The organism is Paenibacillus foliorum, assembly GCF_013141765.1.
Lineage (GTDB): Bacteria > Bacillota > Bacilli > Paenibacillales > NBRC-103111 > Paenibacillus_S > Paenibacillus_S foliorum.
Genome location: NZ_WHOD01000087.1, coordinates 57,672 through 115,342 on the forward strand (window position 1 = coordinate 57,672; position 57,671 = coordinate 115,342).

Sequence of the window (57,671 nt, forward strand, 5' to 3'; positions counted from 1 at the left end):
CCAAATAGGCGAACAGCTGAGGGCCAGTCATCAGCTGACCGAACCATGGGAGGTTGAATTGGCTAGAATCCCCTTCAGCCAAGCTGCGTATTTTTGCAACATCAATAAATGGCAGCAGAGGGGAGCTTGAATCATTCAGTATGTCCAACACCCATGATCTAACTGCTTTTAAATAGCTCGGGTTATGCGTTTTGGGATAGGGACTCTTTTTGCGAGTGAGTACGTCTTCAGGGAGAACGCCTTGCAGCGCACGGCGCAGGATGCCTTTTTCCCTGTCCCCGGACGTTTTGATCTCCCAAGGAATGTTCCAGACATACTCCACCAGACGGTGGTCGCAGAATGGAACGCGCACTTCGAGACCGACTGCCATACTCATCCGATCCTTACGGTCAAGAAGAGTCGGCATGAAGCGGGTAATGTTAAGGTAAGACATTTCCCTCATTCGGTTTTGACTCTGGTTTTCGCCAGCTAGCCGCGGCACTTCAGAAAGCGCCTGGCTGTAACGCTCCTTAACATACTGTTCAGGCTTTACCCATCGAACGAAATCGGGAGATAACAGATCTACGCGGTCCTTGGTAGCTAATGACCATGGGAAGGTGCCGGCGTTTAAGGCTTCCTCACGGTGAAACCAAGGATAACCTCCGAAGATCTCGTCGGCGGCTTCTCCTGAAATGGCTACAGTGGCATCTTTTTTTATCTCGCGACAGAATAAATATAAGGAGCCATCCACGTCAGCCATTCCGGGAAGGTCACGGGCATAGACGGCTGTTTTGAGTGAGTCGACAAGCTCAGGTGTATCGAATTCGAGGAAATGGTGCTCACTGCCTAGAAACTCGGTCATCCGTTTAATCCAAGGCGCATCGGAATTAGGCTGGAAGGTATTGGCTTTGAAATGTTTGTCATTGTCCACATAATCGATTGAATAAGTGTGAATAGTGCCCGTCTGGTTCTCTTTATAATAATTGGAAGCAAATGTAGTCAAAGCGCTGGAGTCTAGTCCTCCTGACAGCAGCGTGCAAATAGGTACATCTGATGCCAATTGTCGAATTACCGTATCCTTGAGGAGATCGTGAATTCGCTCTGCTGTTGCATCGACATCATCTTCGTGTGGCTTGCTTTCTAGCTTCCAGTAAGCGCGGATGCTCAGGCCATTACGATCCATAACCATGCAGTGGCCAGGCTTTAATTCAGACATATTGCGGTATACTCCATGACCTGGAGTGCGAGCAGGGCCAATGGCGAATATTTCGGCAAGTCCTTCACCACTGATTTGAGCAGGGAAATCAGGATGAGCTAGAATGGCCTTAGGCTCGGAGCCGAATAGAAGTCTACCGTCCTCATATGAATAAAAGAACGGTTTTACGCCGAGTCTATCGCGTACGAGAAATAAGGATTGGTCAATGGAATTCCATATGGCAAAAGCAAAAATGCCATTCAAACGGTCAACGCAGGAACGTCCCCATTCGATAAATGATACAAGCAGCACCTCAGTGTCGCATGTGGTAGTGAATGTATGACCGCGCAATTGGAGTTCTCTTTTTAGCTCGGGGGCGTTATAGAGCTCTCCATTGTAGACGATGGTAAACGTGTTTTCGCCGTATTTGCGAATCATCGGCTGTATACCATTGGCTGGATCCATTACGCAAAGACGTCTGTGTCCAAGCGCGCAATGAGGAGTTATCCAAGTGCCCGAAGCATCAGGACCACGATCTGATAAAGTATCCGTCATATCTTCCAGAATGGACGGATATTGGGTTAAATCCTTTTTCCATTCAATCCATCCCGTTATCCCGCACATAGCTTTCATCCCTTCTTGATGTGTTTAGTCGACAACAATTAAACTTTTCGACAGTGACAGCGTGATTATAAAGGTTATGCATAGGCAAAACAGAAAATGTCTGTCCCGTCAACAGGAAAAGATAGACAAAATGCAAATTAGCGTTTACACTATGCGGTAACGGTTTGTGATGATGACCATATTGGATGAATAGAACAAGAGCGATTATCCCACTCTAAGCAAAGAGAGGCTGGAAGGGATAGAAGCTTTTATAGTAATTTAAATTTTGTGGTTGAACACATTTGAAAATGTTCTTGTCCTGCGATATGCTATGTAGATAGCTGTTGATTAAGGAATAGAATGGGGTCAGTAGCCAGGCCCGAACCAATCAAGATGAAGAGGTGGTCATACGTATGAAAAAAACAAAACTAGCCAAGCAACAAAGTGAATACAAAGAGGCCAAAGAACGCTTTGAAAAAGCGAATGCGGCTTTTCAAAATAAGCTTGCAACCGTCAAGCTGCTAGGAGTCGTTACCCAGGAGAAAGTTGAAGAGCTGGTTGAAGAAACGAGCTTGCACAACGCATTGAATGATCTGGGAGCTGCTGAGAAGTCATTGCTTCTTTGGTCTCATGAAGCTATTCAGAGCGAGAAGGATTACTTGCAAAACAAAGATGCTGTCGATAAAATGTATGCCTTCATCGATCAAGATCCAAACATCAAAGCCAAATTAATACAAGCGGCCATGAAAATCAATTAATAGAATATTAATTGTAATTCGAGCAGCGGTGGGATATTTCCCACCGCTGTTTTTTTTGACCTATTTGAATGGTTAATTTTAACATGAACAACTTGCCCTCCAATTGAGTAGTGGAAGGACAAGGATTCGTTATTTCCTAAGAAGGATTTTTTATTTGGTTTAGGGCAACCTAATTTGGAAATATGCGTGAGATAGACACGAAAAATCTGTTCCGAAAAAAGGTGAGGTCTTTGTCCAGATCTATTAACATGGTTCAAGCATCGATGATTGTACTATGCTCGGTAGGATTGTTGAATCATGTCATCATCATTCCTATATTGCTGGATGTAGCGGACCGGGACGCTTGGCTTTCAGCTGTAGTTGCTTTTATTCCTTTCATACTGTGGGTATTTCTCCTTCGGTGGATTGTGAAGCGAAGCGGCCAACAGCCATTGTTTGAATGGATAGAATCAGTAGCGGGAAAAGGAATTGCTAACATACATAAGCTTATATTCAGTATTTTATTGCTGTTGATTGCTGCTATTACTATAAAAGATACGGTAACATGGGCAGTTGCGTCTTACTTGCCCGAGACACCGATGTTTGCATTGACTTTACTGCTCGTCTCCCTATGTTACTTTGCGGCACGCTCAGGAATCATCTGCATTGCTATTATGAGCGGCATCTTACTTCCGGTAATTGTGCTATTAGGTTACTTTGTAATGACCGCGAATCTTGTCAACAAGGATTACACCAGACTGTTCCCTGTTTTGGAGTTTGGGATGGGGCCGCTGCTCGGAGGCATCATACATGTCGGAGCCGGATTTGCGGAGCTAATGTTGCTGCTGCTTTTTCAGCATCATATCGGCACCCGAATCAAATGGTGGCATCTGGCCTTACTTGCGTTGTTGATTACAGGCTTAACATTGGGACCAACTACTGGTTCCATAGCGGAGTTCGGACCTGTAGAATCTGCTAAGCACCGGTATCCGGCATTTGAACAATGGAAACTGGTTATCGTACAAAGATTCATCGAGCGGGTTGATTTCTTTTCTATTTATCAGTGGTTTGCGGGAGCATTCGTACGAGTCTCTGTTGCTATGTTTTTATTGACCGAATTAAGTCCTTTCAAAGGCAAGAAAAGTAAGCCAATCTTTCTCGTTGTATTGTCTGTTCTGTTGGTGCTCATTATGCTGCTTCCCATCAGTGATATTCAATTTTACGATTGGCTTAAATACAGTTATTTACCGGGTACCCTGGTATGCTACCTTTTTCTTACTTTGAGTTTATTAATCGTAGCGTTCTTTTCCAAAAAAGGAGGGAGTTTACGTGACAAGATGGGATGAGGGAATTCTTCGCGACATGTTCGAACGCTGTGATGATGTTAAATTTATTGAAATCATGGATTCATCAGCAACAGAGAAACGCAAGAGTTTACTACTAATCTATTGTGAAGGGTTATGCGACACTAAAGCACTTCAGGACACCTTGCTGCCAAGACTACAGGCTATTCTGAAAACCGATGTTGTAAGTATGGAAAATGATGGTTCAGATTGGCAGAACATGTTGAAATCAACTTTTTCAGCAGACGCTTCGGATCAAGATGTGATGGATGAGTTATTCAAAGGAAATCTCCTTGTATTAGAGATAACTAACGGTAAGCTGAATTATGTTGAAATGGCTAATCGCCCAGAACGTAAACCTGAGGATTCGAGCTCAGAAATGACAATCAATGGGCCGCGGGATAGTTTTATAGAAAATTTAAGCGTCAACATAGCTCTTATTCGCAAACGGCTTCGCAGCAATACTTTGTGTGTGGAGAAATATACTCTTGGCAGTCGCAGCCGAACCGAGATTGGTCTTTTGTACTTGAGTGATGTATTGGTGGAAGCAACCGAAAACGAAATAAAGGAAAAATTGAGAAATATCGAGATCGAATCGGTATTAGGCCAAGAGGAATTGAAGGTGTTGTTGACCCGAACAAAGGGCGAATTTTTTCCGTTAATGAATTTAACGACTCGTCCCGACATGGTGGCTGACAGTCTTATTAAAGGACGATTTGTGATCATGATGGACGGCAACCCAACCGTGCTCATAGCACCGGTTAATATCTCATACGCAATGACCGTTGGCGAGGATATACATACTCCTTTACCTTTGGTATATATAGAAATGGTTATGAGACGAGTGGGGCTTTTAATTACGCTGTTGATGCCCGGCTTTTGGGTTGCTCTCACTTCCTATCATCAGGACCAAATTCCATTCCCCCTGCTCGCAACTATCGCGGTAGCCACCGAAGGAACGCCGCTTTCCGGACCGATGGAAATATTATTGATGACGCTCTTGTTCCAATTTTTTTTGGAAGCGGGCAGTCGGTTGCCTTCAGCATTAGGACCTTCCGTATCTGTCGTTGGAGGCTTGATTATCGGTGATGCGGTCATTAAAGCTGGACTGACCTCGCCTGCCACGTTAGTTGTCGCTGCTGTCAGTGCAACAGCCCAATTTACGCTGGTTGGGGGAATGTTCGGCATCAGTGTTGGACTTCTGAGAATATATATATTCCTATTTGCTTCTTTTTTTGGATTGTTTGGATTTTTTACGGCCGTATTTTCTATATTGATTTATATGTCCAATTTAAAGTCTTTTGGCGTTCCTTACCTGGCACCTTATTCCCCAGTTAATTGGAGGGATTTATGGTTTGTATTGTCTCAGCACCCCCGCGGCAGACGCCAAACCAAGCCTGAGCTGCTAACTCCCCAGAAGGACCATACAGGACGCAGAGGAGGGCAAGCGCAATGAAGCGAGCTTTGCTTCTTGCGGCCATGCTAAGCTTAACCTCACTCTTTCTAGGCGGGTGCTGGAATGCATCGGATATTGATAATTTGGATTATGTGAATGCTATCGGGATTGATTATTCCAACGAGAAGAAAGAATTTACCGTCTATTTACAGCTTCTTAGCTTCGAAAAGGTTGCAAAATCAGATGTAGGGACCAAAAGTGCCTCAACACCAGCTTGGATCGGTATCGGTAAGGGCAAAACTTATGTGGATGCAGTCGGGAATATTTCTTTAGAGTCTGAAAAGCGTTTGTATTGGGGGCATGTTACATCATTAGTTATGGGAGAAGGTTTGCTCAATAAAGGAGATATTACGGATGTGCTGCAAACTTTTTTTAGATTCTATGAGCTTCGATATACGATGTGGGTCTATGGAACACGCAGCAAGCTGGACGAGCTTTTTACCGCAACCCCTAACTTTGAACAATCCCGATTGAATATGCTGATTCATAAACCTACGGACAATTACAAGCAGCGCTCTTATATAGCCCCCATGCGTCTCAATGATTTTATTGCCACGTATTATGAGCCTGCCCAAACACTGCTGCTACCCGCTGTTTCCATCAGTAAAGAGGTTTGGCGTAAAAACAATGAACCATTGGACTCTATGCGCTTTGAAGGCATTTTCCCTTTTAGACGAAATAAAAGTGAAGGCTTTATACCTATGGAGCAGGTCAAAGGGCTTAGATGGGTTGAGAAAAAAACGAACAGGGCACCGGTTTCGGTAACTGAAAAGGGAAAGCAAGTTGCTAATCTGCGGATGAGGAACCCCCATTACTCAGTTAAGATCAGGGAGGAAAACAATAAGCCTGTGTTTGATCTTCATGTAAAGGTGAATGGTGCTATCACGGATTTGAACGAGCAGGTCTCTGAGCAAACTCTATGCAAACAGGTTGAAAAAATAATCGAAAAGGAAATTCGGGACACCTACGAAAGTGGACTCAAGCTGAAAGCAGACCTGCTTGAACTTCAAAAGCATCTATACATTCGAGGCGCGCAGCGGTTTCGACAATACGATATTGATAACAATCAATTCGTTTTGGAGCCAAGCTCCTTGGGTGATGTGAAGGTAAAAGTAGAGATAACATCAGCAGGTAAGTATACATATCGTATGTACAAGGATTAAGCTGAACAATAACAACTCCACATAGGAGAATAGTGCTGGTTTTGCTTTCCGGCTTCGAATCGGGTACACTGCTTTCAAAGAGCAAGCTTATGATTAGCATGTAAATTTCGCTTAAGCGAAACTCAGCAAATGCTTATGAAGTCAGTTTCGCTGAAGCGAAACTCTTGGGGGAGGCGGTGAGCGTTTGACCGAGAAGCCGAACGATAATGTCATTCTTTTTCCTAAAACTGTTGAATACTATCAATTTGAGCTAACACGAATGCTAGAAACCGAACGTTATGGCGAAGCCATCCGAATGCTGGAGTTTTTGCTTACCTGTCATAATCAAGACGAGAGGATTCAAGATGAGTGGCTCGCGCTGCTGCAGTGGCTGCAAACGATGTTTCCTGATCAAGTATTTCCTTCCCTGGATAGCGATGAGGGAGAGGAATTGTCTGAAGCTGATATGTTTCGGCAGCATTTGGCAGTGAAGGAGCGGGCTGACAGCGGCTACGCACAGAGGCTTTTGGAGCTGCTAGAGCATCCCCAATCTGTCGAAAACTTATTGCTGGCGCTTGATCAATTAGCCTTTCTGGAGCATCCTGAAATCAATGAGAAGCTAAGTGAATGGGTAACTAAGCAGGAACAACATCCAATAATCCAGTATAAAGTTCTCCAAACACTCAAGCTTCGCGGAGTGACAGGACCGCTGAAATTGTCGAAGCAGGGGGAGACGATTGTTGTTGATGTTGAGGACACTCCTGTTACTTTTGGTGATTTTCCGGATCCTATCGGCGAAATTATTGAGCGCATACAGGACATGAGCCAAATGACTCAGCCAGCATTAGCTTATTTTGCTCAAGAAACATGGAATGAATTTCTAGCTTATATTTATGGTACAGCACAATATCGGCAGATGCTCCGACAGGATAAGGCTTGTGTGGATGTTTGGGCTGCTGCGTTTCATTTCGTACTGCTTGAGAAAGTGTTCAACAGCGGGAATAAGGAAGAAATCCTTGACCTGTATGGTATTACGAACGAGCTTGTCTTCCAGTGGGAGCAAGCCTATAGGGTCATGCAGTCGTTTGCTTCTTCTACGTTTTCACGAAGTCAGGGAGAGTGAATATATTTCCTTTTCCTTCACTTGAAAACGAAAAAGGGTATGTTATAATAGAATGGTTATATTGACGATTTGGGATAACATAACCTCCCAATATGGTCAGGACGTGAAAAAGTTATGGATAATTTTTGGAGGGGAAAGCATAAAATGAAAGCAAGCTGGGAAAAAATAGAGAAGAACGTTGGCGTTCTTGAAATCGAAGTTGAAGCGGAGCAAGTAGCAGTAGCTCTGGACAAAGCGTTTAAAAAGGTAGTTCAAAAGGTAAACGTACCAGGATTCCGTAAAGGAAAAGTACCTCGTTCCATTTTTGAATCGAAATTTGGCGTTGAAAGTTTGTATCAAGATGCTCTTGATATCGTTGTTCCTGAAGCTTACACAGAAGCAGTTGGAGAAACTGGAATTCACCCGGTTGACCGTCCTGAAGTTGATGTAGAGCAATTTGGTAAAGGTCAAGTCTTGAAATTCAAAGCTAAGGTTATTGTTAAGCCTGAAGTTGAACTGGGCGAGTACAAGGGCATTGAGCTTGAGTCGAAAGAAGCAGCTGTTACTGAAGAGGAAATCAATGAAGAGCTTGATAAATTGCAAAAACGTCATGCAGAACTTGTTCCTATCGAAGAAGGTTCTGTAGAAAATGGTGACACAGTATCCATCGATTTCGAAGGATTCGTGGATGGCGTTGCTTTTGAAGGCGGCCAAGCAGAGAAGTATTCTCTTGAAATCGGATCAGGCAGCTTTATCCCTGGGTTCGAAGAGCAAGTGGTAGGTTTGAACAAAGGCGAAGACAAGGATATTACAGTGAGCTTCCCTGAGAACTACCATTCCGAGGATTTGAAAGGCAAAGAAGCTGTATTCAAAATCCATCTGCATGACATCAAACGCAAAAACCTTCCAGTTCTTGACGACGAGTTTGCTAAAGACGTAAGCGAGTTTGAAACATTGGAAGAGTTCAAAAGCGATTTGAGCAAAAACTTGCAGACTCGCAAAGAATCCGAGCTTCAACGTAACAAAGAAGCAGAAGTGGTTGAAAAAGCTGCTGCAGCAGCAGTAATTGATATCCCAGAAGTAATGATCGATAACGAAACTGCACAAATGGTTAAGGAATTCGAGAATCGCTTAAGCTCTCAAGGGATGAATCTTGAAATGTACTTCCAGTTTACAGGTCAAAGCGAAGAGCTGTTGAAAGACCAAATGCGCGGCGATGCTGACAAGCGCGTTCGTAATAACTTGGTTCTTGAAGCGATTGCTAAAGCTGAAGGCATCGATGCATCCGAAGAGGAGATCAATGCTGAATTGGAAAACATGTCTAAGATGTACCAACGTCCTGCTGATGAGCTTCGTGCTATCTTGAGCGCTAACGGCAACTTGGGCGACTTGACTCATGACCTTATTGTTAAGAAAACGGTTGACTTCTTGCTTGAAAACAGCAAGTAATATAGTGAAAGGGCACGTGCTTATACGTGCCCTTCTCTGTAGCTATAGAAGTCACCCCTAAATCGGGAATCACCCCTAAATCCCCTTATAGGGGACCCCGGAGGTTTCGCCCCCTGGACCACGATTAAAATACATATGTGTAGGATTCAATTTGGTGCAGGTACTCGCATCCGTCTGAATGCGGGTCTAACTCTCCGAGTGACCTGGCATTCAGACACGCTTAACCTGCGTGCTGGAGCTCGCTTATCGTCTGACGAGGCTCCCCTAATAATGGGAAGCTAATGTCAGACACGCTTTACGGTTTCGATAGACCGCAAACCAGAAGCGTGTCCTGGCCTCAACCGTAGGTCGGGCCGGGACGGACGCGGTTCCACAACATAACGTTTCATCGAAGTACATAGGCGTGGGTGGTTTGAACTCGGCCACAAACGTAAAGCGTTTCTTGGCCTCAACTGTAAGTTGGGCCAAGATAGACGCGGTCTCATCACAAATATTCATCGAAGTACATAGGCTTGGGTTTAGAACGCCCTTAAGCGGGTCCTGGGGCGCAGCCCTTGGGGTCCCCCTTAGAGAAGGGGGAATTAGAGGGGGGTGACATCCCTTCGATTCGCGAAAAAAAAACAAACATGATACAATGAATTTCGTAGTACATTTTGGAGCAAAGGGGTTGGAACAATGGGTCTGATACCTATGGTTGTTGAGCAGGAAGGACGCGGGGAGCGTTCGTACGATATTTATTCCCGCCTCTTGAAGGACAGAATTATCTTTATCGGTACTGGCATTGACGATGATGTTGCCAACCTCGTTATTGCGCAGTTGCTCTTTTTGTCTGCGCAAGATGCAGAGAAGGATATTCATCTATACATCAATTCACCGGGTGGTTCAGTGACTGCCGGAATGGGTATATACGATACTATGCAGTTCATCAAGCCTGACGTTTCAACGATTTGTGTCGGTATGGCAGCTAGTATGGGTTCGTTGTTGTTGACAGCTGGAGCCAAGGGGAAACGCTTTTCATTGCCTAACAGCGAGGTGATGATTCATCAGCCGCTGGGTGGAGTTAGAGGTCAGGCATCGGATATTAAAATCCATGCGGAGTGGATTATCAAGACAAAGAATAAACTAAACCAGATCTATGTGGAACGTACGGGTCAACCGCTTGAGAAAATTGAGCGCGACACGGATCGTGACAACTTTATGAGTGCACAAGAAGCCAAAGAATATGGGCTTATTGATGCAGTTATCACTCGTAATGAATTGAATGGATAAGGAGTGATCCCATGTTTAAATTTAACGATGAAAAAGGTCAACTCAAATGCTCCTTTTGCGGCAAATCGCAAGAACAAGTTCGTAAGCTGGTTGCCGGACCAGGTGTATATATTTGTGATGAGTGTATAGAGCTTTGTACAGAAATCGTTGAGGAAGAGTTGGGTCACGAAGAAGAACTCGATCTCAAGGACGTTCCTAAACCGAAGGAGATCCGCAATATTTTGGATCAGTACGTCATTGGTCAGGATCAAGCCAAAAAGTCGCTTTCCGTAGCGGTTTACAATCACTACAAGCGGATTAATTCACAGCAAACTAAGCTTGAGGATGTTGAGCTTCAAAAGAGTAACATTGTCCTTCTCGGTCCTACCGGAAGTGGCAAAACTTTACTCGCTCAGACGCTAGCCAAAATTTTGAATGTTCCGTTCGCAATCGCGGATGCCACTTCTTTGACTGAAGCAGGTTATGTGGGTGAGGATGTAGAAAACATTCTGCTCAAGCTGATTCAAGCTGCGGATTATGACGTTGAGAAGGCTGAACGTGGTATTATCTACATCGATGAAATTGATAAAGTAGCACGTAAATCAGAAAATCCATCTATTACTCGCGATGTTTCTGGTGAAGGTGTACAGCAAGCCCTTTTGAAAATTTTGGAGGGTACTGTTGCTTCCGTTCCACCGCAAGGCGGACGTAAACACCCGCATCAAGAGTTTATTCAAATCGATACTACCAACATTTTGTTTATTTGCGGCGGCGCATTTGATGGGCTGGAGCAAATTATCAAACGTAGAATCGGGAAGAAAGTCATTGGTTTCGGTACCGATGGTTTGAAAGCTGATCTAAAACCAGGTGAGTACTTGACTATGGTGCTGCCTGAAGATCTGCTAAGATTTGGGTTAATTCCTGAGTTTGTAGGACGTTTGCCTGTTATTTCGACTTTGGAACCGTTGGATGAAGCAGCTTTGGTACGGATTTTGACAGAACCGAAGAATGCTTTGGTCAAACAATACCAAAAAATGCTTGAAATGGATAATGTTACGCTTGAGTTCAACCAGGAAGCTTTGGATGAAATTGCTCGTGAGGCCATCAAACGTAATACGGGTGCCCGTGGCTTGCGTGCTATCATTGAAAGCATCATGCTAGAAGTGATGTACGAAGCACCGTCTCGTACGGAGGTTTCTAATTGTGTGGTGACTAAGGAAGCTGTTCAAGCAAAGACTGCTCCTGAAATCACAACTAAGGATGAGAAGTCCGTGAAGAAAAAAGAAGAGAGCGCTTAAGCGTTCGCTTTTGAATAAACTAAACCATAACAACCTCCAATCCAATATTAAGCCCACTGGGCTTTATGACGGAGCGGAGGATGTTTGGTATTATGGGAGAGAGTGAAACTATGTTTCATAGAACGGAGACTATTCCAGTTAAAGTTGGAGATCTGACGATAGGCGGCAGTAACGAGGTTATCATGCAAAGCATGTGCACTACAAAAACTGCGGATGTAAAATCAACAGTTGCGGAAATTCACCGTTTGCAAGACGCAGGCTGCCAAATCGTTCGTGTTACCGTCAACAATAAGGAAGCTGCTGAAGCTATTAAGGATATTAAGAAGCAGATCAGCATACCGTTAGTAGCTGATATTCACTTCGATCACAGGCTAGCCCTTCAGGCAATAGAAAATGGCATAGATAAGGTCCGGATCAATCCCGGCAATATCGGTCGTCGTGAGAAGGTAGAGGCCGTTGTGAAAGCTTGCAAGGAACGCGGCATTCCGATTCGTATTGGTGTTAATGCAGGGTCACTTGAGAATCATTTGCTGGAGAAGTATGGGTACCCAACACCTGAGGCGATGGTGGAAAGTGCACTTTTTCATATTAATATATTAGAAGAGCTTGATTTCCGTGACATTATTGTTTCATTGAAAGCATCCGATGTACCTATGGCTATTGCTGCTTATTCCCAAGCTGCGGCGGCGTTCCGATATCCGCTGCACCTAGGAATTACTGAAGCAGGTACTCTTTTCACAGGTTCAGTAAAAAGCTCAGCCGGTATAGGCGCGTTGTTAAGCATGGGGCTGGGATCGACGTTACGAATTTCCTTGAGTGCTGACCCAGTTGAGGAAATTAAGGTTGCACGAGAGCTTCTAAAAACATTTGGACTTATTACTAATGCTGCTACACTAGTTTCTTGCCCTACATGTGGACGACTAGATATCGATTTATTTTCCATTGCCAATGAGGTTGAGGAGTATATATCCAAAATAAAAGTGCCTATTAAAGTATCGGTATTAGGTTGCGCGGTTAACGGTCCTGGAGAAGCAAGAGAAGCGGATATCGGTATTGCTGGAGCTCGAGGCGAAGGTATGCTGTTTCGCTATGGAGAAATGATCCGTAAAGTACCGGAAGCTGATTTGCTAAGCGAATTGAAGAAAGAAATTGATGTCATTGTGGAGCATTTTACACGCACCGGTGAAATTCCTGGAAGAAAACATCATGCACCGCAACAAGCGTAAATAGATGGTAAGTATAACTAAGGAAGCAGCGTCTACCCACGAAGGGTAGACGCTGCTTTTTTTATTTTATTCATGGATGAATACGATTAAGACTAATAACAAATAACATAGGAAAAGCATTCGCTTACGATACAAGTTTTACTATTTGCTAGGAGGAGATAAGGATGTACCTGAAAAAGAAATGGTTGATTATGATTTTAGTATCCATGTATATGATTATGGCGTCATCCAGCGCTACACAAGCAGTCGCCGAAGAGGGGGTGCTGACGAACAAGAGAATAGCAGTGGTAATCGATGATCTTGGTAACGACATGCTCGGCACTCGTGAAATGATAGAGCTCCCGGTTCCGATTACTGTTGCTGTAATGCCATTTTTACCGACCACGCGGCGTGATGCAGAATGGGCCCATCAATTGGGGCATGAAGTACTTATTCATATGCCTATGGAGCCTGTACGTGGTAAGAAAAGCTGGCTGGGCCCAGGTGCTATCACAACGGATTTATCAGACGAAGAGATTCGTCAGAGAGTGTTAGCAGCCATAGAAGAGGTGCCTTTTGCAATTGGGATGAACAACCACATGGGCTCCAAGGTGACGGCTGATGCAAGAATCATGCGAATTGTTCTGCAGGTTTGTAAGGAAAAGAATTTAATATATCTGGATAGTAAAACTACCTCCAAGAGTGTGGTAAAACCTATAGCAGTTGAGCTTGGTGTGAGAATAGTGGAAAACAACATTTTCATGGATGATGTTTATACACGTGAACATATCTCTAAACAGGCGGTAAAGGTGAAAAAGCATGTAAAAGATAATGATACAACCATAGTGATCGGTCACGTTGGTCCACCGGGAAAAAACACAGCTGCCGTTTTGAAACAGTCTGTTCCCACTATACAGGAGCTAGCTCAATTTGTGACAATTTCGAAGCTGGCTCCTTAACGGGTCCAGCTTTTTTAATGAAATTGTTATTTTTCCAAATAATGAGTGACTCCAGCTACGATAGCTTCGGCTAACTTTTTCTGTTTTTGAGGCTGCATCATTTGCTCCCGGTCAGAGGAGTTGGAAATAAACCCCATCTCAACAATCACAGCTGGTACATGAACATGCTTAAGCAGGAAGTAGGGCTTTCCAAGAACCGCTTCAGTTGTCGTACCGTACATGCTATTCAACGATTGTTGTATAGATTCGGCAAGCTGTTTACTGGACTCTGTTTTTTGAGACAGGACGAGCGGACCTCTTCTGGAGCTGTTTTTAGACCAGTTGACATGAAGACTTATGAGTACCTTGGGGTGAATTTCATTGGCCAGATGGCTTCGTTGAGCCAAATCTTTGAGGTGTCTTGAGCGGGCCCTCAGCCATCCATTTTCTTCACTGAGGGCATAGTCACTCATGCGGTTAACCAATACCGTAAGTCCTTTTTCACGAAGTAGATTATAGGTCAGCTGAGCCATCTCAAGGTTAATGTCCTTTTCATAAATATTTCCATACAAAGTGCCGCTATCAATTCCGCCATGTCCTACATCAATCAGAACATCGACGTCGGTTACGAAAGGGTTTCTAAGGAATGGATAAGGGGCAGATACTTCCTTTGCGGTTGCGACCTGGCCTATGCTTACTGTACCAATTGACAAGATTAGAGTGATTAAAAGCATTATACGACGCATGACCAAATTCCTCCGATCGAAGATTTTTCTATTCTATATCGTTCTCCAGTGGCATGATATCATTCATGTTTGAAAACTTTCTCAATATGGGATTAATGCTACCTTAAGAGGGGAATACTACCAGGAAGATACAACTTGTAAACTGTGTTTGCGTTTGCTGGCTTTTATAAAAAGTTTAGTATATCGCAGGTATAGTAATTTTTTGCGAAAATTTTCAGGAGGTTTTCCCTATGAATATCAGTGTGATTTTGATGATTATCCAATTGTTTTTTGCTATTGTTATCGGGTTGTATTTTTGGAATTTGCTGCGGAATCAGCAATCTAATCGAACGGCAGTTGACAAAGAATCGAAGAAGGAGCTTGAAAAGCTTAGAAAGCTGCGCTCCATTTCTTTAAATAAGCCTTTGGCTGAGAAGACGAGACCCAGCTCGATGATGGATATCGTCGGTCAAAGGGAAGGTCTGCGTGCCTTGAAGGCTTCCCTATGCGGCTCTAACCCACAGCATGTGATTATTTATGGTCCTCCGGGTGTTGGCAAGACAGCGGCAGCGCGTGTAGTGCTAGAGGAAGCTAAGAAGAATGCTGATTCACCTTTCCGTCAGGATGCTAAATTTACTGAAGTCGATGCTACAACGGCACGCTTTGATGAACGTGGCATTGCCGATCCGCTAATCGGATCTGTTCATGACCCCATTTATCAAGGTGCAGGAGCAATGGGAGTAGCAGGTATACCTCAGCCGAAAGCCGGTGCTGTAACCAAAGCGCATGGGGGAATTTTATTTATTGATGAGATTGGTGAATTGCATCCTCATCAAATGAATAAATTATTAAAGGTGCTGGAGGATAGGAAGGTATATTTAGAAAGTGCGTATTACAATTCAGAGGATACGAACATTCCTGGATATATTCATGATATTTTCCAAAATGGGCTGCCTGCAGATTTTCGTCTGGTAGGTGCAACTACACGTAACCCAAGTGAACTGCCGCCAGCCATCCGATCACGTTGTATGGAAATTTTCTTCCGCCCATTGCTGCCTGATGAAATCGGGAAAATTGCTATTAATGCTTTGATAAAAATTGGGTTTCCTGATAATACAGCGGCAGTAGAAGTTGTAAAAAGGCATGCCACTAATGGACGTGAGGCTGTAAACATCATTCAGCTTGCAGCGGGTATGGCATTAACGGATGGTCGTAAAGAAATGACGGTTTCGGATGTGGAGTGGGTGGTCAACAGCTCGCAAATTCCTCCAAGACCAGAACGGAAAATCGGATCGAAGCCTGAGGTTGGTTTTGTTAACGGATTAGCAGTGTATGGACCAAATTTGGGGACGATGCTTGAGATCGAAGTCACTGCGATACCTGTTTTGCAGGCTGGCACCGGCAAGTTTACTATTACCGGAGTTGTCGATGAGGAAGAGATGGGTGGAGGCTCCAGAACGATTCGTCGCAAGAGCATGGCTAGAGGGTCCGTTGAAAATGTGCTTACAGTGCTGCGCCGTCTAGGAATTAACCCTTACAATTACGATCTGCATATTAATTTTCCAGGGGGAACGCCAATCGATGGTCCTTCCGCAGGAGTATCGATGGCAACAGCCATCGCTTCAGCTATTAAACAAATACCGGTCGATAATCATATAGCAATGACAGGAGAAGTTGGGATTCATGGAAAAGTGAAGCCAGTTGGAGGTGTGGTGGCAAAAGTAGAGGCTGCTTTCCAAGCAGGTGCGACCAAAGTAATCATACCAAAGGAAAATTGGCAGGAAATATTCAGCGGATTAAACGGGCTTGAAGTCATACCGGTTGAATCCGTAGAAGAGGTTCTTTCTATAGCATTGGGAGTTGAGTTAACTGTGCTTCCAACTATCTCAACGGCTCAGCCGGATTTGCTTCCAACCGCTTCAGTCACGGTTCTACATGCCGATGGGTTGGAGTAGCTAGAAGTTGGAATTTCTATGGGGTTAGGGCCGATTGGTGTTTTGAAATTAATTTTGATAAAATGTAAATTATAGCAAGCAGGTTATTCTTCATATACCTCAGCTTGTGCTGGCGAAGTAAACTTTGCGAAAGCGAAGTTCGGCAATTGCTTACGAAGTAAACTTTTGCTTTAGCAAAGTTCTAGGGGGGGTGCTCCAAGATGGGATCGAACAAAATGAAGGTGCGGCGTGTGCCTTTACTTCCATTGCGCGGGTTGCTCGTTTATCCGAGTATGGTGCTGCATCTGGATGTTGGCAGAGAGAAGTCGGTGAAAGCACTGGAGAAATCCATGGTAGACGACAGTATGATACTTCTATGCTCTCAGTCTGAAGTAAATATTGAAGAACCTTCAACAGAAGATATATATCGAATAGGAACCATTGCAAAAGTTAGGCAAATGCTTAAGCTGCCGAACGGTACAATTCGTGTTTTGGTTGAGGGTGTCGTCCGTGCTGAGATTACCGAGTTTTTAAATAATGATGAATATTACGAAGTGCAAATTAAGGAATTACCTGAACAGGAAACCTCTGATCCTGAGATCGATGCCTTAATGAGGACTGTGCTGAATCAATTTGAGCACTATATTAATCTGTCGAAGAAGGTAACGCCAGAAACATTAGCCGCGGTTTCGGATATTGATGAACCAGGTCGATTAGCAGATGTAATCTGTAGCCATTTATCTTTAAAGATTAAGGATAAACAGGAAATATTGGAAACTATAGATGTAAAACTGCGGTTGGAAAAGTTGCTCGGCATCTTGAATAATGAACGTGAAGTTTTGGAGCTAGAACGTAAAATCAGTCAGCGTGTCAAAAAGCAAATGGAGAAAACACAGAAAGAATACTATCTCCGCGAGCAGATGAAGGCTATTCAAAAAGAGCTGGGTGATAAAGAGGGCCGTGCTGGTGAGGTTGAGGAGCTTCGTTCCCAGCTTGCTAGTACGGATGTGCCAGAAAAAGTTAAAGAAAAGATTGAGAAAGAAATCGATCGGCTTGAAAAGATGCCGGCAACCTCTGCTGAGGGAAGCGTAATTCGCAATTATATCGATTGGTTATTAGGAATTCCTTGGAATAACTTTACCGAGGATGATTTGGATATTAATAGAGCTGAAGAAATTTTGAACGAGGATCACTACGGATTAGAAAAGCCGAAGGAACGAGTTCTGGAGTACTTGGCCGTACAGCAGCTGGTCAAGAAGCTAAAAGGCCCTATTCTTTGTCTAGTAGGCCCTCCAGGTGTGGGTAAAACCTCGATCGCACGTTCAATTGCTAGATCGCTTGGTCGCCAATTTGTCCGAATTTCATTGGGCGGCATCCGGGATGAAGCGGAAATTCGCGGGCATCGCCGCACCTATGTGGGAGCCATGCCGGGTCGTATCATCCAAGGGATGAAGAATGCAGGCACATCCAATCCGGTTTTTTTATTGGATGAAATCGACAAGATGGCGATGGATTTCCGCGGAGACCCTTCTGCCGCTCTGCTGGAAGTGTTGGATCCCGAACAAAATGGTACCTTCAGCGATCATTATATCGAAGTGCCATTTGATTTATCCAATGTAATGTTTGTTACCACAGCCAATGCAGTTCATAATATTCCGCGGCCATTGCTTGATCGTATGGAAGTGTTATATATTCCTGGTTATACAGAGATCGAGAAGCTGCATATCGCTAACAACTATTTGCTGCCCAAACAGCAAAAGGATCATGGACTGCAGGATGGGCAATTGAACATTGAAGAACCGGCACTTATGCGGATTGTTAGAGAGTATACACGGGAATCGGGTGTACGTAACTTAGAGCAGCAGGTTTCTGCTATATGCCGAAAGGCTGCCAAGCAATTAGTTTCGGGTCAAACGAGCTCTGTTCAGGTTCACGTGGATAATGTTAAGGATTTCTTGGGACCTTCCAAGTATCGCTATGGAATGGCGGAGGAGTATGATCAGATTGGAGCGGTTACCGGACTTGCATGGACTGAAGTCGGAGGAGATACGCTAGTGATCGAGGTTACGGTAATGCCTGGCAACGGTAAGCTGACGCTTACAGGTAAGCTTGGGGATGTAATGAAGGAGTCTGCACAGGCAGCATTTAGTTACACTCGTTCCCGTGTCGAACAGCTTCGAATTCCTCCTGATTTCCATGAGAAGGTGGACATTCACATCCATATACCGGAAGGCGCCATTCCTAAGGATGGACCTTCAGCCGGCATTACAATGGGGACTGCGCTAATTTCGGCATTGACGAATATTCCGGTTTCCCGCGAGGTTGCGATGACAGGTGAGATTACCTTACGTGGACGTGTACTACCGATTGGCGGATTGAAGGAGAAGAGCTTGGCCGCGCATCGTGCAGGTATTCGCAGAGTCATTATTCCCAATGATAATGTTAAAGATATTGAGGAAATTCCGGAGAGTGTTCGTCGCGAGCTTACTTTTATCCCCGTTTCCCATATGGATGAAGTACTTGAACATGCACTAGTTAAGCCGGTTCAAGTTTAATTAGAATATAGTTTCAACCAAAGAAAGAGTGAAGGTCACAATGAAGGTTAATCAAGCTGAATTTATTATCAGCGCGGTTGGTCCGAGTCAGTATCCTCCCGATGCCTTGCCGGAAATTGCTCTGGCAGGGCGTTCGAATGTCGGAAAGTCATCACTGATCAATCGGATGATCCAGCGCAAGAATCTTGCTAGAACCAGCTCTAAGCCGGGTAAAACCCAACAGCTCAACTATTATAAAATCAATTCGGACTTATTTTTCGTTGACTTACCAGGTTATGGTTATGCTCAGGTTTCCAAATCCAAACGTGAAATCTGGGGGAAGTTTATTGAACAGTATTTAATGCACCATGAATATTTAAAGCTAGTGTTGTTAATAATCGATTTGCGGCATCCTCCTTCTAAGGATGACCAGATCATGTATGATTGGCTGAAACATAACGGTGTGCCTATGTGTGTGGTTACAACGAAGGCTGATAAAATCACAAAAGGTCAATGGCAAAAGCATGTGAAAATTGTTAGAGAGACGCTTCGCATGGAAAAGCATGAGAGGCTGGTATTGTTTTCGTCTGAGCTCGGAGTGGGTAAGGACGAGCTATGGGAAATAATTGAGCAGGAAATCAGTAAGGAAATCGAGGAAGAACTTGAAGAAGGACTTGAAGAACCAGAAGAACCTGTTCTTAACGACATCATTGAATAAGCCTAACCTAGCTGTACAGCCACGGAGCTGTGCAGCTTTTTCATATTAAAATAGAATAAACATACGCATTTTGGTTCATGATGTTAGAATAAAAAGATTATCTATTCTTGTGATTACAGTAGGGATTCGCAGAACTTGGTAAGGGAAAGTGAGGGATTTAAATAAAATCTTGAAATCCTTCAAGGAAAAAGCGTTTTTTTCTGGAATTCAACGGAATTCAATGAAATACTGGCAGGAATATTAAATATTTATGTAGTATAATGTATATAGCACAGTAGAATAAGAGTTAGGCTTCAAGGTTCGAAAATAAAGAATCGAGGGATTTTTATGGCAATGAGGTTAGCGACTGAATATGTCAAAACCTGCCTACAATTAACGGAAGCCGAAATGGCTCTGTTTATTCAAATGTTTGTTGACCATCAAGCTTCTCTGCAAGTCAGAGTACTTGAAAACGGAAACCAAGAGGTGGTACTGCTGGACGATGCAGGTCAAGAAATTGTCCTCTCGTTCGAACGAAAGTTAGGCGCTTATATTTGCCAAGGCTCATGCAGGATTACAAACAAAAATTTAGTTAATTTGATGAGAAAAGCCGTTGCTTCTTTTAAGGGAAGCGCAACTGTGCATCGACTTTATGAAACATACACCATGATTTATGAATACGAACAAGGAACGGTAGTCAAAATTGTGGAATATAAGGAAGGCACCGGTAAAGTCATTTACGAATACAAGGACACTATCGGACAACTGAACAGACTATTCCTTAGAAATGAAGTGGAGCAACAGATTGGACGTATAAGACTCCAAATTAATCATTTGCTTGATTTAAGAAATGACATTCAAGAACTTGCCGTACGCGAACAAATTGATGTCCGACTGCAAAAGCTGGCGCATGAATTGTTCGTACTCGAAGCTTAATTATATAACTCATTGTAAATACAAACTCCTCTGGTTGTGTTCAAGCAACGGTGAGGAGTTTTTCCTTATGCCATAAATTCGATTAAATTCTATTCACTTGTAGGGTGTTATTAACATATGTTAGACAGTGGTTTAGGAAAGTTCTGCTAGTAAAAAGAGTGGCTATAAAAAAAGTGTTGCATTTTTGGTCAATAGATGTTATTTTTATTCTCGTTGAAAACAAAATAGGAACCAGGATTCACTCAGGACATTGAATGTTGCGAGAGATAACTCCCTCGGGAAGTGAATGACGTAGGTCCTAGCGGATGAAATTTTTCAAACATTTTATTCCTAGGAAGGGGGAACCGAGAGATGGAATATTCAACTTTCGGAAGACACGTTGCTGTAGATACTTGGGGGGTCGACTTTGATCTTCTCAACAATGCAGAATGGTTACAAGCGCAAATGGTGGAGGCTGCTGAGGCATGTGGGGCGACCGTAATGTCGGTTCAATCCAAACAATTTGAACCACAAGGTGCAACAGTGTTAGTACTATTATCGGAAAGTCATCTATCCATTCATACTTATCCTGAGAAAGGTTTTGCTGCATTGGATTGTTATACATGCGGTGAAACAGTTGATCCTCAGTTGGCTATCGATTACATGGTCTCCGTGTTGAAACCGGAAACGACGCATGCGAAGAAGCTGATACGTGGTATGGGCGAGCTCGTTGTGGAAACACCGGCTATGAAACAAGCACAGTTGACTAAATAAATATAATAGTAACTCGAACTCGAGTAATGGTAACCACGGAGCTTATCCGTGGTTATTTGTTATTTTAAAGAGGATTTTTTATCAGATCCTCCCATACACTAAACAAGTAGGCTTGGATTACTTAATGTGCTCAATGGGGGGATTGCGGTGAGACGTAGAAGAAAGCTGCTCTTATATGCGTTTTTATTTTTTTTGGTCTGTTGGCCTTTGTACTCCATTAATAGCATAATAACTAGCAGTCATTCGGAAAGGCAGGATGCAGGTAAACTGTTATATCAAGTATCCTTGTTTCAAATGGAGCTGCTGGGAAGTTTTTTGCATGATGCCAATCAGACGCAAGGCACCGAAGGCTTGGATATGCTTCGACAGGCTATATATACGGCAAATTTTACTCACGAGCATCTTGTTCTTGCCTATGGCCAAGATGAGCTAATCCCGCTAGGAGGGCTTACACAGTTAATGCAATATGTGGTGCGACTCCAGATTGGCGGTCAGCGACCTTTGAAAGCAGATGAATCACAGACACTGGATCAAGTTCGCAAGCAGTATGCCGATTTGTATGATGCTTATGGAAAATTGATGTCTGCAGATCATAAGATAGTTTCATCGCAAAATGAGAGATTAATTAAAACTGATAAAGCGATGACTGAACTGATTAAGAAAAAGCTGCTGCAGTAAATAGCTTACTAATCCAGATTCGGTATAAAGCAGTTGAAAAAAGCTGAAAATAGAGTAGTCAATAAAAATCTGCTTTCACATATTATTCAAAAAATTTGTCGGAGCAGTTCGTCATTATATGCTATACTGTTTTCAGACTCAAGAGGAGGGGCAGGTGACACCTATGCAAATCGTTGTGGCAGGCTTAAATTACCGGACAGCGCCGGTAGCAATCCGCGAGAAATTTACTTTCTCTGATGGAGATCTTGCGCAAGCGTTGAAGGAGCTTAAAGAAACGAAATGCGTTATGGAATGTGTCATCGTTGGCACCTGTAATCGGACAGAATTATATGTCGTTTCCGATCGTGAGCATATTTGCGATCACTATTTGCGTGGATTTATCGAGAAATGGTTTGGTATTCCCCGCGATCAATTCAATAAGCATCTGTACATATATGAAAATGAGAAAGCAATTGATCATTTGTTTCATGTAGCTAGTGGGCTTGATTCGATGGTGATTGGGGAAACGCAAATATTAGGTCAGGTTAAAGATGCTCTCCAGCTAGCACAGCAGGAGAAAACGACTGGCATAATGTTTAATACTTTGTTCAAGCAAGCTGTAACGATGGCGAAACGTGCCCATACAGAAACGGGCATTGGCGACAATCCGGTTTCCGTTAGCTACGCAGCAGTAGAACTAGGTAAAAGGATTTTTGGCAGCTATGATCATAAGAAAGTTATGATTGTTGGTGCAGGCAAAATGAGTGAACTAACCGTCAAGCATTTGTATGCAAATGGTGCGGATAAGGTTATTGTTGTAAACCGGACTTTAAGCAGGGCTCAAGAGCTTGCGGATAAATTTAAAGGTGTGGCCTGTTCTATGGACAAGTTGCTTCAATATTTGGAGGAAGTCGATATAGTTATCAGCTCTACCGGATCAGCCGATTTGGTATTGTCCCGTGAGCAGGTGGCAGGTGTATTGCAAAAACGCCGTTCTAGACCGCTCTTCATGATTGATATCGCAGTCCCGCGTGATCTGGATCCGGCTATAGGAGAACTGCCGAATGTATTTTTATACGATATTGATAATTTGCAAACGATAGTGAATAACCATTTGCAGGAACGGCGAAAAGCAGCTGTCGTCATTGAGGAAATGATCACCGAGGAAAAGCAGGTATTTGAACAATGGACGAAGACCCTAGGTGTGAGCCCAGTTATTCAAGCACTGCAAGCTAGAGCTGGTTTGATCCATGAAGAAACGATGGACAGCTTGATGAAGAAGCTTCCCGATCTGGAAGAGCGGGAGTTAAAGGTCATTCGTAAATTAACCAAAAGTATAGTTAATCAAATGCTTCGTGATCCCGTTAACCGCATCAAAGAAATGGCAGCCGAACGACACGGTGATGAGGCTTTGGAGTATTTCACCAAAATATTTGCGCTTGAGGAGCAAATGGCACAGCGGGAGCAAGAGGAGCAAACAGCCCGCCAGCTTGCAGCAGACGGTGCCCATGATCGTTGGAAGGAAGAACAACTAACGAAAGTTCCAATGAATTCTGCCGATGCCTTGGCCAAATCGTAATCGGAAGAGGTGCATTGGTCTATGGTTACGAAAAGCTGGTTATACGATGCTATAATTTATATATACGCCCTGAGCCTTCTGTTTTACTTCTCGGACTTTGTCGGTTCGAATCGAAGTGCAAAACGGATGGGTGCAGGGTTGCTTTCTTTTGTATGGGTTTTGCAAACGGTCTACTTGATCTATAGCTTGATCGAGCATAATCGAGCGGATGCCTATTCACTGTTCGAAACATTGTTTATGCTTTCTTGGCTGCTTGTTACAGTCTCACTGATAGTTAACCGTTTTTTTCGTATTGAATTATTTGTTTTTTTTGTGAATGTAATAGGTTTTGCGGTGTTGGCTTTGAACTTTTTCAGCAATCCGAAAGTATCGCCAACACTTGCTTCTTGGAAAATAAGTGATGAACTGCTTTTTATCCATATTAGCTTGTCGATCACAAGTTATGCTGCTTTTGCCATTGCAGCCGTATTTTCTTTCATGTATTGGTTTTTGCACCGCCAGCTTAAGGGGAAAAAGTGGTCGAAGCTGATGCAGCGGCTGCCGAGTCTAGATAGAACAGATCAATACGCATATATTTCGGTCATTATGGGTGCTCCATTATTATTACTAGGCCTATCGCTAGGTATCGTTTGGATTGTGTTAGAGGGAGATATGAGGTTGTTATTTGACCCTAAAGTTATCAATTCCTGGTTTGTACTCTTGGCGTATGGGTTTTATTTGTTTCAACGACTGCTGCTGAAGACGCCTGGTGACAAGCTCGCGCTTTGGAATTTGGCTGCATTTCTCATCGTTGCATTGAATATTGTATTTGCTAACTTTTATTCGACTTTTCATCAATGGTCTTAACCGTTAGTAAAAGAGAACAAAGACTAGCAAGTACTTAAATAGCTAGTTTTGCTAGAGAAAAGCTAAGTGGATGCTTGCGTGGGAAAACTTCGCTCAAGTGAAGCTCCGTAGATGCTTACGAAGATAGCTTAGGTAAAGCGAAGCTCTAAGGAGGTTTCAATTGAAAGAGCGAAGGAATAAGAGCTACTATCCTTTGATGCTTGATATAATTGGGAAGCCTTGTGTAATCATTGGTGGTGGCGCAGTAGCGCAGCGTAAAGCCGAGTCATTAATAGAGGCGGGCGCTAGGATAACGCTCATCAGTCCTGCATGTACGGAACAGCTTGAGGAGTGGGCTCGGGTTGGACATGTTACGATATTAAAAAAACAATACCAGGCTGGGATGCCAGAGCTGCGAGAAGCACTCTTGATATTTGCGGCAACGAATCAAGCGGAAATCAATGCTGCTGTGCGTTTGGAAGCAGAATCAATGGGCAAGCTTGTTACAGTAGCGGATGATTCTGAACGAAGCGGTTTTATTGTTCCGGCAGTTGTTCGTCGAGGAAAGCTGGTGATCTCTGTATCCACTGCAGGGGCAAGCCCTGCCGTAGCTAAGCGGGTACGTCACGAGCTGGAGAAGACATACGGTGAAGAGTATGAGGTATATCTAGAGCTGCTGCATGAGCTGCGTGTGTTGATAAAAGAGAAGGTAAGGGATACGGTCGACAGGCAAGTGATATATAAATCGATGCTGGAATGGGAACTGCTTGGTTGGATTCGTTCCGGGGGCTTCGTCTCTTCGACTAAGCGGGAGCTTATGGAACATATTGCAGCTGACCCAACGCTGGCTGGAATGAAGCAGCTGGATAAGTGGATTCGAGAGCATTCTCAATAAAGGCTATATACATACAAGGAGTAAGGAGATGAGTACTTTGCGTAAAATTGTAGTTGGTACTAGACAGAGCGCACTGGCTCTGACGCAGACGGGACAAGTGGTGGATCACTTGCGCGAATTATGCAGGGAGCATGGCATTGAATGCGAGTTTGAGATAAAGAAAATAGTTACTAAAGGCGATCAGATACTAGATGTAACCTTGTCCAAGGTAGGCGGCAAGGGATTGTTCGTTAAAGAAATAGAGCAGGCACTTATGGACGGCGAGATCGATATGGCTGTGCACAGCATGAAGGATATGCCGTGGGATCTGCCAGAAGGACTTGTGATCGGTGCTGTACCGTTGCGTGAGGATCCACGGGATTGCTTGATCACACGAGGAGCTGCTAGCCTTGATGAGCTGCCTCAAGGGGCCAAGGTCGGCACGAGCAGCTTGCGCCGCTCTTCCCAATTGCAGAACTATCGCCCCGATCTTAAGATCGAATCGGTCCGTGGAAACATTGATTCGAGGCTTAAAAAGCTCGAATCGGAAGGCTTCGATGCGATAGTGCTCGCAACCGCCGGCATGCGCCGGATCGGCTGGGTAGATCGCATCAGTGCATACCTGCCGCCCGAGGTATGTCTCCCTGCCGTAGGGCAGGGAGCGCTCTGCATCCAATGCAGAGGCGGCGATGAGTACGTGCTTGAGTTACTCAAGCACTACAATAATGAGCCTACAGCTCTTGCTGTAGCAGCTGAGCGGAGTTTTCTTGGCAAGCTGAACGGAGGCTGCCAAGTGCCCATCGGTGCTTACGCAACTATCAACACCGAGGCTGGCAGAACTACTATCACAATGACGGGGATGGTTGGTTCACCTGATGGCGAACAGATGCTTAAGGATACAATGACTGGAACCGATCCTGGCAAGTTGGGAAGTGAATTGGCGGATGCTTTAATTGCAAGAGGCGCCGCTGAAATATTGGCCATAGTGAGGGGATGAGTGCGATGAATAAAGGTGTCGTATATCTCGTTGGAGCAGGGCCGGGAGATCCGAAGCTTATAACGGTTCGGGGATTGGAGGCCATTCAGCGCGCTGACGTCGTAGTATACGACCGATTGGCGAGTCCAAGGCTTCTGAAGCATATGAAGCCAGGAGCGGAGAAGATATTTGTTGGCAAGCTGCCGGACAAGCATATGCTTAAGCAAGAAGAAATCAATCAGCTATTAGTTGATTTAGCTCTCCAAGGTAAGATCGTGACCCGTTTAAAAGGGGGGGATCCTAGCGTATTTGGACGTGTTGGAGAGGAAGCCGAGCTCCTTGCAGACAATGATATTCGGTTTGAAATTGTCCCAGGCATTACTTCGGCTATTGCAGTTCCGGCTTATGCAGGTATACCGGTTACTCATCGTGATTTTACTTCCTCCTTTTCAATCGTGACTGGACATGAGTATCAGAACAAAACTTATAGCAGCGTGAATTGGGAAAATTTATCTCAGGCTTCAGGAACACTCATTTTCTTAATGGGTGTTGCGAACTTGGAATTTATAAGTAATAAGTTGATTGAAGGCGGCAAGGCATTAACGACGCCGGTAGCTCTAATCCGTTGGGGAACTTGGATGGAGCAGGAGACTCTGACCGGAACTCTTACGGATATAGTTGAGAAGGTTAGAGCGGCGAACTTCCAATCCCCAGCTGTTATCATTGTCGGAGATGTGGTAAAGCTGCGTAATAAACTGGCTTGGTTCGAGAAGAAGCCATTGTTCGGACGACGTATTCTTGTTACAAGAGCCCGCAGCCAGGCAAGTGAATTAGTAAGCCAGATCGAAGAACTAGGCGGAGAAGCTGTTGAATTTCCAGTTATTCGTACTCAAGCACCTACAAAGTCCGATGCTATAGTAGCTTTGACAGAAGCACTACAACGTTTATATGAATTTGATTGGATCATTTTTACAAGTGTTAACGGTGTTGAGCAATTCTTTGAGCAATTACGACTCAATCGCATCGATGTTCGTACACTTGGTAAAGCTCGCATTGCTGCAGTTGGTCCCAAAACAGCTGACGCGTTATTTAACCGCGGTTTGTTAGTTGAGGCTCTTCCAGCCAAGTTTCAAGGGGATGAGCTGCTTTCTTCAATTGAAGCGGATTTAAAGTCGGGACAACGCGTGTTATTAGCAACAGCGGATATTGCCAAGGAATACCTGCCTGCCAAGCTTCGTGAAAAAGGGCTCACCGTAACTGAGGTAGATGTTTACGAGACCGTGCTGGAGACAGACGGAGGTACTGAAGTGATTGAGCTGCTGCAGCAAAAAGCTATTCATATTATTACTTTTACCAGCTCATCTACTGTAACGAATTTGATTCGCGCGCTTGAGGAGCTTGGAACTCCTAACCCGCTGGAGCTGTTGGCTTCCTGTGAGATTGCTTGTATCGGTCCAATGACGGCGCAAACTGTTCAAGAGGCCGGGTTATCCGTGGATTATATGGCTGAAGATGCAACCGTTGAATCGCTAGTTGCTAGTTTATATAAAGGCAAATAAGTAGGGCATACGCTTCTACAACCTACGAAAAACTTTTTGGAGGTACAACAATGAGCTTTCCTATCGTTCGCAATCGGAGATTACGCGGCTCAAATGCGCTGCGCAGTTTGGTTAGAGAGAACAACGTTACGGTAAATGATTTAATCTACCCTATATTTGTTACACATGGCTCGCAAATAAAAGATGAAATCTCATCAATGCCTGGTGTTTATCATTTCTCATTAGATCGTCTTGAAGAAGAACTAAATGAAGTTGTTGCCTTGGGTATTAAAGCAATTCTTCTGTTTGGTGTTCCTGCTGATAAGGATGCTCTTGGAAGCTCTGCTTATGATCATAACGGAATTGTGCAGCAAGCAACCCGCAGCATTAAAAAACTGTATCCTGAGCTGCTCGTCATAGCGGATACATGTCTGTGCCAGTTTACAGACCATGGTCACTGTGGTGTGGTTCACTTTGATAAGTCCACGCAACGTGCGGATGTACTCAATGATCCGTCGCTGGAGCTTCTTGTTAAGACAGCTGTTGCTCAGGCGGAAGCAGGAGCAGATATCATCGCTCCTTCCAATATGATGGATGGATTTGTATATGCAATCCGCCAAGGATTGGATGAGGCTGGCTACGATCAAGTACCTATCATGTCGTATGCAGTTAAGTACTCATCTTCTTTCTACGGCCCATTCCGTGATGCTGCACATTCCGCTCCGCAGTTCGGAGATCGCAAGACTTACCAGATGGACCCTGCTAATGCTCGTGAAGCACTCAGGGAGGCTGAGGCCGATGTTGTTGAGGGTGCAGACTTTTTGATGGTAAAGCCGGCTATGGCTTATATGGACATCATACGGACACTACGTGATCAATTTGATCTGCCGCTAGTTTGTTACAATGTCAGCGCTGAGTATTCTATGGTGAAAGCCGCTGCGAAGCAGGGCTGGATTGATGAGCGCTCCATTGTATCGGAGATGATGATCGGCTTTAAGCGCGCAGGAGCAGATCTGATTATCACTTATTTTGCTAAAGATGTGGCTGGTTGGCTGCGTGAAAATCACTAGCTGTACTATCAAAAAACAGAGGTCGCTGCTTTATGAGTATTTTTCAAGAAGCAGCCATTACTTCCGAAAAAGATAGTATTAGAAAACAGGGAAGCCATCCTTTAACTCTAGGATGGCTTCTTCCGCATTTTAGTTGATTATTGTTTTGCTAACGATTGGACTGCGGTAAGAAATGCTTCGCGGTATTTCTTCTCGTCTTCCATGGCCGCTTGGAGCATGGGAAGGAGAAGGTTCATCTCAGCTTTCATACCTTCGCCGGTGCTTGCGCCGGTTCCGTTGGCTAAGTTGAGCAAGAATGTGTACATGAGCAACAAACTGGAATAGTTATTAGAATAGGACAATGTGATCGCCTGTCCACCGGCTCCACCGGCTCCGCCACTTGCACTTGCATTGGCTTGCGGTAATGGTAAATCGGCCGGCGCAGCTTGGTTATTGTTCAAGTCTTCAGCCATTATTTTTCAGCTCGCTTTCCTATGGAATTTAGTCATCTTCTTTCTTAATTTTGACCTCGACTTCGGCTTCTACGTCTCCACCGGCCCCGCCGATGCCTCCAGTCCCGCCATCGCCGGCGTTGTTTTGGTTGGATTGGATAATGGTTATCGAATTACTTGCTGATGTAGTGCCTCCATCGCCACCGTTGCCGGCTATGGCAACGGCAATATTACCGCTAATCGCAGTTGCCGCTCCCCCGTTCCCACCAATCCCCCCGATAGCTGTGGCGGTGATACTACCACCTACTGCGATAGTCGTACTATTCGATAAAGTGTTAAATGCGTTAGTCCCTCCAGAACCGCCGTCACCGCCGTTGCCTCCGACCCCTCCAGAACCGTTTGCGTTGTTCTCGATTTGAATCTTCTTCTCTTTTTCTTTGGAATGACCCATTTTAACCACCTCCCGATTTAACCGTTTTGCTTATCGCCATTTTGAAGTTTTTCGGCTATTTCTGCTTTATTGATATTAACAATCATTTTGCCGTTTAACGTTATCTGTAATATTTCATTGTCATTAATCACATCGATGGAATGGCCGGCAGGTACTGCCTTCAATTTGTCGAGCAACGTAGCAGTTGAGTTTTCATCCAAGTTTGTAAATGAAACTGCATTTTGGCCATCGGAGCCATTGGATGCGTTTGTACCGTTCGTCCCCTGCTGTCCGTCAGCACCGTTTTTGGCTTTAGAATTTTTCTCCATAGTGATCACCACCTCCTATTAGTACAGGTTATTCTGGAATACCGCACTTTGTTATAGTTTGATATCTTACAATCTAGTAAAATGTGCTATTAGAGGTCTTTTTTGTGATATGGAGGTTGATTGATAGGACCATTGCTTATTTTGTTTGTTGTCAATCAGCAGAAGGTTGCTGCTTTTTACTAAAGGAATGAATCTACGATCTATGGACATTGACGGAGACGAGGTCGCTCTTCAGTAGATAAAATCCAAACGTTTCTTGTCATACTTTTGTCGGAATCTTGGAGGCTAATCAGTTGTTACAAGCTGCCAAATAGGGCATAATAATGAATAGATCAGTTTATGCTTACGAAGAAAAACTTTCCATGCAGAAAGTTCTTAGGAGTATACGGAAGCGAGGAAAAGCGAATGAGCTATAACGATACGTTTATCAGAGCATGTAAGAAACAGGCGGTGGATACCCTCCCGGTATGGTATATGAGACAGGCGGGACGTTATGATCCGGATTATCGCAAAATAAAGGAAAAATACAGCTTGCTCGAAATTTGTCAGCAGCCGGAGCTGGCAGCCGAAATTACGTTGATGCCTGTGCATAAATTAGGTGTGGATGCGGCAATTCTATACTCGGATATTATGAACCCGGTTGCATCCATTGGTATTGATTTTGACATAGTAAAAGATGTCGGACCTGTCATTCACAACCCGATCCGTTCGACGGCAGATGTGGAGAGATTACGCCCTATTCAAGTTGAGAAGGACTTATCCCACGTCATCAAAACAATCGAAATTCTTGCAGCCCAACTGCAGGTGCCACTTATTACATTTGCGGGGGCGCCCTTTACCATCGCCAGCTATTTGATCGAAGGAAGACCAAGCAAAAGCTACATACGGACCAAACAGCTTATGTATAGCGAGCCGGCAGTATGGTTTCAGCTTATGGACAAACTAGGTGATATGGTCATTGCTTATTTGAAAGCGCATATTGCTGCTGGAGCAAAAGCAGTGCAGCTGTTTGACAGCTGGGTTGGAGCTCTTTCGCCTAATGATTTCAAAGTATTTGTGCTTCCGACCATTACACGTATTTTTGATGAACTTAAACACTTGGAACAGCCTAAAATTTATTTCCCTGGCGTTAGCTCAGGAGAATTGCTCCCGCTGTTGGGGCAACTGGAAGTAGATGTTATTGGACTCGATTGGCGTGTTTCGATTGCTGAGGGACGCAAAAGAGTGGGTTCACGTTTCGCGGTACAAGGCAACCTTGATCCTTACGTTTTGACAGCACCTATGTCGGTCATCAAAGACCATGCCAAAGCTATTATTGATCAAGGCGTTGAGCAGCCGGGCTATGTATTCAACCTCGGACATGGGTTGTTCCCAGAAGCATCACTTGATAAATTAAAAGAATTAACGGAATTCATTCATGTATACTCTAAGGATGCTTTGGCTAACTCAAAACAAGAAAGTGGTGTGTAAATGTCTAAACAGCGGATTGGTGTTCTGGTTATGTCCTATGGTACTCCAGAGAGTTTGGACCAGGTGGAAGCCTATTATACCCACATTCGCCGCGGGCACCCTCCTACGCCAGAACAGCTTAAGGATTTGACGGATCGTTATGAGGCGATTGTTGGCGGTTTTTTTCCGTTAAGAGAAAACACAAATAAGCAAGTGCAAGCTTTGGAAGATCGATTGAATGCAGACCACCCGGATTTTTCGTTTACTTGCTATCAGGGCTTGAAGCACGCTGCTCCTTACATCGAGGACGGTGTAGAGCAAATGGTTAAGGACGGTATTCAGCAAGCTGTCGGTGTCGTACTTGCGCCTCACTATTCCGTGATGAGTGTAGGAGGCTATATCAAGCGTGCACAAGATAAAGCGGCTGAGTCGGGTCTGCAGATCAGTTTTGTGAAAAGCTATCATCTGCACCCACAATTACTAGAGGCACTGTCGCAGCGTGTTACCAACACATTGACACGGTTTGGCGATTCTTCAAGGGATGAAGTTCGTATTGTGTTTACAGCGCACAGCCTTCCTGAAAAAATACTTGAGATGAAAGACCCTTATCCGGAGCAATTGTTGGAAACTTCACGTGCTATTGCGGCTCAAACTGGAATCAGCAATTGGCAGTTCGGGTGGCAAAGTGCAGGACAGACAGGGATGCCATGGCTAGGACCCGATATATTGGATGTTCTCAAGACAATTAGCTCTGAAAAGCAATGTAAGAAAGTTCTGGTTTGTCCAATTGGTTTCGTATCCGATCACTTGGAAGTATTGTATGACCTCGATATTGAGGCGCAAAAGACGGCACGTGAGCTGGGAATCCATTTGGAGCGTACTCCTTCTTTAAATACAGACCCTTTGTATATGGGCGCTTTGAGTGATGTTGTATATGCACAGTGCGAGAGGATTTGAATTAAAGACGAGGGATTAAACCAAGAAACGTGGCCATTATCGGGGCATGACAGGTTTAAAATGCTATAGCACTTGTTGCATATACGAGGCTGCCCCAAGCTAAACAAATAAGCCCGAAGAGTAGGTATCGGGCTTCTCTAACTAGGGTGCATGGCGGATGCGAATGATTACCCTCGCAGCTTGGCGAGGTCTAGTTTCATTGCCGGACCATCGAACATCAGAATCTCCTTCTCTTGAAAGTCACGAATGACTTGCATGAGTATGGGCTTCTGAACGCCGGCCATTTGTGAAACTTCGTCATAATTAAGCATCATTTTTATTGTAATGATTGTGCCATTGCGGATTCCGTTCTTATTTGCGAGCTTAATCAAGCTCTTAATAACACGAGTTCTAGCATCCAAGAAAGTCAAATCATATACATGCTGGTTCGTATCCCGCAATCGGTTGCACAGCTCCCGCATAATACAGAGGGAGATATCGAAATTGTTTTTCAATAGCTCCAAAAAGTGTTTGGCATCAAGCGCAATCAGAACACTGTCCTCTAGTGTTTGGGCAGAGGCGGAACGAGGTTTTCCATCGATTAATGAAAGCTCGCCGAAGCTGTCTCCACTTTTGAACAAGGAAAGAATTTTTTCCTCACCCGTAGTAGCTTTAGTATATATTTTTACTGAGCCATTAAACACGATGTAGAAAACAGAGCCCAATTCTTTTTCATGAAACAGAATGGTTCCAGAACGAAATGATTTCTTCGAACAAATGTTGGAAATGGATGTTAATTGATCATTATTCAGATTGGAAAATAAGGGAACTTTGCTCAAAAAATCGATCATGGTTTCTCCTCGTTTCAATGAATGATGGTTCCATAGACCGCATAATTATATATCTGTTTTCACTGGTTTTCAAGTAAATTTATGGCAAAAATCGACTTTATTTGCGCAGCAAGATGCCCACATATAATGAGATGATTACGTAATGAAAACTCAGTAATGCTTACGTAGAAAGCTTTGCTATAGCAAAGCTCTAAGGAGGGGTAGTTTTGGCTAACTTAAGAAAAAGAGAAGATGCACGATCAACGAAGGCTTTTGCGGAAGCAAAGCAAGTAATACCAGGTGGTGTGAACAGTCCGGTAAGAGCCTTTAAGTCGGTCGGTTTGACACCGCTTTTTATGGAGAGGGGTTTGGGCTCGCGTGTATTCGATATAGATGGGAATGAATTTATTGACTACATCGGTTCATGGGGGCCATTAATTGTCGGTCATTCCCATCCTGAAGTGGTGGAGGCCATTAAGAAAACTGCTGAATCCGGTACAAGCTTCGGGGCACCTACAGAACTGGAAACGGAGATGGCCCGTCTGGTCATTGAACGGATTCCTTCGATAGAGCTGGTGCGTATGGTGAATTCGGGCACAGAAGCTACAATGAGCGCTTTACGCTTAGCTAGGGGATATACCAAGCGTTCTAAAATATTAAAATTCGAAGGCTGTTACCATGGACATGCTGATGCGTTACTTATTAAAGCAGGCTCTGGTGTGGCGACATTAGGACTGCCTGACAGTCCAGGTGTCCCAGACAGTGTGGCAGCTAATACGATCACGGTTCCGTATAATGATATTGATTCCGTCCGATTGGCTTTTGAACGTTACGGTGAAGAAATTGCCGCAATAATTGTGGAGCCGATAGCAGGTAATATGGGGGTAGTGCCACCACAGCCTGGCTTCTTGCAAGGTTTGCGCAACATAACGTCTCAATATGGAAGCTTGCTCATATTTGATGAGGTTATGACGGGCTTCCGTGTAGGCTTGAACAGCGCGCAGGGCTTGTACGGCATCACCCCGGATCTCACCTGTCTTGGTAAAGTGATCGGAGGCGGTTTACCAGTAGGGGCTTATGGCGGTAAACGAGAAATTATGGAGTTGATTGCTCCAAGTGGCCCGATCTATCAAGCAGGTACGCTCTCAGGCAATCCACTAGCGATGGCTGCTGGATTTGTGACCTTGAGCCTGCTGGGCAAGCCTGGAGTATATGAGGAGCTGGAGCGGAAGTCAGCTCGCTTAGAGGAAGGCTTCCTAGCAAATGCACGTGAGCTAGGAATTGCAAGTACGATCAATCGAGTAGGCTCGATGATTTGTCCATTCTTCACTGACCAACGGGTAACCAATTACGAAACAGCTAAGACCACTGATTTACAATTGTTTAACCGGTATTTTGCAGCGCTGCTTGATAACGGAGTAAGTGTAGCGCCATCTCAATTTGAGGGCATGTTTGTATCAACAGCGCATAGTGATGAAGATATAGCAGCTACTATAGATGCTCATTATAAAGCCTTGAAACAGTAATCACGGGTATCTCATCAAAATGAAGAAGCCTCCAATACCACTTTACAGTGATGTTGGAGGCTTCTTCATTTCATGAGGGACATATTTTTCTAAATGCATACGCTTAGTTTGGTTTATTTATGGGTACAGTTGGTGCCTCAGACACAGGTGCTGTAGGTGTTGCTGGGGCAGCAGGGTTTATATTTGTACCGCTGCCCGGACTTTGTGTTGGTGCTGAATTGGGTGACTGGTCTTTGGCAGCTGGAGCCGTAGGTGGTGTTGTAGTTCCCGCACCGTTAGGATTTCCTCCTTGTGGAGTTGTACCGTTAGGAGATGTGGCTGTACCATTAGTTCCTGTAGCTCCACCAGCTGGCTTAGCAGGATCAGTCCCAGTGTTACCTGGTTGCGTAGTGCCTGGATTCGTCTTTGCAGGCGTTTCTTTGTTTCCGTTAGTATGGGTTGCTGGCGTTTTTGTTGCATCTGTTTCTTTACCTTCTGTCGTTGGAGAAGGTTTTATAGGGTCAGATGGCTTACTAGTTCCAGTTTCATTCGATTTAGGTTTATCTGTTTTCTCTGTCTTATCCGTTTCCGGTTTGTTTCCAGTAGTTGGTGTGGTTGGTGTTACCGGTGTTACAGGCGCTGGATTGTTTTTTTGTCTTGCTTTAATCTCAGCCTGCTCCCTCAAGAAGTCTGGATGATCATAGGAGCCACCTGCGTCTATTTTATTGATTCCATCCCAAACTCGGTTGGCAACCGCCTCTTCCGGATGATCATATACAAGGAAGGCTGACGGTAAACGGCGTTCGCCATAGCGGCTGGATGGCTTCGTGACTAGTTCTCCGTCTACAACTAGCTCAGATGAAGCGCCTCCGTCCAAGAAACCTGCGTTAACAACGCCATCTGCCAGAAATATATCCTGAATTTCTTTTAAAGTAGCACCGACGCTTTGTGCTTGGCGCCCATCAATAACAATGAAGATTACAGTTCCGTCTTCCTTCTGACCTACAGCTGTTCTCGGAGCGCGGCTCCCATCACTGATAGGCAGCGGCTTGCCATTCGCAATAACGCGGGGATAGAAGGAGGCGGCCTCCGAAATTCCCATAGTTCTTAACTCCGTCATGCTATATTTACCAATAATTAATGTCCCGTCTTTGGTAAATCCAACTATGTGCTGAGGAGTGGTTTCATCTTGATCGGTGAAAATAACTTCTCCGCCAGAAACAATAACTCCCAGCGCAGCGAAACCATTGCCAAGTCCTTCAGGATCGTCAAAGCCTCCGGCATTGACACCTGCAACTGCACCAGTACGTTTCACCATGGCACTGATACGCTCACCCTCACCGGATTTCACCGGGGTCATAGCTCGGATCGATTTCGGATCGAAGACATACATCTTTTTGCCTTTCCATAGCGGGCCAGAAATATCCTCAACTTTAATTAATTCATCAATCGTACGATTCTTTTTATATACTTTGTGTTGAATACGACCCATATCTTGCTTTTCTTCAGCATTCTTTTCAATATTTTGGTGCATGTTGCGAACCATTTCATCACGCTGTTCCGCACCAACGAATATCCATGCCCATTCACGGTGTTGAGTAATAATAACGGTCTCAGCCATCCAGATACGCAGATCTGTACCAGGTGATGTTAAAAATAAAAAGCTTGATGCGAAAAAACCTAGGACTGCAACAATCAAAAGCGAGCGCTTGATCCAACTAAAATCCAACATTTGTTTCCTTGTTGATTTTATAAACTGTATGGCTGTACCCAAATTTAGTCCACTCCTGTTTTCAATTAAACAAAGACTAGCATCAAACCAATTTCTTAAAATCTATGAATAAATATCTAAGTTATTTTATCATATTTTCATTCAATTTGATAGACTTCCGAGCTTATGTACAATCAGGAATGATATGGTTTTTGTGGTGCAGGGTACTTTTTGCTACTATTAGATACATAAGCTGGAGCTTGACGAACTTTATCATAGCTTTAATGAATTGGAGCGGTCGTTATGAACAGGTATAATTTTTATGGCATTACACTTGAAATGATTGTTGTTATGTTTGCGTTTTTTCTTATATTTGCGGGTATTGTGTTATATAGTTTTTTTTATAGAAAAAAGGAGCGGAAATAGATGGTACCATGGCAGAAAAAAGGGGAATGGCTGGAGCTGCGGCTTCCTCAACCGCTTAATTCGATAGAAGAATTAAAGAGCTATATGAACATTTCGGATGCGTTTACACGCAAATTGCAGCAAAATGGCGGGGTGTCCGTTAAAGGTGAACGAATCCGCTTACATATATTTCCGAAAGAATCCGTAGAATATATGTCGGAATGGATGCCGTTAGAAGTACTCTTTGAGGATGATTTTTGTCTGGTTGTCAATAAGCCTGCTGGGCTAAAAGTCCATGCCGACGGCTTTGACCCAAGTACCCGGAATCGGGTATTGGCAGATGCTGTTTCTTCTTACTATGAATCAACGGGTCAGAGGTGCAAGGTCCGTCATATTCATAGACTAGATGAAGATACAACGGGCCCTGTGCTGTATGCTAAGCATGAATGGTCTCAGCTCGCGTTGGACGAAGCAATGAGAGTGAAGAGGATTGGTCGAAGCTATGTGGCTATTGTACAAGGGCAACCAGCTATTTCCCGAGGCACGATTGAAGCACCTATAGGGAAGGACCGGCATCATGCTGCACGAAGGAGGGTATCGGCTACAGGCGAATACGCTGTAACCCATTACGAGGTTATTGAACAGCTGACGAATGCAGCGCTTGTGAGATTGCAGCTGGATACTGGAAGAACTCATCAAATTCGTGTACACATGAGCCATTTGGGGCATCCGATTTACGGAGACACACTATACGGGGGGAGAACAGGAATTATTTCTCGGCAAGCTCTACATGGGGAAATGCTCGTCTTCGACCACCCGTTTACAGGTGAAAAGCTAGAGGTTGCGGCGCCTTGGCCATCAGATTTTGAACATCTGTATTCAATTTTGAAAAAAATATAGTCATGCTCCTCCAACGAAAACCATATAAATTTATAGACAAATGAAATTAACCATCCATAACGTTTATAAGTTAGTTTCCGGAGGGAGGACATAACATTGGTTGAGCATCAGGGTGGATTAAGATTTGATATTTATGAACGAGTGCATTTGTCTGAAGGGGTTGCTGGAATTAAAGAGCTGGAGGACGTTGAGCTGGTACCGCATATACAGGTATTGCCTTACGGGGATCAAGCTTTGTTAAGAGGCAATCTGCTCTTGTCGGGAACCTATGTCGATGAGCAGGACGCAGTGAACCGGTCCTTGGAGCACCTCATTCCGGTTGAGATTACACTGCCAATGAACCGTGTTCATAGGGTGGAAGACATCGCGGTTGAGATTGAGAACTTTGATGTGGACTTACTGTCTGCAAGGAGCCTGAATATTACAGGCGTACTATCGTTAAATGGACTTGAAGTCGTCCCTTCTTTACCAGAAGAGGGCTGGGGGGAGACCGAGGAGGAGGTTGTATTCGTTCACCAAGTACCTCGCAATCCCGAGTTTGGTGACTCTGCAAACAGACCCGAAGAGATTCAACCGGTCGGGTTTGTGTCCGAGCCGGATCATTCGTCCGAGAATCAGCAGGTATTTACGGCGAATGCTGCTTTGTCCGAGCAGCAAATTCCACGAGATGAGGTGCATCTTGTAGGGGAACCCTCGCCCAGTAATCTAGAACCTTCACATGCGGAGGAAAATGAAGAGGAGTCGGGTTCAGATTCAATTGAAACTTTCCAGTCACTGAATGATTCAATTTCTGCAGCTGATGAGAAGAAAGAGTTGAAGATCGCATTTTCCGGAAAAAAAGCCTATGAGGAGAAGTCTTATACATCCAATGGATTAGCTTCACTGTTGCAAGGCAGCTCAACGGGAAAATATGATGGGAGAGTTCAGGACAAACAGGATTCGGGTGCACAAAACGCCAGTCAAAATCCGGGCCAAAGGCTAGAGTGGAAAAAGCTGCTCCTGAGTTCGATGAACGAAAAGCAAGAATTTCGACGAGTCCGGCTATGCATTGTGCAGAAGGAAGAAACGCTTGAGACGATTGCCAGGCGTTATGAATTGAATCCTAGAGAAATCGCTTTGTTTAACCGACTAGGCGAGAACAATCTTACAGAGGGTCAAGTCGTATATATTCCTAAGTGATCCAAGATACCAGAAATTTAGACGCCCCGAACAAACTCTAATGGGTTTGCTTGGGGTGTTTTTTGGGTATAATGAATCATATCTTCAATTTGCAGACAGCTATCGTATTGACTCCTTGGTTAATGTTGTTTATCATAGGAATAATTATACTGTTAATCAACTTGGATAGGGAATAGTAGGCAGCCAACCCATCAGAGAGCGGAATTGTTACGCTGAAAGGTTCCGTAGGAGGTAACTGGCCGAAGTCGCCCTGGAGTTGCAGTGTTAAAATACTTGAGGATTGTGGTTCCGTGTGCTTTTGTGCAACTTATGGAATCCTATCGCTTGTAATAGACATTGCCGGTTACAGCCGTTATCTGTTTAAGTGCCGTTTGATAGCCGATTCATGTCTATGCTGGAGTTTTTTCTAAAAAGCTGGCTGACTAGAGTAAGCAGGCTATTACGGAATAAAGGTGGTACCACGGAAGCAGATCCTTTCGTCCTTTGCGGCGAAGGGTTTTTTTGTGTTAACTTAGAAGTCCGGTGAATAGACTCACTGCTTGCTTCTAGAGTAGGTATATGTAGAATGATGGAGGTAATTCAGTATGGAAGAATTAAAAACAACTCAAATGCCGACAACTTATGATCCGAAGGAAGCAGAAAAGAAATGGTATGACTATTGGCTTAAGGGTCAATATTTTAAAGCGGGACAACGCCCGGATGCGGAGACCTATACAGTTGTAATTCCTCCTCCGAATGTGACGGGAATGCTGCATATCGGTCATGCTTTGGATTGTACTCTTCAAGATATAATGATTCGTACCAAAAGAATGCAGGGGTATGACACGCTGTGGCTGCCTGGCTCCGATCACGCGGGTATTGCTACACAAACAAGAGTGGAACAAAAGCTGCGTGAATCAGGTGTTACTCGGTACGATCTTGGCCGTGAAAAATTTCTGGAGAAAGTATGGGAATGGAAAGACCTGTATTTGGAATCCATTCATGAGCAATGGGCAAAGATGGGCTTCTCACTTGATTATTCACGTGAGAGGTTTACTTTGGATGAAGGCTTGTCTAAAGCGGTGCGTGAAGTATTTGTAAAGCTCTATGAAAAAGGTCTTATCTATCGCGGTAACTACATTATTAACTGGGATCCTGCTGCACGTACTGCTTTATCCGATATCGAGGTTGAACATAAGGAAGTACAGGGACATCTGTACCATCTGAAATATGTGGTGAAGGATAGTGACGAATTTATAGTTGTCGCAACTACACGTCCTGAAACTATGTTAGGCGATACAGCGGTTGCCGTACATCCCAAGGATGACCGCTATAAGCATTTGATAGGGAAGAAGCTGGTGCTGCCGTTTACCGGTCGTGAAATTCCTATTATTGGCGATGAATATGTAGAACAAGAGTTTGGAAGCGGCGCGGTAAAAATTACCCCTGCCCATGATCCGAACGACTTTGAAGTAGGTAAACGCCATGATCTTCCGCAGATATTGGTGATGGATGAAACCGGTACAATGAATGATAATGCTGGGGCATACAAGGGATTGGATCGTTTTGAATGCCGTAAACAGATTGTAGCAGATATGAAAGAATCCGGAGTATTAGTAAAAATCGAGGACCATTTGCATCAAGTAGGCCATAGTGAGCGAAGCGGTGCTGTCGTGGAGCCCTACCTGTCAACACAGTGGTTTGTGAAGATGAAGCCTCTCGCAGAGCGGGCGATTGAAGCTCAAAATACGAAAAAAGGGGCTAATTTTGTTCCTGATCGTTTTGAGAAGAGCTACTTATACTGGATTGAAAACGTTCGTGATTGGTGTATTTCCCGCCAACTATGGTGGGGGCACCAGATTCCTGCTTGGTATTGCGAGGGTTGTGGTGAGATCCATGTAGCTCACGACAAGGTGTCGGTATGTTCGAAGTGCAGCGGCACGAATCTCCGCCAAGATGCGGATGTACTGGATACTTGGTTCAGTTCGGCTTTATGGCCGTTTTCGACACTTGGTTGGCCGGAGGAAACGGAGGATATGAGTCGTTTCTATCCAACCAGCCTGCTCGTAACAGGCTATGATATTATCCCTTTTTGGGTTTCGAGAATGATCTTTACCGCTCTTGAGTTTACGGGCCAAATTCCTTTCAAGGACGTGCTGATCCATGGCTTAGTACGTGATGCGGATGGTCGGAAAATGTCCAAGTCGCTTGGCAACGGCGTAGATCCGTTAGAAGTTATCGAGAAGTACGGAGCAGATGCTATGCGCTTTATGCTTTCAACGAGCTCAACTTCGGGGCAGGATTTGCGATTCCGTTGGGAGAAAGTAGAGCAGGCGCGTAATTTTGCCAATAAAATATGGAATGCTTCTAGGTTTGCTCTAATGAATTTAGGAGATTTCAAAGTGGAAGAAATTGATTTGAATGGATCCTTGAACACCGCAGACCGTTGGATTCTGCATCGCCTGAACGAAACAGTTCGTGATGTAACGCGTCTCATGGATTCCTATGAATTCGCAGAAACCGGCCGTCTTCTGTACAACTTTATTTGGGATGATCTATGCGATTGGTATATCGAGTTCAGTAAATTATCCTTATATGGAACTGATGATCAAGCTAAGAAAACAACCAAATCAGTCCTTGCTTATGTGTTGGATCAAACACAGAGATTGATACATCCCTTCATGCCATTTATTTCCGAGGAAATATGGCAGCATCTGCCTCATGAAGGCGATACGATTACTTTGGCTAAATGGCCGGAGTACGAGAGCCGCTTTGAAGCAGCAGACGCCGTTCGTGAAATGGAGCTGTTGATGGACATCATCCGCAACGTTCGTAACATCCGTGCCGAGGTTAATGTTCCGATGAGCAAGAAGATTGAATTGCTGGTAAAACCGTCAGGCGTCGATTCATTAGCTATATTGAAACGAAATGAGGAATACATTCAACGGTTCAGCAATACCTCTACGCTTGAAATCAGCTTAGATCTGGCTACACCTGATAAAGCGATGACGGCTATCGTAACCGGTGCTGAGTTGTATTTGCCGCTGGCTGGATTGATAGACATTTCGCAAGAGCTGAATCGTTTAGAGAAGGAACTACAAGCGCTGCATGGTGAAGTGGATAGGATCGAAAAGAAGCTTTCTAACGAAGGATTTGTAGCGAAAGCTCCTGCCAAGGTCATTGATGAAGAAAAAGCCAAGCTTGTTGACTACGCTGATAAGCGGGATAAAGTTATTGCCCGTTTGGCTGAGCTGAGGGGTGTGTAAGATGAGCGAGACCAAAGAACCCAATGTGCAGCCAGGCGCTTCCTTTCAAAGCGCGGCAGACGCGGTGGATTGGATTGTCAATCTGGTTAAATTCGGGGTAAGACCTGGATTAAAGCGGATGGAGAAGCTGATGGAGCTGTTGGATAACCCTGAACGTCGGTTGAAGTTTATTCATGTTGCAGGTACGAACGGCAAGGGATCTGTGTGTGCCTACCTGACAGAGGTGCTTAAACAAAGCGGATATGGTGTGGGTACCTTCACGTCCCCTTATATTGAGAAGTATACGGATCGCATTCGGTATAACGGTCAAAATATTGCTGATGAGGATTTGCTTCGTGTAATTAATAAGCTTAAACCGATTGTAGATGAAATTGCTGCTTCCGAGCTGGGGCAGCCAACCATGTTTGAAGTGTCTACGGCTGCGGCAATTGAATATTTTGCCCGTATCTCTTGTCCAGACTATGTAGTTTGGGAAACGGGATTAGGGGGAAGACTGGATTCCACGAACATCGTATCTCCAATTTTGACCGTAATAACGAATGTAGGCCACGATCATATGGATATTCTAGGGGATACGCTCGATAAGGTTGCTGGTGAAAAAGCCGGAATTATCAAATCAGGCGTTCCTATTGTCAGCGCTGTGTCTCAACCCGAGGTTATCGATGTAATCGAGCAAACGGCCAAAGCCAAGAACAGCACATTATATTTAGCGAACCGGAATTTTCATTTTGAAAGCTTGTCTTCGTTGGAAAATGATCAGACCTTTGATTTCTTCGGTCCTTACCGGAATATGACAGGATTGAGTATTTCCCTAAACGGTCAGCATCAGCTTATAAATGCATCGGTAGCACTCATGGCGATAGAACTGCTTAGGCAGTACTATGCTCTGATCGTCGAGGACGAGGTGCTTTTGCGAGCACTGAAAGAAACCAAATGGGCAGGGCGACTGGAGATGATTTCTAGTAATCCACGTATTCTTATTGATGGGGCTCATAATCCTGAAGGTGGAGCGGCGCTCGCTCAAGCTTTGAGGGACACATACCACTACAAAAAGCTACATTTTATGATGGGAATGCTCTCAACAAAGAATCATTCTGGATATTTGCGGCATATACTACCATTGGTGGATACACTCATCCTGACCGAACCTAATTGGCATAAAAAGGAAGAAGCATCTCATCTTGCCGATCTGGCTGAAACGCTATTGCAGGAGTTAGGTCGCACCGGTGTAGAAGTGATTATAGAACCTGACTGGAAGGCAGCGCTCGAACGGTTGAATAGCCAAATCGAGCAAGATGATCTAGCTGTCGTTTCCGGCACCTTATATTTGATTGGGGATGTTCGTTCCTGGATCCTACATCAAACTGATTCTGAAAAAGGCTGGTGAGAGCGGCGTGAATACATCTGAGCACATCCATTTTATCGGCATTGGCGGGTATGGTATGAGTGCTATTGCCAAAGTAATGCTGGAAATGGGCTACCAAATTTCGGGGTCTGATTTAGCTCGGCAGGAGTTAACGGAGAAGCTGGCTGCCAAAGGGGCGCAAGTGTTTATTGGACATGAAGCGCATCATGTAAATGGAGCGGATATGGTTGTTTATTCGACTGCGTTATCTAAGGATAACGTAGAGATGGTAGCTGCCGAAGAATTGAAAATTCCAATTCTACATCGCTCGCAAATGCTAGCGCGTCTTATGAATGCCAAGAAAGGCATAGCAGTGGCAGGCGCGCACGGAAAGACGACAACTTCCTCTATGATTGCGCTGGTATTAGAGGAGTGTAGTCAAGACCCGACCTATATTATTGGCGGCGAAATTATGAACGTGGGCAGCAACGCCAAAGCCGGCAAAGGGGATTGGGTTGTTGCAGAGGCGGATGAAAGCGATGGTTCCTTCCTTCAGTATCATCCACTTGTTGCGTTAGTCAATAACATCGAAGCGGATCATTTGGAAAATTATAATGGCGACTTCGAAAATTTAAAAAAAGCTTATGCTCAATTTCTGAGCCAAGTAAGAGAGGAAGGCAAAGCGGTTGTCTGTAATGATGATGCGTTTTTGCGTGAAATGATTCCTCATATTGCAAGCGAAGTAATTACTTACGGCATAGACACCGATGCCGATTATATAGCCCGCAACATTGAACTAGGTGACCGCAAGGTTAGCTTTCAGGTGGAGCATCAGGGCAGCATTCTAGGAATGATGCAGCTGTCGGTGCCGGGCAAACATAATGTATATAACGCTTTAGCTACGTTAATTGCGTGCATGGAGGCTGGATTGTCGTTTCAGCAGGTTGCTGAGGCGATCACAGATTTCCGCGGCGCAAAGCGGCGTTTTCAAGTGCTGGGAGAGGTTGAAGGCATCCTGGTAATAGATGACTATGCACACCATCCGACAGAGATTGTAGCGACAATCAGCGCTGCTAAAGCGACTGGTAAAAAAATCACGGCAGTGTTCCAACCTCAGCGATATACTCGGACCTATTTCTTATTCGAGCAGTTCAGCCGAGCTTTTTCTGAAGCGGATGAGGTTATCATTACAGATATCTACTCACCTGCAGGCGAAAAACAAATCGAAGGCATCACTTCCGCCAAGTTGGTGGAGCTGATCCGTGAGAACAGTAACCCTAACGTCAAATATATTCCAACTAAAGAAGAAGTTCAGGCATATTTGATGGATCATGTGAGCAGCGGTGATTTGGTGCTGACGATGGGAGCAGGCGACATATGGAAGGCTGCTGATGGATTAGCGCGAGCTTTGCAGCAGAAGGCAGAATCGTTGTAAATGAGGTATGGATTGAAAGCAGATTAACCCTATAGCGGAATGATAAATATCCCGGACTGCACTTGCGTATAGAGTGTGCCGGGATATTTTTTTGTCATAAATGTTATGGATACAAATGCATATTATTTCACCATTGACATAAATTGTGATAACGATTATCATTTTCATTGAATGCTGATGGAGAGAGGGATCCTTCATGAAAAAGATCAACTACTGCTGCCGAAACTTTAAACAAGGCTCCAAGGCTGTTTATAAGAAGCTGAAGAAGAAATTTCCTGATTTAAAGCAAAAGAAGCGCGATTGCTTAGGGAATTGCAAGCTTTGTTCTAAGGAGTGCTTTGTTATGCTTGGCAAGAAGGATGTCATCAAGGCATCGTCGCCCGCGAAGCTTCTTAAAGAATTAAAGCAGATGATTGGTTAGTCTATACAACTCACATGAAGGGACGTTTGACAAGATGAGTTGGAAATATTATGGATTCTCTCTCCAATTATAGGTATACTAATTATATCTCCTGTATTGTATTTCTGGGGGATTATACGAAAATAAACGGAAGGTGTGTGCTCTTTTGCTAAATGATGCTTTAAGTAAAGCACTGAATGATCAATTAAACTTTGAATTCTACTCCGCCCAAGTCTATTTGGCAATGGCCGCTTACTGTTCGGCAGAAAGCTTGGATGGATTTGCTAATTTTTATATTGTCCAAGCCGAAGAGGAACGATTCCATGCTATGAAGATATATAAGTTTTTGAATGACCGAGGCAGACGGGCATTTATTATGGGTATGGACAATCCGAATAATGAATATAAGTCTATGTTGGATGTCTTCCAGCATGCATTTGAACATGAGCAGCTCGTCACACAACGTTTTTATGATCTATCGGATTTGGCAATGAATGAACGTGAACATGCGACCATTAATTTCTTGAAGTGGTTTATCGACGAGCAGGTTGAGGAAGAAGCCATGTTCGACAGTATTATCAATAAGCTAAAGCGGATTGACACGGACAGCAATGCATTTTTTATGCTTGATGCGGAATTTGCTCAAAGGGTATTTACACCCCCGGCTCCTTAAAATTTGAGTTCAAAAATTCAACTTTTCAGCTTGGAAATAGAACGACCTTATCAACTAAGGTTGTTCTATTTTTTTTGTCTCTCTCATAGTCTAGTAATACGAAAAATTGGACAAGGGGAGAGAAGTAGAAATGAATAATGCTAAAATGACCTTTCGATTTGAGAACGGCAAACATAAAAACTCTGGGCGTATTGTAAAAGAGCAGCCCAAGGTTATTCCGCTGCAAAATGAAGAATATACGGTGATTCGCAACGAAGATCTGAAGATGGATCAAACCGCTACAGAGATGGAATCTCTTACGACACCGTCTTCGTCCCGTCTGCAGAGGCACACCGGATCTGAAACGTTAATTGACGCCCAGCAGCTAAATCAATATACGAATGATTTTGGCGGGTGGCAAAGCTCTTTTGATACGGAAACTCAGAGGGTGGAGAAGCTGATCCGTGAATCAGCAAAAGTAGAGATTCATCCCGAAAGCGGATATGTGGATAGACAGGATAGCAGAAATACTAAGCGCGATGAAGAGTCGGAGTTTGAGCCCATAAGAGATCATCGGTGGTATGTCCCTGAGGAAACGGTTTACGTGAGCCAATCTTCTGGGTCTTCGTGGCTTAAAGTAGCTGCTTCTGTTGCAGGCGCCGTTGTTACTGGTATCGCTTTTGGATTTTTCGTTTTATCAATGTTTTCAGAGGATCCTCAGAGCCCCAAAGGGGGGAGTACATTATCTCCATCTGGAGCTGGAACTGTAGCCGCAACAACGACGAATACTCAGGCTAATGGTACGGATGCAACAAAATTGCCAGTGAATAATAACTCAGGGATTACTGGTCAGGGGGGTGTACCCGTTATGGCTCCAGTTTCGAGTGGGGCGCCAGTTGTTACAGCGGTCAATATTCCAGGTAAAACTATTGCTTTCCTGCAAAGCGGAGTTTTCAGCACATCCCAAGCTGCGGATACAGCCCAAGCAGAGCTGAAAAAGAAAGGACTCGCAGCAGTTAGTGATTCCGGCGATAAATACCCGGTTTATGTTGGAATGACAATGACTCGTGATGAAGCACTAGGCTTGGCACAGCAGTTCCAGCAAAGGAAAACCGATGTCATTATCAAAAGCATAGAATTGCCTGCCCTGACGAAAATAAAATGGAGTGCAAAACCATCAGAAGGCTTAGCGGCTTATATCACCCAGGGGGATAAACTGCTGCAAACAATGGCCCCGATTACATTGACCCATTTGACTCAAGCACAGCCTACTGCTATTGATTCGGCAGCTTTACAGTCTATTAAAACAGCACATCAAACGTGGATAGGGATGACTGCGGGGGCGAATGAAGGGCTGGCTGAGGACGCTCGGTCTTCTGTTCAAAAGATGGGGAATGCGATGAACTCCGCTGTGGTTTCGTTGGATGAATATAAAAAGAATCCAAGCCAGTCCTATATGTGGCAGACGCAGAATGCGATGATGCAGTATGTGCTTGCACAAAAAGAGCTTCGCAGATCGGTATCGGCACAATAATCAGCTCTAACTGTAAGAGTCTGCCTAATGTAGGAAGCCTAATCGGGGGCTTTCACTTAAAAAAAACGCCGAACCGGCACAGCCTATGGCTGACGGTTCGGCGTTTTTTTCGTGCTTTGCACGAAGCGGTCAAGAAGTACGGCCGCTTCGGCACGGGTCATGCGGCGGTCGGGCGCGAAGCTGTCAGCCGTCACACCATCGATCCAGCCTGCTTGCTTCAGGCTGTAGATCGCCTTGGCCGACCATGCGCTGGTCGGCACATCCTTAAACGCCGGCTGCTTTACGGCCGCCGGTGCAGCTTGTGCCTGCGGCAGCGCCAGCCGTGCGAACGTAGCCGCAACCTCAGCCCGTGTAACGGGCTGATCGGGACGCAGCGTCCCGTCCGCGTACCCGTTCAGCACACCAGCGCTGACGGCCTTGTTCAAGACCGCAGCGGCCCAGTGACCTGCCGTAGCATCCTTGAACGAGCCTGCGGGCTTCGCGCATGCCCCGTCATAAACCGTTCCGGCAACAGTTCCGCCGGAGCCTGCAGAACATCCGCTGCCAGCAGCCGCGGCATCAGCAACCGTGGGCTGGACCTTCGACAAGTCGAATACACGGTCCAGTAAGGTCACCCACTCCGCTCGGGTCATCTCGCGGTTCGGTTGAAACTGCTTGCCCACGCCGTCCACTATACCTTGCTCTTTCATACGCAGGATCGCTTCGCGTGCCCAATGTCCGCGCGTGTCAGGAAATACAATTGACTGCGCTGTTGGAGGCATATAAGCTTCGATACCTTGTCCGATCGCCTGCGCCATTTGAGTACGTATAGTATCATTAGCCAGCATAGCAGCATCCTGTTTGTTCGACAGAAAAGCGGTTTCTACGAGGATGCTTGGAACTGTACCCATCCGAACTACATATACGGAGCTTGGAATTAATCCGAGGTTTTCCACATCTACAGCATCGACGAATTTGTCCAGCACCTGCTGTGCGAATTGCTTGCTGTCCTCTGTGAGTTCTGCCATTTCATCACTAGCTGGATAACTTTCTTGAGGGTAACGATTGTCATAATAAAGAACCATAGCTCCACGGCTTTTGGGTGTATAGGAATTGGCGTGAATCGATACGAATAAATCAGCTTGCTGACCATTCGTGAATTCTACACGTTCTTTAAGAGACAGGAATGTATCGTCTTCTCTAGTCATCACAACTTCATAACCTTTTTGTGTTAAAATATCTCTGAGCTTTTGTGAGATATCCAGATTAACGGTTTTTTCATATAGGCCGTTCACACCGATTGCGCCAGGATCGGATCCTCCGTGTCCAGCATCAACTACTATTTTCATTGCCCATGACGAGGATGGAAAAACTAGTAAACAAGTAAGTATAAGCATCATGATTGCATAAGGCCGACGCATAAGCGGGCATCCCTCCTAAGAGTTTCGCATAGCGAAACTTATTTCGTAGGCTGTGGCTGTGCTTTCCGAAGGAAAGTTGTATTAAGCATTAGCAGAGCTTTTCGCTTGAAAAAACAGAACATTCAACATTTATTTTACAAGCTTCCTGTACATGTGTAATCAGGTAACATTCGGTAAATGTTGTGCTATAATAAGCTTGATTATCCCTCCTTAAAGATAATAAACCATTACATATCTCCCAAAAAAGGAATGGTAGGCTCATGAAGAAAAATACATTTACTTTCGTTTTATTGCTTATCATAGGGTTAGTGGCAGGTTCGCTTGTCGGTCAATTGTTAGCTTCTGTACCGGCGCTTGCCTTTTTAACGAAATCGGTTGAGCTTTCCTGGGATCCGAAGGCGGATTTGCTGGTGCTTAAATACGATATGCATTTCCAGCTGAAGCTAAATTTGATCAGTATTCTTGGGTTAGTTGCAGCGTTCTGGATTTATCGAAAGCTATAATTTTTTCAATATCCACATAAATGAGCTAGTTCTAATGTAAACTATTCGTGACAAGGAGTCTATATATGTCGAATAATGTTGAAAGTAAAAAACTGATCTTAGCATCGTCTTCACCACGCAGGCAGGAATTAATCCGTACCTTGCAGCTTCCTTATGAAATTCGGGTTAGCGATGTGAATGAGGATACGGAGCCTGGTTTGGCACCAGCCGAAATAGTTGAACAGTTGTCCGGTCGTAAAGCCGCTGCGGTTTGCGAAATGTATAAGAGTGAGCTTTCCAAGGAATGTGTTGTCATCGGATCGGACACCATTGTTGTGCTTGATGGACTTGTTTTAGGTAAGCCGAAGGATAGTCAGGATGCTTTCCGTATGCTGAGCGCCCTGCAAGGGAGAGCCCATCAGGTATTCAGCGGAGTTGCATGTCTGGATCTATCGACAGGGGTGCAGTTGGTCGATCACCAGGTCACTTCTGTATACATGAAGCCTTTAACAGATGAACAAATAAAGCGGTATATCCAAACGGGCGAGCCCATGGATAAAGCCGGTTCTTATGCTATACAAGGAATAGGCGCAACGATTGTTGAGAGGATTGAGGGGGACTACTTTAATGTGGTTGGTCTGCCAATGTCGCTGCTGAGCGATTTATTGAAGCGTCTTGGTATCGCTGTTCTTTAGCAGGGTATCATGCTATAATGTGAGTTCACACACACTTTAAAATTGAAAGAGGGGAATGAATGGAATCGAGCAATTTGACATTGCGCGATGTCCCAAACGACGAACGTCCAAGAGAACGCATGATGCAGTATGGGGCTCAAGCATTAAGCAACGCGGAGCTGTTAGCAATTTTGCTACGGACCGGAACTTACCAGGAATCAGCGGTCCATTTGGCGCAGCGTATGCTAAGTCAATCCGGTGGATTGCGCAGTCTGGTTGATATGAGCTTGGAGCAACTGACCGAGATCAAAGGAATTGGCAAAGCCAAAGGCTTGCAAGTTCAAGCCGGCATTGAGCTGGGACGCCGTCTAGCGCGTACCGCCATGAAGGATACTGTAACGGTCAGGTCACCTAAAGATGCTGCAGATTTGCTTATGGAAGAGCTGCGTTATTTGCAGAAAGAGCATTTTGTTTGCTTGTTTTTAAATACCAAAAATCACGTCATTGGTCAGGAGACGCTCTCTATGGGCAGCTTGAACGCTTCAATTGTCCATCCTAGGGAAGTGTTCCGAGCGGCGATTAAACGAAGCAGTGCTTCGATTATTTGCGTGCATAACCACCCTAGCGGCGATCCGACCCCTAGCCCCGAAGACATTCAGATGACACAACGGCTTGTAGAAGCCGGTGATATCGTCGGTATCGATGTGCTCGATCATATCGTGATAGGCGATCAGAGGTTCGTCAGTTTGAAGGAGCAAGGTTTGATGTAATATAATAGAACATAAGGAACCAAGTTCATAATCCGTTATAGACAGTGTTTAAAAAGTCCTCTTTGAACGGCAAAAGAAGCTTGTAGCTCCGTTCCTCATTCCTCGGCTGCTTACGAAATGAGTTTTCTACGAAAACTTGAACGTACTTATCGGTTCTGAAAGCGGGCTTTTTAAACTCTCCCTTATAGGGTGCTCGTGAACTTCCTTATTCAAACAAACGCACACAAATAGTTCGATGATGTATATAGAGCCATAAGGAAGGGAGTACCAATCATGTTAGGTGGGTTTACAAAAGATCTGGGAATTGACCTAGGTACTGCGAACACATTAGTGTATGTAAAAGGAAAAGGCATCGTGGTCAGAGAACCATCTGTTGTGGCGATCCGTACCGATACGAAAACTATAGAAGCCGTTGGGGAAGCCGCAAAAAAAATGATAGGCCGAACTCCCGGCAATATCCGCGCAATTCGTCCTATGAAGGATGGAGTCATTGCTGATTTCGACACGACTTCGACAATGATCAAATATTTTATTCGCCAAGCTCAAAAGCAACGCTGGTTATTTCAACGCCATCCGAGTGTAATGGTTTGCGTCCCATCCGGTATTACTGCTGTTGAGAAACGTGCGGTGGAAGATGCGACGCGGCAAGCAGGAGCACGTGATGCATTTACGATTGAAGAGCCGTTTGCGGCAGCGATTGGCGCTGATTTACCTGTATGGGAACCGACAGGAAGTATGGTTGTCGACATCGGGGGCGGGACGACAGAAGTGGCCGTTATCTCGTTAGGCGGAATTGTTACAAGCCGATCGATTCGCGTAGCGGGAGACGAAATGGATGAAGCTATTACTCAATATATCAAACGTACATACAATTTAATGATAGGTGAACGTACATCCGAGCAGATCAAGATGGAAATTGGTTCTGCTTTACAGATGGAAACACCAGTACGTTATGAAATCCGCGGCCGTGATTTAGTAAGCGGTCTGCCTAAGACGATGTCCATAACCTCGGATGAAATTACGGATGCATTATCGGATACCGTTAGCAGTATCGTTGAGGCTGTCAAGGTTACTTTGGAGAAATGTCCTCCCGAGCTGTCTGCTGATATTATGGACCGTGGCATTGTGCTCACAGGCGGTGGAGGGTTGCTTCGTAATTTGGACAAGCTGCTCTCACGCGAAACGGGGATGCCGGTGCTTGTTGCCGAGAATCCGCTTGATTGCGTAGCAATCGGTACAGGGCGAGCGCTTGAGAACATCCATTTATTTAGAATGAAATCGGGACCAGCTAGTAAATCAAGACGCTAAATCTAAGAGGTAAGGTTAGAAGGTGGTTGCATTGAAATTATTTGGAAACAAGAGGCTGCTCATATTGCTGCTCGGCTTCATTTGCTTCATTGCTCTTATGGGCTTGACGCTCGGGAAGCGTGAACGAATGACATGGCCTGAAAAATTTATAACAGATACGGTTTCCTGGACACAAGGATTATTTTATAAGCCCGCTGGCTACATAGCGGGTTTCTTTGAGGATATTGGGAAATTGCATGTCATTTTTGAAGAAAATAAGGTATTGAAACAGACTCTGACTAAGTATGCAAGAGATACAACTAAGCTAAATGATTTGGAACAGCAAAACAAGCGATTGAAGGAAGCACTGGGCTTCACCGAGCGCCAAAAGCAGGCAGGCCAGTACACATTCCGGATAGCCGAGGTTGTAGCTCTAAATCCTGATTTGCTGAATAACACCGTTCGTATCAACCTTGGAGAGAAAGATGGCATTAAGCCGAATATGGCTGTCATGTCTGTTGAAGGTTTGGTGGGGCGTGTTAAGCAGGTTTCATCGTTCTATTCCAATGTTCAGCTGTTGAAGGGCATAGATGATACAAACAATGAATCAAAGGCGATTTCGGTAACAGTCAAAGGTAGAGAGAACGAAACGTTCGGCATGCTAGAAAGCTACAGTAAGGAGAAGCAGAAGCTGATTATGACCAAAATTGACCCCAATGATAAGATGGAGGTTGGTGATGTCGTAATAACTTCCGGTTTGGGGCAGGTTTTCCCGAGAGGAATTGAAATCGGTAAAGTCATTTCCAGAGATCCTGGTAATTTCGGTATATCCCACGAAGCGGTTATAGAGCCTTTTGCTTCGTTCGACCATCTCCGTGAAGTCTTTGTAGTTATCGTTCCGGAGCAGGGGTGAGGATGTGATGCGCAATTGGCTGTGGTTGATTCTTGGCGTTCTGTTTATTTTGGAAGGTACATTGCTGCAGTGGATGATTCCAAGTGTTTGGCAGTCCAAAGTTTATGTAGCTCCCCATTTCATTATGGTTATTGTTCTTTATATTGGGTTATTTGTTAATCGCCATACCGCGTTAATGTACGGACTTATTTTCGGATTTTTACAGGATATGTTGTACTATTCACCTATGCTTGGTCCTGTTTCGTTTGCAATGGGCTTGACCGGTTATTTGGCTGGATTGACTCATCGACGTCTTTATTCGAGTATTGTTGTGAGCATGCTGGTTATAGCGTTAGGCAATCTGTTTTTTGAGTGCATTATTTATGGACTTTACCGGTTGTTTCAAATTACGCATTTAGATCTCCAGTGGGCTTTTTTCCATCAAATGCTACCCAGTATGCTGATCAATCTTCTGTTCGCTTTGCTTGTGTATGTTCCGGTAAGGAAGCTGTTTGAGAGCATGCAGAACAGTAAGTCCGCGACAGATGAATAATTTTCATGGGTTGTGCAGGAAATAAGCGTAAAAAAGCCGAATTGTATAGGCTGGGGGGTTGGAACGTGTATGACGGCGGTAAAGCATCATGTGATGATAAAAGGAGTCAAAGACGGTCTTGTATTTTTATTGGATGATACCTGTGAGTTTGCAGAAGTCATACAAGAATTGAAGCACAAGCTGGAGAAGACTCATCAAAAGATTTTAACGGGTCCGATAATTCACGTCTATGTAAAGCTGGGATCCCGTCTTATTTCGGATGAGGAAAAAGATTTGATTCGTGATATCATCGGACAAAAAGGGAATCTGCTGATCCAATCCATCGAATCGTTAGCGGCAGCCCCCTCGGCGCTTGTTGCGAGCATGACGGATATTAGGCTAGTCAAAGGCATGGTTCGATCAGGGCAAACGATGTTAAAAGAAGGTAATATCTTATTTCTGGGCGATGTCAATCCAGGTGGGGAGATTATTAGCTCTGGCAGCATTTATGTGATGGGTTCTTTACGCGGAATGGCGCATGCAGGGGTTGATGGGGACGAAACGGCGGTTATCGCTGCTTCACATCTAAGACCCACACAGCTAAGGATTGCTTCGATTATTAGTCGTCCTCCAGATGAGTGGGGGATCAACGAGGCATTTATGGAATTTGCTTATATAAAAAATGGTAAAATGGAAATAGATAAGATTCACCATTTGCATAAATTAGACTTGATGCAGTAATGCGAAGGAGTTGAGCACGATGGGAGAGGCAATTGTTATCACCTCGGGAAAAGGCGGAGTGGGTAAAACAACCACTTCAGCAAATATCGGGACAGCATTGGCGCTTCAGGGTAAAAAGGTTTGTATGGTGGATACAGATATCGGATTGCGTAATTTGGATGTTGTTATGGGTCTGGAAAACCGGATTATTTATGACTTAATTGATGTGGCCGAAGGCCGCTGTAGATTGCCTCAGGCATTGGTTAAAGACAAACGCTTTGATGAGCTGTATATGCTGCCAGCCGCACAGACAAAAGACAAGGACGCAATCTCTCCAGATGCGGTTCGTGAGATCATTCTGGACCTGAAAAAGGATTTTGAATTCGTAATTATTGATTGTCCGGCAGGTATCGAGCAAGGCTTCAAAAATGCAGTAGCAGGTGCGGATAAAGCAATCGTAGTAACGACTCCAGAAAATGCCGCAGTACGCGACGCCGATCGAATTATCGGTCTTCTGGAAGGAGCGGGTATTCGTTCTCCGAAGCTTATCATTAACCGCATCAGGGCCAATATGGTGAAGAACGGCGACATGCTTGATATTGATGAAATATGCTCGGTTCTGGCAATTGATTTGCTTGGCATCGTTCCGGATGATGAATATGTAATAAAGGCAGCGAACATCGGAGAACCGACGGTCATGAATCCAAACTCTCGGGCAGCTATTGCGTATCGCAATATCGCACGACGGATGCTTGGTGATAATGTACCTTTGATGCCGTTGGATGAGAAGCCGGGCATGCTTCGTAAATTGAAGAAGTTTATCGGGATAGGATGATCTGGCTTTGCTGCATAAATTCAAAAATATTGATCTTCTAATTGTCGCCATTTTGATAGCCTTTTTGGTAATTAGCACCCTGCTTGTTTACAGTGCAACACTGGATGACCCAAACATTGATTTTGATCTGAAAAAAACAATTACTATATATATCATTTCAATTCTTGCTTTTATAGGAGTGACCTTTGTTGATTATAGGGTGTTGGTCAAGGTATCCCCCTATTTTTATATAACGGGGTTAGCCTTACTTGCTGCCGTTTACAAGTTTGGTTTGGAGAAGAATGGTGCAAAAAGCTGGTTTCCACTACCTGGAGGGTTGGATTTCCAACCGGCAGAGCTTATGAAGCTAGTGCTGATCATTGCTCTTGCTGCCTTTTTGGCGAGAAAGCAGGGGGAATCCTTAACATTTCTGACGGATGTTCTTCCGGTAGGAGTAATTGTGCTTATTCCATTTATTCTAGTTCTTATCCAACCGGATTTAGGAAATGCTATTATTTTTATAGTCATTTTAATAGGTATGCTGTGGATTGGTAATGTTAAATATTTGCATTTTTTGATCGGTTTGTTATTAGCTGTCGCAGCTCTTGCCTTGTTTATGTATTTGTTCACTCACTATCATGAACCCATCAAGTCTTATTTTACGGAAAAAGGTAAATCCCACTGGGTGGCCCGAATTGATACGTTTGTTAACCCGGAGGCGGCTACCAAGGATCAAAAGTTCCAAGTTGACAATTCCATTAAAGCCATTGGTTCCGGTGGGCTAACTGGAGAGAGTTATTTGAAGGGGACGTCGGTACACCGTAACTTTATACCCTATGCTTATTCGGACTCCATATTTGTAGTGTTGGCGGAGGAATTCGGATTTGTTGGTTCTTCGGTCTTGCTGTTGCTTTATTTTGTGTTGATTTACCGGATGATTCTTATTTCCATTCAATGCAATGACAAGGCAGGATCGTATATTATTATTGGTGTTGTTTCCATGTTTGTATTTCAAATTTTTGAAAATGTCGGTATGCTAATCGGTATTATGCCGCTGACTGGGATTACACTGCCCTTTATTAGTTACGGAGGAACGTCGCTGTTAATCAATATGATGAGTATTGGACTGGTTATGAGCATCCGTGTACATCAGGAAAAGAATCCGATATATTAGCAAAAAGCTGATTGCAGTTGGAACTAACAATAGCAATGAATGAGAGCACTCCTCGGAGTGCTTTTTTGTTATTCTTGCTCATGAATAAAGCTCATTGTTATATTCACTAATCTATAAACATAGGATGGAATATACAAGCCCTACCTGTCCTAACCTAACGCTACTAAAAATACGGACAAGGCCGACTTATGATAATAGTTTCGCCCCAAGCGACACTCAAAAGATGCATATGATGCTAGTTTCGCTTGGAGCGAAACTCTAAGGAGGAGCCCGACATGGAAACAAGAGATAAAGTACGTCAGCGCCGCATGGAACGCATTCGGCAGCTGCAAGAATCAGAATCTAACACTCCTTACAATCCTCCCGAATACCCCAACACCTTTCAACGTGTACCTCTCCCTAATGTGAATGTCCGCCGAGATAGTGGGGTTGAGGATTTTAATGGCTCATCCATGCATGATTTAAGCCGTTGGAACGATCCTGAGTATGTGTGGAAGCAGAAAGTCAACCGGGATATGAATAATCGTCAACAAGATTATAATTTCCATGACAGTGGCGGTATCAGATTCATGCCCACACGAGGTGGAATCCGCACTAAATTACTTATTAGCTGCATATTGTTTGGCGCGGTCTGGGGGATGTTTCAAATCAATCATCCTTGGGCGAACAAAGGGAAGGCCTTTATAACCTCAGCTTTGAGTGAACCCTTTGATTTTCAGCCTGTTGCTATGTGGTATGAACGTCAGCTTGGTGGTACGCCGACACTATTACCTGCCCTCAATCCGGTTAAGCAGGAGGAGGCGCAGAAGGTAACAGCTGATTCTAAGCATTATTTTGTGCCAGTAAAGGGTAAAGTAATAGCTCCGTTCGAGTCAAGCAGATTAGGAGTCACACTGGAAACGAAAGCAGAAGCTATAGTAGCGGCTATAGATACAGGATTAGTGGTATATGCGGGAAGTAAGGAAGACACTGGTTTTACCGTCATTATTCGTCATACGAATGGAATGCAATCTGTCTATGGATGGGTCGAACATGGTAGGGTGGGGCTTAATGATTGGATAAAAGGGGGGGAGACCATCGGAACAGTGTCGAAAAATAGCTCTAAACCATCGGGGTATTTATACTTCGCTGTTTCCAAAGATAATAAATTCATAAATCCCGCGGATGTGGTCAACTTTGACTAATTGGAACCTATGGTTTGGTACCTATTACAGATTTCATCCTTTATTCTCTATTGTTATCCTGCTTTCAGTACTGGCAGGATATTTTATTGAAACGGCAACCTTGTTCGCTATTGTATTTGTTCATGAGATAGGCCATGTTATGGCGGCCAAAAGCTTTGGCTGGCGTGTCAAGGAGGTGCAGCTTCTTCCATTCGGAGGAGTTGTCGTTGTAGAAGAGCAGGGAAGTGTTCCCG

General features: G+C 44.4%; 52 protein-coding genes (2 of these 52 cut by a window edge). 44 read left to right on the forward strand and 8 right to left on the reverse strand.

From position 1 onward, the window contains the following. Window positions 1-1,798: the 5' portion of an asparagine synthase (glutamine-hydrolyzing) gene (asnB, locus tag GC093_RS22765; protein ID WP_171654206.1), read on the reverse strand. It extends 47 nt beyond the left edge of the window; 1,798 of the gene's 1,845 nt are visible here — the first part of the coding sequence; its start codon is at window positions 1,796-1,798; its stop codon lies beyond the left edge, outside the window. Window positions 1,799-2,190: 392 nt separating this feature from the next. Here asnB and GC093_RS22770 point away from each other — a divergent pair, with 392 nt between their 5' ends. From GC093_RS22770 to GC093_RS22815, 10 genes are all read left to right on the forward strand, one after another. Beyond that, complete coding sequence (locus GC093_RS22770; RefSeq protein WP_171654207.1) at window positions 2,191-2,535, forward strand: hypothetical protein; 345 nt, start codon at window positions 2,191-2,193, stop codon at window positions 2,533-2,535. A 248-nt stretch (window positions 2,536-2,783) separates the two neighbouring features. Beyond that, window positions 2,784-3,860, forward strand: a complete 1,077-nt coding sequence (locus GC093_RS22775; protein WP_246315083.1) for an endospore germination permease — start codon at window positions 2,784-2,786, stop codon at window positions 3,858-3,860. Next, the gene (locus tag GC093_RS22780; RefSeq protein ID WP_171654209.1) at window positions 3,844-5,313 is read left to right on the forward strand and encodes a spore germination protein; all 1,470 of its coding nucleotides are present in this window, start codon (window positions 3,844-3,846) and stop codon (window positions 5,311-5,313) included. The genes GC093_RS22775 and GC093_RS22780 overlap by 17 nt, the downstream gene beginning before the upstream one ends. Continuing rightward, window positions 5,310-6,476: a Ger(x)C family spore germination protein gene (locus GC093_RS22785; protein ID WP_171654210.1), complete on the forward strand. Its 1,167-nt coding sequence runs from the start codon at window positions 5,310-5,312 to the stop codon at window positions 6,474-6,476. The genes GC093_RS22780 and GC093_RS22785 overlap by 4 nt, the downstream gene beginning before the upstream one ends. A 184-nt stretch (window positions 6,477-6,660) precedes the next feature. Beyond that, window positions 6,661-7,578: a hypothetical protein gene (locus GC093_RS22790; RefSeq protein WP_171654211.1), complete on the forward strand. Its 918-nt coding sequence runs from the start codon at window positions 6,661-6,663 to the stop codon at window positions 7,576-7,578. A 144-nt stretch (window positions 7,579-7,722) separates the two neighbouring features. Beyond that, on the forward strand, window positions 7,723-9,006 hold the full coding sequence (tig, locus tag GC093_RS22795; RefSeq protein WP_171654212.1) for a trigger factor: 1,284 nt from the start codon (window positions 7,723-7,725) through the stop codon (window positions 9,004-9,006). A gap of 675 nt (window positions 9,007-9,681) precedes the next feature. Beyond that, on the forward strand, window positions 9,682-10,275 hold the full coding sequence (gene clpP / locus GC093_RS22800) for an ATP-dependent Clp endopeptidase proteolytic subunit ClpP (protein ID WP_171654213.1): 594 nt from the start codon (window positions 9,682-9,684) through the stop codon (window positions 10,273-10,275). Between the two features lie 11 nt (window positions 10,276-10,286). Further along, window positions 10,287-11,552, forward strand: coding sequence for an ATP-dependent protease ATP-binding subunit ClpX (clpX, locus tag GC093_RS22805; RefSeq protein ID WP_171654214.1), 1,266 nt, complete (start codon window positions 10,287-10,289; stop codon window positions 11,550-11,552). A gap of 110 nt (window positions 11,553-11,662) precedes the next feature. Next, entirely contained in the window at window positions 11,663-12,778 is a 1,116-nt protein-coding gene (ispG, locus tag GC093_RS22810; protein WP_171654215.1) for a flavodoxin-dependent (E)-4-hydroxy-3-methylbut-2-enyl-diphosphate synthase, read from the forward strand. Between the two features lie 164 nt (window positions 12,779-12,942). Further along, window positions 12,943-13,716 carry a divergent polysaccharide deacetylase family protein gene (locus GC093_RS22815; protein ID WP_376768674.1) on the forward strand — a complete coding sequence of 258 codons (774 nt, stop codon included), beginning with the start codon at window positions 12,943-12,945 and terminating at the stop codon, window positions 13,714-13,716. Between the two features lie 26 nt (window positions 13,717-13,742). Here GC093_RS22815 and GC093_RS22820 read toward each other — a convergent pair whose 3' ends face one another. Next, window positions 13,743-14,441, reverse strand: coding sequence for an N-acetylmuramoyl-L-alanine amidase family protein (locus tag GC093_RS22820; RefSeq protein WP_171654216.1), 699 nt, complete (start codon window positions 14,439-14,441; stop codon window positions 13,743-13,745). Between the two features lie 230 nt (window positions 14,442-14,671). Here GC093_RS22820 and lonB point away from each other — a divergent pair, with 230 nt between their 5' ends. The 12 genes from lonB to hemB all read left to right on the forward strand — a co-directional run bounded on the left by lonB (window position 14,672) and on the right by hemB (window position 28,793). After that, window positions 14,672-16,375 (forward strand): ATP-dependent protease LonB, encoded by a 1,704-nt coding sequence (gene lonB, locus GC093_RS22825; RefSeq protein ID WP_171654217.1) that lies wholly within the window; start codon window positions 14,672-14,674, stop codon window positions 16,373-16,375. A 200-nt stretch (window positions 16,376-16,575) separates the two neighbouring features. Beyond that, entirely contained in the window at window positions 16,576-18,909 is a 2,334-nt protein-coding gene (lon, locus tag GC093_RS22830) for an endopeptidase La (RefSeq protein ID WP_171654218.1), read from the forward strand. A 40-nt stretch (window positions 18,910-18,949) separates the two neighbouring features. Then, on the forward strand, window positions 18,950-19,606 hold the full coding sequence (gene yihA / locus GC093_RS22835) for a ribosome biogenesis GTP-binding protein YihA/YsxC (protein ID WP_171654219.1): 657 nt from the start codon (window positions 18,950-18,952) through the stop codon (window positions 19,604-19,606). A gap of 327 nt (window positions 19,607-19,933) precedes the next feature. Beyond that, window positions 19,934-20,521, forward strand: coding sequence for a non-ribosomal peptide synthetase module (locus GC093_RS22840; protein WP_171654220.1), 588 nt, complete (start codon window positions 19,934-19,936; stop codon window positions 20,519-20,521). A 351-nt stretch (window positions 20,522-20,872) separates the two neighbouring features. After that, complete coding sequence (gene speD, locus GC093_RS22845) at window positions 20,873-21,274, forward strand: adenosylmethionine decarboxylase (protein WP_171654221.1); 402 nt, start codon at window positions 20,873-20,875, stop codon at window positions 21,272-21,274. Window positions 21,275-21,421: 147 nt separating this feature from the next. Next, on the forward strand, window positions 21,422-21,952 hold the full coding sequence (locus GC093_RS22850; RefSeq protein ID WP_312886597.1) for an S-adenosylmethionine decarboxylase: 531 nt from the start codon (window positions 21,422-21,424) through the stop codon (window positions 21,950-21,952). 163 nt (window positions 21,953-22,115) lie between these two features. Then, window positions 22,116-23,510: a glutamyl-tRNA reductase gene (gene hemA / locus GC093_RS22855; RefSeq protein WP_171654414.1), complete on the forward strand. Its 1,395-nt coding sequence runs from the start codon at window positions 22,116-22,118 to the stop codon at window positions 23,508-23,510. A 21-nt stretch (window positions 23,511-23,531) separates the two neighbouring features. Further along, window positions 23,532-24,356, forward strand: coding sequence for a cytochrome C assembly family protein (locus tag GC093_RS22860; RefSeq protein ID WP_171654222.1), 825 nt, complete (start codon window positions 23,532-23,534; stop codon window positions 24,354-24,356). A gap of 160 nt (window positions 24,357-24,516) precedes the next feature. After that, the gene (locus tag GC093_RS22865; protein WP_171654223.1) at window positions 24,517-25,230 is read left to right on the forward strand and encodes a precorrin-2 dehydrogenase/sirohydrochlorin ferrochelatase family protein; all 714 of its coding nucleotides are present in this window, start codon (window positions 24,517-24,519) and stop codon (window positions 25,228-25,230) included. Between the two features lie 37 nt (window positions 25,231-25,267). Then, window positions 25,268-26,206, forward strand: a complete 939-nt coding sequence (gene hemC / locus GC093_RS22870; RefSeq protein ID WP_171654415.1) for a hydroxymethylbilane synthase — start codon at window positions 25,268-25,270, stop codon at window positions 26,204-26,206. 5 nt (window positions 26,207-26,211) lie between these two features. Continuing rightward, a complete protein-coding gene (gene cobA / locus GC093_RS22875; protein WP_171654224.1) occupies window positions 26,212-27,744 on the forward strand; it encodes a uroporphyrinogen-III C-methyltransferase in 1,533 nt (510 codons plus the stop codon). Between the two features lie 50 nt (window positions 27,745-27,794). Continuing rightward, window positions 27,795-28,793, forward strand: a complete 999-nt coding sequence (gene hemB / locus GC093_RS22880; RefSeq protein ID WP_171654225.1) for a porphobilinogen synthase — start codon at window positions 27,795-27,797, stop codon at window positions 28,791-28,793. Window positions 28,794-28,930: 137 nt separating this feature from the next. Here the strand turns inward: hemB and GC093_RS22885 are convergent, their stop codons facing one another. The 3 genes from GC093_RS22885 to GC093_RS22895 are packed head-to-tail and all read right to left on the reverse strand — an operon-like array spanning window position 28,931 to window position 29,983. Beyond that, window positions 28,931-29,245, reverse strand: a complete 315-nt coding sequence (locus GC093_RS22885) for a hypothetical protein (RefSeq protein ID WP_171654226.1) — start codon at window positions 29,243-29,245, stop codon at window positions 28,931-28,933. Window positions 29,246-29,273: 28 nt separating this feature from the next. Further along, window positions 29,274-29,675, reverse strand: a complete 402-nt coding sequence (locus tag GC093_RS22890) for a hypothetical protein (protein ID WP_171654227.1) — start codon at window positions 29,673-29,675, stop codon at window positions 29,274-29,276. Between the two features lie 17 nt (window positions 29,676-29,692). Beyond that, window positions 29,693-29,983 carry a hypothetical protein gene (locus GC093_RS22895; RefSeq protein ID WP_171654228.1) on the reverse strand — a complete coding sequence of 97 codons (291 nt, stop codon included), beginning with the start codon at window positions 29,981-29,983 and terminating at the stop codon, window positions 29,693-29,695. Window positions 29,984-30,388: 405 nt separating this feature from the next. On the opposite strand from GC093_RS22895, the gene hemE reads away from it, so the two are divergent. Together hemE and hemH are read left to right on the forward strand one after the other, a co-directional pair. Further along, the gene (hemE, locus tag GC093_RS22900; protein ID WP_171654229.1) at window positions 30,389-31,453 is read left to right on the forward strand and encodes a uroporphyrinogen decarboxylase; all 1,065 of its coding nucleotides are present in this window, start codon (window positions 30,389-30,391) and stop codon (window positions 31,451-31,453) included. Next, a complete protein-coding gene (gene hemH, locus GC093_RS22905) occupies window positions 31,454-32,389 on the forward strand; it encodes a ferrochelatase (protein WP_171654230.1) in 936 nt (311 codons plus the stop codon). Between the two features lie 167 nt (window positions 32,390-32,556). On the opposite strand, the gene GC093_RS22910 is transcribed toward hemH, so the two are convergent. After that, window positions 32,557-33,219, reverse strand: a complete 663-nt coding sequence (locus tag GC093_RS22910; RefSeq protein ID WP_171654231.1) for a Crp/Fnr family transcriptional regulator — start codon at window positions 33,217-33,219, stop codon at window positions 32,557-32,559. A 206-nt stretch (window positions 33,220-33,425) separates the two neighbouring features. Between GC093_RS22910 and hemL the strand changes: the two genes are divergently transcribed. Continuing rightward, window positions 33,426-34,724 (forward strand): glutamate-1-semialdehyde 2,1-aminomutase, encoded by a 1,299-nt coding sequence (hemL, locus tag GC093_RS22915; protein WP_171654232.1) that lies wholly within the window; start codon window positions 33,426-33,428, stop codon window positions 34,722-34,724. 103 nt (window positions 34,725-34,827) lie between these two features. Here hemL and GC093_RS22920 read toward each other — a convergent pair whose 3' ends face one another. Continuing rightward, complete coding sequence (locus GC093_RS22920) at window positions 34,828-36,477, reverse strand: phosphodiester glycosidase family protein (RefSeq protein ID WP_246315105.1); 1,650 nt, start codon at window positions 36,475-36,477, stop codon at window positions 34,828-34,830. 363 nt (window positions 36,478-36,840) lie between these two features. Between GC093_RS22920 and GC093_RS22925 the strand changes: the two genes are divergently transcribed. The 8 genes from GC093_RS22925 to GC093_RS22960 all read left to right on the forward strand — a co-directional run bounded on the left by GC093_RS22925 (window position 36,841) and on the right by GC093_RS22960 (window position 47,509). Further along, a complete protein-coding gene (locus GC093_RS22925; RefSeq protein WP_171654233.1) occupies window positions 36,841-37,719 on the forward strand; it encodes an RluA family pseudouridine synthase in 879 nt (292 codons plus the stop codon). 96 nt (window positions 37,720-37,815) lie between these two features. After that, the gene (locus GC093_RS22930) at window positions 37,816-38,898 is read left to right on the forward strand and encodes a LysM peptidoglycan-binding domain-containing protein (protein WP_171654234.1); all 1,083 of its coding nucleotides are present in this window, start codon (window positions 37,816-37,818) and stop codon (window positions 38,896-38,898) included. 584 nt (window positions 38,899-39,482) lie between these two features. Then, window positions 39,483-42,143, forward strand: coding sequence for a valine--tRNA ligase (locus GC093_RS22935; RefSeq protein WP_171654235.1), 2,661 nt, complete (start codon window positions 39,483-39,485; stop codon window positions 42,141-42,143). A 1-nt stretch (window position 42,144) separates the two neighbouring features. Further along, window positions 42,145-43,530 (forward strand): bifunctional folylpolyglutamate synthase/dihydrofolate synthase, encoded by a 1,386-nt coding sequence (locus GC093_RS22940; protein WP_171654236.1) that lies wholly within the window; start codon window positions 42,145-42,147, stop codon window positions 43,528-43,530. A gap of 7 nt (window positions 43,531-43,537) precedes the next feature. Then, on the forward strand, window positions 43,538-44,923 hold the full coding sequence (gene murC, locus GC093_RS22945) for a UDP-N-acetylmuramate--L-alanine ligase (RefSeq protein ID WP_171654237.1): 1,386 nt from the start codon (window positions 43,538-43,540) through the stop codon (window positions 44,921-44,923). 196 nt (window positions 44,924-45,119) lie between these two features. After that, complete coding sequence (locus GC093_RS22950; RefSeq protein WP_171654238.1) at window positions 45,120-45,344, forward strand: DUF1450 domain-containing protein; 225 nt, start codon at window positions 45,120-45,122, stop codon at window positions 45,342-45,344. A gap of 145 nt (window positions 45,345-45,489) precedes the next feature. Beyond that, window positions 45,490-45,996 carry a ferritin gene (locus GC093_RS22955; protein WP_171654239.1) on the forward strand — a complete coding sequence of 169 codons (507 nt, stop codon included), beginning with the start codon at window positions 45,490-45,492 and terminating at the stop codon, window positions 45,994-45,996. Window positions 45,997-46,126: 130 nt separating this feature from the next. Further along, on the forward strand, window positions 46,127-47,509 hold the full coding sequence (locus GC093_RS22960; protein WP_171654240.1) for an SPOR domain-containing protein: 1,383 nt from the start codon (window positions 46,127-46,129) through the stop codon (window positions 47,507-47,509). 83 nt (window positions 47,510-47,592) lie between these two features. Here GC093_RS22960 and GC093_RS22965 read toward each other — a convergent pair whose 3' ends face one another. After that, a complete protein-coding gene (locus GC093_RS22965) occupies window positions 47,593-48,909 on the reverse strand; it encodes an N-acetylmuramoyl-L-alanine amidase (protein ID WP_171654241.1) in 1,317 nt (438 codons plus the stop codon). Window positions 48,910-49,169: 260 nt separating this feature from the next. Between GC093_RS22965 and GC093_RS22970 the strand changes: the two genes are divergently transcribed. From GC093_RS22970 to GC093_RS23020, 11 genes are all read left to right on the forward strand, one after another. Continuing rightward, on the forward strand, window positions 49,170-49,412 hold the full coding sequence (locus GC093_RS22970) for a DUF4321 domain-containing protein (protein ID WP_171654242.1): 243 nt from the start codon (window positions 49,170-49,172) through the stop codon (window positions 49,410-49,412). A 65-nt stretch (window positions 49,413-49,477) separates the two neighbouring features. Beyond that, complete coding sequence (locus GC093_RS22975) at window positions 49,478-50,086, forward strand: Maf family protein (protein WP_171654243.1); 609 nt, start codon at window positions 49,478-49,480, stop codon at window positions 50,084-50,086. A gap of 59 nt (window positions 50,087-50,145) precedes the next feature. Continuing rightward, a complete protein-coding gene (gene radC, locus GC093_RS22980) occupies window positions 50,146-50,835 on the forward strand; it encodes a RadC family protein (protein ID WP_171654244.1) in 690 nt (229 codons plus the stop codon). 273 nt (window positions 50,836-51,108) lie between these two features. Continuing rightward, on the forward strand, window positions 51,109-52,143 hold the full coding sequence (locus tag GC093_RS22985) for a rod shape-determining protein (protein WP_171654245.1): 1,035 nt from the start codon (window positions 51,109-51,111) through the stop codon (window positions 52,141-52,143). Window positions 52,144-52,174: 31 nt separating this feature from the next. Continuing rightward, a complete protein-coding gene (gene mreC, locus GC093_RS22990; RefSeq protein ID WP_171654246.1) occupies window positions 52,175-53,035 on the forward strand; it encodes a rod shape-determining protein MreC in 861 nt (286 codons plus the stop codon). 7 nt (window positions 53,036-53,042) lie between these two features. After that, window positions 53,043-53,567, forward strand: a complete 525-nt coding sequence (mreD, locus tag GC093_RS22995) for a rod shape-determining protein MreD (RefSeq protein ID WP_171654247.1) — start codon at window positions 53,043-53,045, stop codon at window positions 53,565-53,567. A gap of 69 nt (window positions 53,568-53,636) precedes the next feature. Beyond that, window positions 53,637-54,287 carry a septum site-determining protein MinC gene (minC, locus tag GC093_RS23000; protein ID WP_171654248.1) on the forward strand — a complete coding sequence of 217 codons (651 nt, stop codon included), beginning with the start codon at window positions 53,637-53,639 and terminating at the stop codon, window positions 54,285-54,287. 19 nt (window positions 54,288-54,306) lie between these two features. Next, window positions 54,307-55,101, forward strand: a complete 795-nt coding sequence (gene minD, locus GC093_RS23005; protein WP_171654249.1) for a septum site-determining protein MinD — start codon at window positions 54,307-54,309, stop codon at window positions 55,099-55,101. Between the two features lie 7 nt (window positions 55,102-55,108). After that, complete coding sequence (locus GC093_RS23010) at window positions 55,109-56,254, forward strand: FtsW/RodA/SpoVE family cell cycle protein (RefSeq protein ID WP_171654250.1); 1,146 nt, start codon at window positions 55,109-55,111, stop codon at window positions 56,252-56,254. Window positions 56,255-56,529: 275 nt separating this feature from the next. Beyond that, window positions 56,530-57,438 carry a peptidoglycan DD-metalloendopeptidase family protein gene (locus tag GC093_RS23015; protein ID WP_171654251.1) on the forward strand — a complete coding sequence of 303 codons (909 nt, stop codon included), beginning with the start codon at window positions 56,530-56,532 and terminating at the stop codon, window positions 57,436-57,438. Next, a protein-coding gene (locus GC093_RS23020; protein WP_246315107.1) for a M50 family metallopeptidase crosses the window boundary here: on the forward strand, window positions 57,431-57,671 show its 5' end (the start). The gene runs 644 nt beyond the window's last position; only the first 241 of its 885 coding nucleotides appear in the window; it begins with the start codon at window positions 57,431-57,433; its stop codon lies off the right edge, out of view. Before GC093_RS23015 ends, GC093_RS23020 begins: the two co-directional genes overlap by 8 nt.

Coding starts and splice junctions, on each gene's coding strand:
- GC093_RS22770 (WP_171654207.1), top strand. CDS start 2,191: ATGAAAAAAACAAAACTAGCCAAGCAACAAAGTGAATACAAAGAGGCC.
- GC093_RS22775 (WP_246315083.1), top strand. CDS start 2,784: ATGGTTCAAGCATCGATGATTGTACTATGCTCGGTAGGATTGTTGAAT.
- GC093_RS22785 (WP_171654210.1), top strand. CDS start 5,310: ATGAAGCGAGCTTTGCTTCTTGCGGCCATGCTAAGCTTAACCTCACTC.
- tig (WP_171654212.1), top strand. CDS start 7,723: ATGAAAGCAAGCTGGGAAAAAATAGAGAAGAACGTTGGCGTTCTTGAA.
- clpP (WP_171654213.1), top strand. CDS start 9,682: ATGGGTCTGATACCTATGGTTGTTGAGCAGGAAGGACGCGGGGAGCGT.
- clpX (WP_171654214.1), top strand. CDS start 10,287: ATGTTTAAATTTAACGATGAAAAAGGTCAACTCAAATGCTCCTTTTGC.
- ispG (WP_171654215.1), top strand. CDS start 11,663: ATGTTTCATAGAACGGAGACTATTCCAGTTAAAGTTGGAGATCTGACG.
- GC093_RS22815 (WP_376768674.1), top strand. CDS start 12,943: ATGTACCTGAAAAAGAAATGGTTGATTATGATTTTAGTATCCATGTAT.
- GC093_RS22820 (WP_171654216.1), bottom strand. CDS start 14,441: ATGCGTCGTATAATGCTTTTAATCACTCTAATCTTGTCAATTGGTACA.
- lonB (WP_171654217.1), top strand. CDS start 14,672: ATGAATATCAGTGTGATTTTGATGATTATCCAATTGTTTTTTGCTATT.
- lon (WP_171654218.1), top strand. CDS start 16,576: ATGGGATCGAACAAAATGAAGGTGCGGCGTGTGCCTTTACTTCCATTG.
- yihA (WP_171654219.1), top strand. CDS start 18,950: ATGAAGGTTAATCAAGCTGAATTTATTATCAGCGCGGTTGGTCCGAGT.
- GC093_RS22840 (WP_171654220.1), top strand. CDS start 19,934: ATGGCAATGAGGTTAGCGACTGAATATGTCAAAACCTGCCTACAATTA.
- speD (WP_171654221.1), top strand. CDS start 20,873: ATGGAATATTCAACTTTCGGAAGACACGTTGCTGTAGATACTTGGGGG.
- hemA (WP_171654414.1), top strand. CDS start 22,116: ATGCAAATCGTTGTGGCAGGCTTAAATTACCGGACAGCGCCGGTAGCA.
- GC093_RS22860 (WP_171654222.1), top strand. CDS start 23,532: ATGGTTACGAAAAGCTGGTTATACGATGCTATAATTTATATATACGCC.
- cobA (WP_171654224.1), top strand. CDS start 26,212: ATGAATAAAGGTGTCGTATATCTCGTTGGAGCAGGGCCGGGAGATCCG.
- hemB (WP_171654225.1), top strand. CDS start 27,795: ATGAGCTTTCCTATCGTTCGCAATCGGAGATTACGCGGCTCAAATGCG.
- GC093_RS22885 (WP_171654226.1), bottom strand. CDS start 29,245: ATGGCTGAAGACTTGAACAATAACCAAGCTGCGCCGGCCGATTTACCA.
- GC093_RS22890 (WP_171654227.1), bottom strand. CDS start 29,675: ATGGGTCATTCCAAAGAAAAAGAGAAGAAGATTCAAATCGAGAACAAC.
- GC093_RS22895 (WP_171654228.1), bottom strand. CDS start 29,983: ATGGAGAAAAATTCTAAAGCCAAAAACGGTGCTGACGGACAGCAGGGG.
- hemE (WP_171654229.1), top strand. CDS start 30,389: ATGAGCTATAACGATACGTTTATCAGAGCATGTAAGAAACAGGCGGTG.
- hemH (WP_171654230.1), top strand. CDS start 31,454: ATGTCTAAACAGCGGATTGGTGTTCTGGTTATGTCCTATGGTACTCCA.
- GC093_RS22910 (WP_171654231.1), bottom strand. CDS start 33,219: ATGATCGATTTTTTGAGCAAAGTTCCCTTATTTTCCAATCTGAATAAT.
- GC093_RS22925 (WP_171654233.1), top strand. CDS start 36,841: ATGGTACCATGGCAGAAAAAAGGGGAATGGCTGGAGCTGCGGCTTCCT.
- GC093_RS22935 (WP_171654235.1), top strand. CDS start 39,483: ATGGAAGAATTAAAAACAACTCAAATGCCGACAACTTATGATCCGAAG.
- GC093_RS22940 (WP_171654236.1), top strand. CDS start 42,145: ATGAGCGAGACCAAAGAACCCAATGTGCAGCCAGGCGCTTCCTTTCAA.
- GC093_RS22950 (WP_171654238.1), top strand. CDS start 45,120: ATGAAAAAGATCAACTACTGCTGCCGAAACTTTAAACAAGGCTCCAAG.
- GC093_RS22960 (WP_171654240.1), top strand. CDS start 46,127: ATGAATAATGCTAAAATGACCTTTCGATTTGAGAACGGCAAACATAAA.
- GC093_RS22965 (WP_171654241.1), bottom strand. CDS start 48,909: ATGCGTCGGCCTTATGCAATCATGATGCTTATACTTACTTGTTTACTA.
- GC093_RS22970 (WP_171654242.1), top strand. CDS start 49,170: ATGAAGAAAAATACATTTACTTTCGTTTTATTGCTTATCATAGGGTTA.
- GC093_RS22975 (WP_171654243.1), top strand. CDS start 49,478: ATGTCGAATAATGTTGAAAGTAAAAAACTGATCTTAGCATCGTCTTCA.
- radC (WP_171654244.1), top strand. CDS start 50,146: ATGGAATCGAGCAATTTGACATTGCGCGATGTCCCAAACGACGAACGT.
- GC093_RS22985 (WP_171654245.1), top strand. CDS start 51,109: ATGTTAGGTGGGTTTACAAAAGATCTGGGAATTGACCTAGGTACTGCG.
- mreD (WP_171654247.1), top strand. CDS start 53,043: ATGCGCAATTGGCTGTGGTTGATTCTTGGCGTTCTGTTTATTTTGGAA.
- minC (WP_171654248.1), top strand. CDS start 53,637: ATGACGGCGGTAAAGCATCATGTGATGATAAAAGGAGTCAAAGACGGT.
- minD (WP_171654249.1), top strand. CDS start 54,307: ATGGGAGAGGCAATTGTTATCACCTCGGGAAAAGGCGGAGTGGGTAAA.
- GC093_RS23015 (WP_171654251.1), top strand. CDS start 56,530: ATGGAAACAAGAGATAAAGTACGTCAGCGCCGCATGGAACGCATTCGG.